Consider the following 54,359-nt stretch of genomic DNA (forward strand, 5'->3'; position numbering starts at 1 on the left):
AAACAATTCCTAGAGAAAAAGTTACTGTTTTAGATTCTGCTGATGTTTATTTGGATATAATTTCACCAATGATGAATAGAAGGTGTATTAGTTGCCATAATCAAGATAAAAAGACAGGCGACTTAGATGTGTCAAGTTTTATAAACCTTATGAAAGGAGGAGAAAGTGGTGATGTTATTGTTAAAGGTGATGCTGAAGCTAGCGATTTTTATAGGCGAATTACATTACCTGAATCTCATAAAGATTTTATGCCATCAGAAGGAAAGCAACCATTAACTAAAAATGAGGTAACACTTATTGGTTGGTGGATAAATAATAATGCGCCACCTAATGGTTATTTTACACAATTAAATCCGGATAAAAATATTATAAAAGTAACAAAAGAGTATCTAGGGTTAGATAAAAACAGTCTTTTTAGTAAAAAAGTTAATCCTCCAAAAAAAGAAGCTATAGATACTTTAAGCAATCAAGGTTTTATATTAAATATGCTTATGAAGGACAACTATTATTTAGAAGCAAATTCCAGTTTAAGCGAAAAAAATATAACCAAAAACGCAATTGAATCATTATTACAAATAAAGGATCAATTAATATGGTTAAACCTTAGTCATTCTAATATTACAGATGAGCATACGGAAAAAATTGGACAACTGGAAAATTTAATAAAGCTAAACCTAAGCAGAAATAATATTTCTGATAAAGGTTTAATACATCTTTCAAGTTTGCAAAATTTAGAAGCACTTAATTTGTATGAAACAGATGTATCAGATAGCTTGCTTACAGTAATTCCTAAACTTAAAAAGTTAAAACGAATCTATCTTTCTGATTCTAAAGCAACTGATAGTATTGTAAATCAACTTAAAAAAGGAAATGAAAAACTGAATATTATTTTTGACTAAAAAAGATTAAGGTTTTAGTTTTACTCGCATTAATTTAGGACCAGAAGTAATATAAAGTGTTTCTTCGGTATCATCTAAAACACAATTAGTATTAAACTCATTGTTTAAAATGGTGCCCAAATGTTTTCCATCAGGATTTAATATGTACACTCCGCCAGGACCAGTGGCGAATATAATCCCTTTTTTATTAACTTTTAAACCATCTGGATGTCCCTTTTCTTTTGGAGCATTCCCCGTGGCATCAAAAAAATGTCTGCCGTTTGTAATATTGCCATCTTTATCTACATCGGCAGCAATCCAAATAGCATGTTTCCAATCGGCATTGGCAATATAAACTATTTTTTCGTCTGGAGAAAAAGCAATTCCATTTGGACTGGACAGTGTATCGGTCACAATTTTAACATTACCTTTTGGAGAGATGCTATAAACGGCAGCTTTTAAACCGTCTTCATTAACAGGAGGAGGGTCAGACATTATCATATTCCCCTTTGAATGAAAAGCAGCATCATTAGTATTATTAAATCTAACACCATTATAATTATCAACAAAAAGCCTAAAATCATTTTTAGGTTTATCTAATGGGCTATTCATTTTTACAGCTTGTCCATGCCCATATTGCAATATTACTAATGTATTGTTTTTGTCAACTAAAAGCGCACTAGGTCCAGGTCTGTTAGGGTCTTTGTCTTTCATGTCTAAATATAAAGTAACACTATCTTTTTCTGTCCATTGATATAATTTTTGATGACCAACATCAGTATAAACTAATTTTTGACTTTCTTTAATCCATATTGGGCCTTCAGACCATTTATGACCTGTTGAGAGCACTTCAATAACTGCATTAGGTGAGATTATGTCATCCAATTGTTTATCTAAGCGTTCAATTTTACCAACGGTTTGATATGTTTTTTGGTTTGCTTTTTGCTGTTTTCCACAAGATGAAAAAAGTATTAATACTAAAAGGAGTTTTAAAACCTTGTTTATTGAGCTCATATAGTTTTAATTAGTTTTTAAGTTATCAATTTTATAGGATGATTTTGAGCTAAAGAGCTATTTGCAGCTTCGGCAATTAGCATAGCTTTAAGACCATCTTCACCAGTAACTGGCATTGGTTTATTGTTAATTAGGGCATTAATAAAACTGCTCATTTCTACTAAATACGAAGCTTCATATCTATCCATAAAAAAGTTTAAATTTCTATCAGAAACTGTTCCTTTTTCGGTAGAAATTTTCACTCCAGTTTTTAACGGATTATCAACCTTTATCATGCCATTAGAACCCAATACTTCTAACCGCTGATCGTATCCGTATTTAGCTTCGCGACTATTTTCTATAGTTGCCAAAGCACCATTTTCAAATTTTAATAAAACGGTTGCGCTATCAATATCTTGTGCTTTACCAATTTCAGGATCAATTAAACAATTTCCATAGGCAAAAACTTCTTCTACTTCACAACCCATTATAAATCGAGCCATATCAAAATCATGAATAGTCATGTCTTTAAATAAACCTCCAGACTTTTTAATATAAGAAATTGGTGGCGGTTGAGGATCTCTACTAATAATATGTAAATTTCTTATGAATCCAATTTTACCTTTATTTATTTCGTCTTTAACTTTAGAAAAGTTTTTATCAAATCTTTGATTGAAGCCAATCATTAAAGGTGTTTTTAATTCAGATATAATAGAGATAGTTTCAATAGATTTTTCAAGAGACATATCTATTGGTTTTTCACAAAAAATAGCCTTTCCAGCATTGGCACATTTTATAGTATATTCAGAATGTGTGTTGTTTGGAGAGCAAATTACAACAGCATCAATTTCTTGGTTTTCAATAATGGAATTGATATTGTTTGAAACATTTTTAGCACCGTATTGTAGAGCAAATTTTTGTCCTTCTTCACTAGGATTAACCACAGCAACGACTTCTACATTATCTATGTTTTCAGAAAGGTTTTTTAGATGAATTTTGCCCATTCTACCCATTCCAATAATGCCAATTTTAATCATAGAATGATAATTTTCTTAAAAGTAAGCATTATAAGAAAGAAATCCAATATGGATTTTATTTAAATGTATGTAAAAAATAAAGAATTAAACCCCAAATATTATTAAAAAAGATGTGAATGTATATCTAAAATAAATGTTAACTTGTGGCAAGAATTTAAAACTATTTTAATGATGAAATTCAAATATTTATTTTTTGTATCTTTTTTTATGTTGTCAAGTTCATTTTCTTTTGCTCAAGAGCCAATGATGGGGGAAATTAAAATGTTTGCTGGTAATTTTGCACCAAGAGGATGGGCGTTTTGTGATGGGCAATTATTGCCAATAAGTCAAAATCCAGCTTTGTTTTCTTTATTGGGAACTAATTATGGTGGTGATGGTAGAACAACATTTGCATTGCCAGATTTACGAGATAGAACACCTATTCATCTAGGGAATAAAAGTGATTTATATACAAGAGTTGGAGATAAAGGAGGGTCAGAATCAAAAGTATTAAGAATAATGACTGTTTCTGAAAAACCTACTGGTAAAACCTACGATACTTATACAGTTAAAAGCAGTAGTGATAAGTTAGATACCAGAGATCCTTACCTCAGAATTAATTATATAATTGCTTTACATGGAATTTTCCCATCAAGAAATTAATGGTTAACTCTTTTTCTTTTTTGGCTTAAAAACAAATGCGTTTGGGAAATTTCTTTTAATTCGCTTTAAAGCTCTATCGGCTTCTAATCGTGTTCTAAAACTACCTACCCATATTTTGTAATTTCTTGGCAATTCAAACTCTAAAGAAGAGCGCCACTGGTTGTATAAAGTATAGTATTCTTTTTGAGCAGATTCAGCACCTGTACGATTACCGTTATAGATTTGTATTTTGTATCTATCAGAAGCGTTTTCGTCTTTATTAAGCTCTTTTTTAAGAGCTAATAAATTTGGAATATTTTTGTCTTGATTTATAGTAACATGGCCTTGTTGTGCAAAGCAATTAGATGAGATTATTACTAGGCATGCAACTGAAAACAAGATGGCTTTAAATTTTAATGTGCTCATTCTTTTAATTATATTTATACAAATGTATACGTTATAAACTAAATTATAGCTCTTTTTATTATTTAGAATCCCTCTAAATTATCAATTAACACTTCTGTAACATTTCTAAAATGGACTTTTAATATTACTTTTGCGAGAGATTTTTTTAACTGTATTTTTTTCCATTATTAAATGAAAAAATCATACCAAAGTTTAGAAGTTAATTTAACCAACAATATGATACAGGTAATTTACCGTAAACTAACCACAAATAGTCTTCGTTTTGGGTTCGTTATTTTACTAGCATTTACAACATCTCTTTCGGCTCAAGATGGAGATTCAGCAAAAGGAAAATCGTTATTCAATGCAAATTGTGCAGCGTGTCATACTTTAGATAAGAAAATGACTGGGCCTGCGCTACGTAATGTTGAAAAACGTTTAGCCGATGATGAAGGTCTAGATAGAGAATGGCTTTATGCTTGGATAAAAAACAGTGCTGGCATGATTAAAGCAGGCGATGCTTATGCCAATAAGATTTATAACGAGTACGGTGGCGCTGCAATGACTGCTTTTCCACAACTATCTAACGAAGATATTGATAATATTTTAGCATATACCGCAGAAGAAAAGAAAGCTCCAGTTGTTGTAGAAACAGCAGTTGCTAGTGGAGACACTGATGCAGATTCTAGTGGTATTTCTAATGAAATCATTTTAGGCGCCTTAGCTATTTTATTTATTCTATTAGCTTCTGGTTTATATTTAGTAAATAAAACATTACGTCGTTTTGCTTCGGCTCAAAATATTGATATTGCTGAAGAAACAAAAAGAAAACCGTTATGGAAAGCTTTTGTACAAAATCAATTTTTAATGATTGTTGTTGCTATATTCTTTTTATTAGCAAGTGCATATTTTGCTTTTGGTTACTTTATGCAAATTGGTGTCGATCAAGGTTACGAGCCTGTGCAACCAATTCATTATTCGCATAAAATTCATGCTGGCGATAATGGTATTGATTGTAAGTACTGTCACTCATCCGCTAGAACAAGTAAAACTTCTGGAATACCCTCTTTAAATGTGTGTATGAATTGCCACAAATCAATATACGAAGTAGCACCTGAAACTTTAGCAGAAGGAAAGAAAATAGGAGTTGATTATAATGCAGAAATTAAAAAGTTATACGCAGCAGCAGGTTGGGATGATGAAAACCAGGAGTATACAGGAGATGCTCAACCAGTTAAATGGATTCGTATTCATAATTTACCGGACTTTGTTTACTTCAATCACTCACAACACGTTACTGTTGCAGGTGTTGAATGCCAAACATGTCATGGACCAGTTGAAGAAATGGAAGTTATGTACCAACATGCGCCATTAACTATGGGTTGGTGTATAGATTGCCACAGAACAACAAACGTTAATGTAAAAGATAATGCTTATTACACTAAAATACATGAAGAGTTATCTAAAAAGTATGGTGTAGATAAATTAACACCTGCTCAAATGGGCGGATTAGAATGTGGTAAGTGTCATTATTAATTAATAAAAAGTAAAAGTTTTAGTTTTAGTATAACGCTAATAACTAATAACTAACAACTAATAACTAGTAAACAATATGTCATCAAACAAGAAATACTGGAAAAGTGTTGAGGAGCTAAACGAAAATAGCTCTATTGTTGAGACGCTAAAACAAAACGAGTTTGTTAATGAGATTCCTACTGATGAATTTTTAGGTAATAAAGAAACCTTAGAGGAAACATCAACAACACGTCGCGATTTCTTAAAGTACGTTGGTTTTAGTACTGCTGCTGCATCTTTAGCAGCTTGCGAAGGTCCTGTAGTTAAATCTATTCCTTACGTAGTACAGCCTACAGAAATTATTCCTGGTGTTGCTAATTACTATGCAACAACAATTGCTGATGGTTTTGATTTTGCAAGTGTTTTGGTAAAAACCCGCGAAGGTCGACCAATTAAAATCGAAAACAATGCTTTAGCAGCTACAAATGGTAATGCTAACGCTAGAGTAAACGCATCGGTTTTAGGATTGTACGACAGCTTAAGAGTTCAAGGTCCAAGTAAAGCAGGTGATTCTATCACTTGGAGTACTTTTGATGAAGAAACAGGGGAAGCTTTAACAAATATTGCGGCTGCAAATAAAGATATTGTTTTATTAACACAAACATTTGCAAGTCCTTCTACAAGTAAGTTGATTGCTGAATTTGGAGAAAAGTTTGGTAATGTACGTCATGTCGTTTACGATGCGGTTTCAGAATCAGCTGCTTTAGATGCTTTTCAAGCTAAGTATGGTGAGCGTGGATTAGCAAATTACGATTTCTCGAAAGCGATGACTATTGTGTCAGTAGGCGCCGATTTCTTAGGCGACTGGCAAGGTGGAGGATTTGATTCTGGATATTCAAAAAACAGAGTTCCAGATCACGGTAAAATGTCGCGTCATATTCAGTTTGAATCAAATATGTCATTAACTGGAGCTAATGCCGATAAACGTGTGCCTTTAACACCAAGCCAGCAAAAACAAGCTTTAGCAAAACTACATAGTTTAGTTGTTGGTGGTTCTGTATCCACAGATTTACCAGAGCATATAAATGAAGCGCTTCAAAAAGCAGCTTCACAACTTAAAAAAGCAGGAAGCAACGGTGTTGTAGTTACAGGAATTCAAGATGTAAATGCACAAACCGTAGCTTTAGAAATAAATGAAGCTTTAAACAGTAAAGCTTTTGACAAAGCTGCTCCAATTAAAACAAGACAAGGTAATGATAAAGCAGTAGCTAAATTAGTTACTGACATGAAAGCAGGCACTGTTGGAGCAATAATTATGAGTGGTGTTAACCCGATGTACACGCTTCCTAATGCTTCAGATTTTGCTGAAGGATTAGAAAAAGTTGATTTATCTGTAACCTTTTCTTTGAAGGCAGATGAAACATCAACACTAACAGATTATATTGCAGCAGCGCCTCACTATTTAGAGTCTTGGGGCGATGTAGAAATTAAAAAAGGACATTATGCGTTAACACAACCAACAATTCGTCCTTTGTTTGATACTAGACAATTTCAAGAAGCTTTATTAAAGTGGACAGGAAACGATAGTTCTTATCACGATTATATAAAAGAAGCTTGGGGTACTACTATTTTAGGAGGTAGTTCTTTTAACAAAGCACTACACGATGGTGTTTATGTTGGAACCATTGCTACTGAAACTCAAGATACAACTGAGTCTGAATCTGTAGAATCTGAGGAAGAAGTTACACCTCCAGGAAATGCAGCCAGAACTTTAGCAGCATCTGTTAAGTCAAACTCAGGTTTAGAGTTAACATTATATACCAAAGTTGGTATGGGTGATGGGCAACAAGCCAACAACCCATGGTTACAAGAATTTCCAGATCCATTAACTAGAACATCTTGGGATAACTATTTAACGGTATCTAAAGCTGATGCAGATGTATTAGGTTTAGTTAATACGCATGTAGCAACAGGCGCATTGAACGGAAGTTATGCAAATGTTTCTGTAAACGGACAAGAACCAATTAAAGTGCCAGTAATGATTCAACCAGGACAAGCAAAAGGTTCTGTTGGATTAGCATTTGGTTACGGAAAAACGTTAGGTTTAAAAGAGGAAATGCAAACAGGCGTAAATGCCTACCCATTATATCAAAACTTTAATAATGTACAGTCAGTTACAGTTGAAGTTGCTGCTGGCGAGCATGAATTTGCTTCAGTACAGTTACATAATACCTTAATGGGTCGTGGCGATATTATTAAAGAAACCACTTTAGAAATTTTCAATACAAAAGATAAGAAACATTGGAATGCTGTTCCTGTAGTATCTTTAAACCATGTTGAAACACCGGTTACATCTTCAGAAGTTGATTTATGGGATGAGTTTGATCGTTCAATAGGGCATCATTTCAATTTGTCTATTGACTTGAATGCATGTACTGGATGTGGCGCTTGTGTTATCGCATGTCATGCAGAAAATAATGTGCCTGTTGTTGGTAAAGAAGAAGTTCGTCGTAGCCGTGATATGCATTGGTTACGTATAGATAGATATTATTCATCTGAAGAATCATTTGAAGGAGACAACGATAAAAAAGATAATATTTCTGGATTAAGTAGTTCCTTAAGTGAATTTGGTGAAATGGAAAGTGCCTCTGAGAATCCTCAAGTAGCATTCCAACCAGTAATGTGTCAGCATTGTAATCACGCACCTTGTGAAACGGTTTGTCCTGTAGCGGCAACATCACATGGCCGTCAAGGTCAAAACCATATGGCTTATAACCGTTGTGTAGGTACAAGATATTGTGCAAACAACTGCCCTTATAAAGTACGTCGTTTTAACTGGTTCTTATATACTGGTAACGATGAGTTCGACTATCATATGAATGATGATTTAGGGCGTATGGTGTTAAATCCAGATGTGGTTGTACGTTCTCGTGGTGTTATGGAAAAATGTTCTATGTGTATTCAAATGACACAGAAAACTATTCTTGATGCAAAACGCGATGGACGCGAAATTAAAGATGGTGAATTCCAAACAGCTTGTTCTGCAGCTTGTAGCAGTGGCGCTATGGTATTTGGAGACATTAATGATAAAGAAAGTAAAGTTGCAAAACTTAAAGAAGATAACCGTATGTATCACTTATTAGAAAGTGTTGGTACTAAGCCTAATGTGCAGTATCAAACTAAAGTGAGAAATACAACAGAAGCATAAATCTAATTAAAGAATCAATTATATAATTATGGCGTCTCATTACGAAGCACCTATTAGAAGACCTTTAGTTACAGGCGAAAAATCATACCACGATGTTACTGTGGATGTAGCAAAACCTGTAGAAGGAAAAGCAAATAAGCACTGGTGGATAGTTTTTAGTATTGCACTTGCTGCTTTTCTTTGGGGAATTGGATGTATCATTTATACCATATCAACAGGTATCGGAACTTGGGGTTTAAATAAAACCGTAGGTTGGGCTTGGGATATTACAAACTTCGTTTGGTGGGTTGGTATTGGTCATGCAGGAACACTTATTTCTGCGGTACTTTTATTATTCCGTCAAAAATGGAGAATGGCTATTAACCGTTCTGCAGAGGCAATGACCATTTTCTCGGTTGTTCAAGCAGGTTTATTCCCAATTATTCATATGGGAAGACCATGGTTAGGTTATTGGGTATTACCTATTCCAAATCAATTTGGGTCGCTTTGGGTAAACTTTAATTCGCCATTACTTTGGGATGTATTTGCAATTTCTACATATCTATCGGTATCATTAGTATTCTGGTGGACAGGTTTATTACCAGATTTTGCGATGATTCGTGATAGAGCAGTAAAACCTTTCCAAAAGAAAATATATGCTTTATTAAGTTTCGGATGGTCTGGTCGAGCAAAAGATTGGCAACGTTTTGAGGAAGTATCTTTAGTGCTTGCAGGTTTAGCAACACCACTTGTGCTTTCTGTACATACTATTGTATCGTTTGACTTCGCAACATCTGTTATTCCTGGTTGGCATACTACCATATTCCCGCCATACTTTGTTGCTGGAGCGGTATTCTCAGGATTTGCCATGGTAAACACACTTCTTATTATCATGAGAAAGGTGTGTAACCTTGAAGACTATATTACAGTACAGCACATCGAATTAATGAACATTGTAATCATGATTACAGGTTCTATAGTTGGTGTAGCCTATATTACAGAATTATTTATAGCTTGGTATTCTGGTGTAGAATACGAACAATACGCGTTCTTAAATAGAGCAACAGGTCCTTACTGGTGGGCATATTGGGCGATGATGACTTGTAACGTATTCTCTCCGCAATTTATGTGGTTCAAGAAATTAAGAACAAGTATTATGTTCTCATTCTTAATTTCAATAGTAGTAAATATTGGAATGTGGTTTGAGCGTTTTGTAATTATTGTAACGTCATTACACCGTGATTACTTACCATCATCATGGACGATGTTTTCGCCTACTTTTGTAGATATTGGAATTTTTATAGGAACTATTGGATTTTTCTTTGTACTATTCTTATTATACTCAAGAACATTCCCTGTAATAGCTCAGGCTGAAGTGAAAACGATTTTAAAATCATCTGGAGAACGTTATAAAAGATTAAGAGAGTCTGGAGAAAGTTTAGTTGGTGCTGGTATTGATGCTAGAACTTCAAGAGGAACAGTTTCTAAACCAGTTGAAACTTCTACAGAAGATAATTCAGAAAAAGTAAGTAGTTTACTAGGTAGCATCGGGACTTTTGATGCAGCAACTCAAACAGCTGATGATTTAAAGAAAATAAGTGGTGTTGGACCTAAAATGGAAGACGTATTAAATAGCATTGGTATTTATACATTCCTCCAAGTTAGTAAAATGACAAAAAAAGAATACGACTTGTTAGACTCAATTACTGAATCTTTCCCAGGAAGAGCAGAACGTGATGATTGGGCAGGACAAGCTAAAAAATTAATAAATTAAATATAGTCAATGGAAGCTTCAAAAGTTATTCACGCTATTTATACTGATGATGATGTATTAATGTCGGCTGTTAAAAAAGTTAAGGCAGAAAGACATCATATTGAAGAAATATATACACCGTTTCCGGTTCACGGATTAGATAAAGCTATGGGATTAGCACCAACACGTATTGCCATTACAGCATTTATGTACGGTTTAGTTGGTTTAACTGTGGCAATCGTTATGATGAATTTTATAATGATTGAAGATTGGCCTCAAAATATTGGAGGAAAACCAAGCTTTAGTTATTTAGAAAACATGCCAGCATTTGTTCCAATTATGTTTGAGCTAACAGTGTTTTTTGCAGCGCATTTAATGGTTATCACGTTTTATTTACGTAGTAGAATGTGGCCATTTAAAAATGCCGAAAACCCTGATCCAAGAACAACTGATGATCATTTTTTAATGGAAATTGCAGTTCATGGTAACGAAAATGAACTACAAAGTTTATTAGCTGATACGGGAGCAGTTGAGATTAATATTATTGATAAAGAAGATGCACATTAATATGAAATGAACAGAATTTTTAATTTAAAAATTAAAAGTTTTGTGAATTACATCTGACAAAAATGGAAAATATAAAAACACAGATGAAAGGCTTAATTAAAATATTAGTACTAGCAGTTGTACTTATAGCTGTATCATGTAAAAAGGATACCGCTCCAAACTATCAATTCATGCCAAACATGTACCAATCTGAAGGTTATGAAACTTATGGTGAAGCGGCATTTCCTAATGGAATTGAGGCACAATTACCTGCCCAAGGATCTGTTGCAAGAGGTTATATTCCTTTCGATATTGAAAACACAACCGAAGGCTACGAGTTAGCAAAAGCAACCCTAATGAGTCCTTTAGATTCAACACAAGTAAATTTAGAAAGAGGAAAAAAACTTTACGATATATACTGCGGAATTTGCCACGGAAACAAAGGAGACGGACAAGGTAAACTAGTTAAGCGCGAAAAAATACTTGGTATTCCAAGTTATGATGATGCAGGAAGAGCGATAACTGCAGGTAGCACTTATCATACTATTTATTATGGTAAAAACGCTATGGGTTCTTATGCAAACCAATTAAATGAAGAAGAGCGTTGGCAAGTCGTTTCATACGTATTGAAGTTAAAAGCAGATTTAGAAAAGTAAGAAGATAAGATTATATAGATATGTACACATTTTCAAATAGATTAAAAATATTTTCTATCATTCTAATGGTAATTGGAACTGTTGGTGTAGGAATTAGCTTTATGACATCTCATAAATCTTTTAAACAAGTTGAGCAGTTGCTTGCAGAAGAAGCACATCATGGTGGTGGTCATGGAGAAGAAGCTGAACATGCTGCTCCAAGTCATGGTGAACAAGCTACTAATAATTCTCATGGAGAAACTGCCCACGCTGAAGCAGGGGAACATCATGTTGATAAACATAAAGAGCATGTAGAGCATGTTATGCATCAAATAGCAAACAGACCATGGTCTGCGTTATATGTAGCCGCATTTTTCTTTATGATGATTGCGTTAGGTGTTTTAGCTTTTTATGCCATTCAAATTGCATCGCAAGCAGGTTGGTCTCCCGTACTTTTTAGAGTTATGGAAGGAATTACAGCTTATTTATTGCCTGGGGCACTAATTGTTTTAGGTATTGCTGTGGCTTCTGGTACTATTGGACATTATAATCTATTTATTTGGATGGATCCAGAAGTTGTAGAGCATGATAAACTCATTAAAGGGAAGTCAGGGTTTTTAAATTTGCCTTGGTTTGTAATTCGTGGCTTAATATTTATTGCAGGCTGGAGTATATACCGTCATTTTTCACGTAAATTCTCGATAGCTCAAGATACAGCAGATGATAACAGAAACTTTAAAAAATCTTTTCGTATTGCTGCAGGATTCTTAGTGTTTTTTATTTACACAGAGTCTATGATGTCTTGGGATTGGATTATGAGTGTAGACCCACACTGGTTTTCAACATTATTCGGTTGGTATGTATTTGCATCAATGTTTGTTAGTGGTATTACCGTAATTGCATTAATTACCATATACTTAAAATCTAAAGGACAATTAGAGTTTGTAAACGAAAACCACTTGCATGATGTCGCTAAGTACATGTTTGCCTTTAGTATTTTCTGGACGTATTTATGGTTCTCACAATTCATGTTAATTTGGTATTCAAATATTCCAGAAGAGGTAACCTATTTTGTGTCTCGTTTTAATGATTACAAATTGCCATTCTTAGGTATGGTTGTATTAAACTTTGTTTTCCCAATTTTAATGTTAATGAATGCCGATTATAAACGTATTCCTTGGTTTGTTGTAATGACAGGTTTAGTTATATTATTTGGACATTACATCGATATTTTTAATATGATTATGCCAGCAACAGTTGGTGACAGATGGTTTATAGGTATTCCAGAAATAAGCTCAATATTACTATTTGCAGGCTTGTTTATATTTGTAGTATTTACCGCTTTAACAAAAGCACCATTACTAGTAAAAAGATACCCTTTCAGAAAAGAAAGTGAAGAATTTCATTATTAATTAAAATATAAATAAAGACGAACGATACCAATGACTGCTTTATTAACAATTATAGTTTTAGTATTTATTTTAGTTGCCATTTGGCAAATGGTAAAGATTTTCGATTTAGCACAAGCTAAAAACGATAGTATATCTGGAGTTGCCACAGATAAAGACAATACCATTAATGGTTATTTAATGATGGGCTTTTTAGCTTTCATTTATGTTATTACCATTGTATGTTTTGTAAAATGGGGCGATTTACCATTAATGTCAAACTCAGCTTCAGAGCACGGACCAACTATAGATAATTTAATGATTATCTCCATGGTAATCATATTTATTGTTCAAACAATCACTCAGTTTTTATTACACTATTTCGCTTTTAAATATAAAGGGGAAAAAGGCAAAAAAGCCCTGTTCTTTGCAGATAATAATAAGTTAGAATTTATTTGGACTATTATTCCTGTAATTGTTCTAGCAGGGTTAATTATTTACGGGTTAACCACTTGGATTAACATAACGGGGGTTGAAGAAGATGAAGACACCTTAGTTGTAGAACTATATGCACAACAGTTTAACTGGAAAGCGCGATATGCTGGAAACGATAATACTTTAGGCAAAGCTAATGTGCGTTTAATTGATATTGACCGTGCTAACATTTTAGGTTTGGATGAAGCTGATCCTAATGCGCAAGACGATATTATTACAACAGAATTACATTTACCTGTTGGTAAGCCTGTATTATTTAAAATGCGCTCTCAAGATGTTTTACACTCGGCTTATATGCCACACTTTAGAGCACAAATGAACTGTGTTCCAGGTATGATTACTCAGTTTGGCTTTACACCAACAGTAACCACAGCTGATATGAGGCAAACACCACAAATGATTGAGAAAGTAAAAAATATAAATGACATTAGAGTTGAAAATAGTAAACCTCTTTTAGCAAAAGGAGAAGAACCTTTAGAACCTTATGAGTTTGATTACTTACTATTGTGTAATAAGATTTGTGGAAAATCGCACTATAACATGCAAATGAAAATTGTAGTAGAAACACAGGATGAATTTGATGCTTGGTTAAGCGAGCAAAAAGAATTTAAAAACTCTCTAGTTAACTAATTATAAAGATAAATACGATATAAGATTATGTCAGCACACGCAGATAACCACGCACACGACGACAACCACGGGCATCATCATAAAGAAACTTTTGTAACTAAGTATATATTTAGTCAAGATCATAAAATGATTGCAAAGCAGTATCTAATTACAGGTACTATTATGGGGGTTATAGGGGTCTTAATGTCTATGATGTTTCGTATGCAAATCGCATGGCCAGAAGAACCAAACGTATTGTTTGAAGCTTTACTTGGTAAATGGGCTCCAGATGGTGTTATGGACGCCGATATTTATTTGGCACTTGTAACTATACATGGTACTATAATGGTGTTCTTTGTATTAACTGCGGGGTTGAGTGGTACGTTTAGTAACCTGTTAATTCCTCTGCAAATTGGAGCACGAGATATGGCATCAGGATTTTTAAATATGGTGTCGTATTGGTTATTCTTTTTATCAAGTGTAATCATGGTAATATCCTTATTCGTTGAGGCTGGTCCAGCATCTGCTGGATGGACTATCTATCCACCATTAAGTGCTTTACCAATGGCTCAAGCTGGTTCAGGGATGGGTATGACACTTTGGTTAGTGTCTATGGCTATATTCATTGCTTCATCATTACTAGGATCACTTAATTATATAGTTACTGTTATTAATCTACGTACTAAAGGCATGTCGATGACAAGATTACCTTTAACAATTTGGGCGTTTTTTATAACTGCTATAATTGGTGTAGTATCATTCCCTGTATTATTATCTGCTGCTTTGTTATTAATAATGGATAGAAGCTTTGGTACCTCATTCTTCTTATCAGATATATTTATTCAAGGAGAAGTGTTACATTATCAAGGAGGTTCGCCAGTACTGTTTGAACACCTGTTTTGGTTCTTAGGGCATCCAGAAGTATATATTGTAATATTACCTGCCATGGGACTTGTGTCCGAAATTATGGCATCAAATTCACGTAAACCCATATTTGGTTACCGCGCAATGATTGCTTCTATTTTAGCTATTGCTTTCCTTTCAACTATAGTTTGGGGTCACCATATGTTTGTCTCAGGGATGAATCCATTTTTGGGATCGGTATTTACATTTACAACGCTTTTAATTGCCATACCTTCTGCGGTAAAAGCTTTTAACTGGATTACGACCCTTTGGAAGGGTAATTTACAAATGAATCCAGCCATGTTATTCTCCATTGGTTTTGTGTCTACATTCATCACTGGTGGTTTAACAGGAATTATTTTAGGAGATTCTGCTTTAGATATTAATGTGCATGATACTTACTTTGTAGTAGCGCACTTTCATTTAGTAATGGGTATATCAGCGCTGTACGGAATGTTTGCAGGAATATATCATTGGTATCCAAAAATGTTTGGACGCATGTTAAACAAAAACTTAGGTTATATCCATTTTTGGATAACAGCAATTTGTGCTTATGGTGTATTCTTCCCAATGCATTTTATTGGTATGGCAGGATTACCACGTCGTTATTATACAAATAGTAACTTCCCTTTATTTGATGATTTAGCAAATGTAAATGTAATTATTACCATTTTTGCTTTAATAGGAGGTATCGTTCAAATTGTATATTTATATAACTTCTTTGGAAGTATGTTTTTTGGAAAGAAAACTATTCAAAATCCATGGCGTTCTACAACTTTAGAATGGACGGCACCTATTAAACACATCCACGGAAACTGGGAAGGAGAAATTCCTCATGTACATCGTTGGGCTTACGACTATAGCAAACCTGGACATGATGACGACTTTGTGCCACAAAATGTTCCGTTAAAAGATGGAGAAGAAGAACTTCAGCATTAAATAAATTTCGTTTTAGTTTAAAATTGCTTTTTGAAATTAATTTTTTAAACATCAATTCAATATTTTGTTAGTTTTGATATGGGTTAAAGTCTTCTGTTATTTTAGTAAAAAAAACGCTTAACTTCTTGTTACTGTTTTGATTGCGCCCAGAGCTTAGTGTGTCTACCTCATCTTGGACTTGCAACAAAAATCGAAGAATTAGTAATCATAATTATAGATAATGCTGCATTCCACAGCTTATCAAAATACACATTACCAGGCAATATTAAGCTCATTAGAATACCACCATATTCTCCCTAATTGAATCCAAGTGAAAAAATATGGCTTTACATCAAACAACACTACAAAAACAATGTGTTCGAAACCCTTGATAACGTAAAACAATGGCTATATGATTTTGTCAATAAATAACTTAAACAATGAAATCATAAAATGGATTACTTATAATCAAAAATTATGTAAACCCTTTTAGATCATTTTAATGTGTAATTGGTATTATAAACAGCAATATTAATTTTTAAGGGTTGCGATGAGACTTCAAATTGTAACAAGTTGAATACTTCATCTTTTTGCCATAAACAAGGTGTGTTTAGATAGCCTTTGTATCTTTTTTAGAGTGTGTTAATTTAGGATGTACGGTAATCTTCCAATTTCCTAGGGCCTTCTAACAGTACCTTGACGATTTGAAGTGTGCCATTATCCTTTGTAGCAATTTGCCATTTTATTAATGATATTTTACCATTTTCAATCTCAATTCCAGTAATGCTTCGCGGATGCACACAACTTCCATCGTTAAAAAAGGCAATATCTCTAGGTTCGGGAAAACGAGGCCTATGGGTATGCCCAGCAATAGTTAATAAATTATTATTTTCTGCAATCCATTTTTTGGTTCTGCGCTCTACTTTTATAAGCTCTTTATAATTTTTTGCTGGACTTGTTGGGTCTGCAATTCCCATTACATTTAATGGTTTCCATAGGATTCGCACCATAAAACGGCTCCATTTCCAGAAGAGATAATTCCACCAATCGGCTTGATGTCCGTGGGTTAAAAACAACTCTTGCTCTGTTGAGCAGTGTTTTAAAACAATACCTTCATGATAGGTAATATCTCCAAAAAGCTCAACATCTTCTCCTACTTTGGGGTCGAAGTATGTAGATAAGTGCTTTTTTACATAATTAGGGTCGCGATATACCATATCATGATTCCCCCAAATCATATGCAAGCGATTATCTTTATGAAACAATTTCATGAGCATAAATACATTTTTATGTGCATTCAAAATAGAGTCAAAAGAAAGATTTTCCCATAGCTCATCACCATCTCCCAGTTCGCAATACTGAAAACCTTCAGCGTAATAATGTTTTAAAGCATGAAAATAGATGTTACGGTTATTAGCAAAATCGTCTGCAAAGCTATTATCTCCTCTATGGCAATCGCTAAAAAGAATAAACTTGCTTTCATCATCAAAATCAATGATTTTAGCATTTTTGTAAGCTTTATCTAATCTTTTTTTAGCTGAAAACATAAGAGTAAATGTAAACAAAAAAGTGCTTTAAATAGCAATGCTTTGTGTTTAGCTAATTTTTAAGTTTATCAACAGCATACCTACTCGACTATTCTTATCATTATGAATATCCAATTCAACTCTCTAATTTTTATCTTATCTGTATACTAGACTTACAATAAAAATAAGCATTTTTTTGTAATGTAAATATGGACTATTTAAAAGCATTCAACCCAGTCACATCCAATCCAGTAATTAATAAATGGATATCGTGTGTGCCTTCGTAAGTAATCACACTTTCTAAATTCATAGAATGTCGCATTATGGAGTATTCGCCAGTAATACCCATGCCTCCTAACATTTGTCTTGCTTCTCTAGCAATATTTATTGCCATATTCACATTGTTTCGTTTAGCCATAGATATTTGTGCAGAGGTAGCTGTACCTGCTTCTCGCATTACACCAAGTCTCCATGCTAAAAGTTGTGCTTTAGTAATTTCTGTAATCATTTCAGCCAACTTTTTTTGTTGCAATTGAAACTGGCCAATAGGTTTGCCAAATTGAATACGTTCTTTGCAATATCTTAATGCTGTGTCATAACAATCCATAGCAGCACCAATAGCGCCCCAAGCAATACCATAACGCGCAGAATCTAAACAACCAAGCGGAGCACCTAAACCAGATTTGTTAGGTAATAAATTTTCTTTTGGCACTTTAACATTATCAAAAATGAGTTCGCCTGTAGCACTTGCTCTAAGCGACCATTTATTATGTGTTTCTGGTGTGGTAAACCCTTCCATACCGCGCTCAACAATAAGCCCATAAATTCTGCCTTCTTCATTTTTAGCCCAAACTACTGCTACTTGAGCAAAAGGCGCATTACTAATCCACATTTTGGCACCGTTTAAAAGGTAATGGTCTCCCATGTCTTTAAAGTTGGTTGTCATACCTCCTGGGTTACTACCATGGTCTGGTTCTGTTAACCCGAAACATCCAATCCATTCTCCACTTGCAAGTTTTGGCAAGTATTTTTGGCGTTGCTCTTCATTGCCATATTTCCAGATAGGATACATAACTAAAGATGATTGCACTGAAGCTGTAGAACGCACACCAGAATCACCTCGTTCTATTTCTTGCATAATTAAACCATAAGAGATTTGATCTAACCCAGCACCACCATATTCAACAGGTATATATGGGCCAAAAGCACCAATCTCTGCAAGTCCGTTAACTATTTGATTAGGAAATTCTGCTTTTTGGGCATATTCTTCAATTATAGGAGAAACATCTCTCTTTACCCATTCGCGAGCAGCATCGCGTACTAATTTATGCTCCTCTGTTAAAAGTTCATCTAAATTATAATAATCTGGAGCTTCAAATAAATCTGGTTTCATTTATTTTTGTTTTAAGTAAATCTCTATTTAAATTCAAATTTAACCAATGGATGTTGAATATAAGGAATAAAATATTATTTAATTATTGTTAGATAAGGTTAAGTAAAGTTATATAGATAAGTTTATAAGGTCATGTGAGGTTTTTTTTGATGCTATTTCTTAAAATTGTAATTTATAAATATATATATTTACCCATATAAATTTAATAGCATTGGAATTAACTTCTTTTAAATTGACAAATGTTTTTATAGTGATATTAATTGTATTGCTAACCTCTTGTAAGGAGGATAAAATTAATTTTAATGCTCAGGTGCGTCCCATACTTAATAAGAATTGTATTAGTTGCCATGGTGGGGTTAAGCAGTCTGGAGGGTTTGGTTTGGTGTTTAGAGAGAATGCCTTAGCAGAGACCATTAATGGTAAGATAGGTGTTGTGCCAGGATATCCTGAAAAAAGTGAAATGATTTCTAGAATTGCCCATAAAGACCCAGAAATGATAATGCCACTAGAAAGAGAGCCACTTAGTAAAGAAGACATTAAAACACTTACTAAGTGGATTGAACAAGGAGCAGAGTGGCAAGAACACTGGGCTTATTTAAAGCCTAACGAGCCCGAAGTGCCAGAAATAGAATTAGATTGGGGCAATAACCAAATTGATGCTTTTGTTTATCAAAAGATGAAATCGAATAATCTTTCTCCAAATGAAGAAGCTAATCCATACGATTTGGTAAGGCGCGTGTATCTTGATTTAATTGGTTTGCCACCAACTACAGAACAGATTGAAGCCTTTATAAATAACACTTCTGATACGCGTTATGAAACATTAGTTGATGCTCTTTTAGATTCACCAAAATATGGAGAACATTGGGCTAGTATGTGGTTAGACTTGGCTAGATATGCAGATTCTAAAGGTTATGAAGCAGATAGAGGCAGACAAATATGGCGGTATAGAGATTGGGTCATTAAGGCTTTAAATGAAGACATGCCATTCGATCAATTTACTATTGAACAATTAGCTGGCGATTTATTACCGAATCCTACAAAAGATCAGTTAATCGCCACAGCATTTCATAGAAATACATTAAATAATGGTGAAGGCGGAACAGATAACGAAGAATATAGAATATCAGCGGTAATAGACCGTGTAAATACCACTTGGGAGATATGGCAATCTACAACTATGGGTTGCGTACAATGCCATAGTCACCCTTACGACCCCATTACACAAGATGAGTTTTATAAGTCATTTGCATTTTTTAATAATACTTCAGATTGGGATGTACCAACAGAGCATCCAGTATATAGGGAGTTTGATAGCATCACCCAAATAGAACTTGATGGTATTAATAAATGGATTTCTAATATATCGTCTGAAACAGAAGCTAATAAGTGGACAAATTTCATTCATATTCAAGAGCCAAAAATAAGACCAGAAGATTTTAATGAAACAAAAAACACCATTCATCATAATAGATCTGGTCAAGATTACATGTTGGTTTATAATGAATCATATGTTAAACTTAAAGATGTTGGGTTAGACAATATTGATAGAATATATATAAACTATAATCAAGGTGAAAAAATTAAAGGAAACTTATTGGTTAAGGCTGACAGCCTCAACGGTTCGGTTATTGGTGAGTTAAAATTAAATGCAACTAGGGGATTTGAAAATGTACCTATTAAAATAAGCACAACTTCTAAACGAGCCGATTTATTCTTTCATTTTAAAAGTACTGATAAAGATTATCAATGTTCAATTGATGGCTTTTTATTAGGCGAAAAATTGCCAACCAATAAAAATGAAGAATACGCAAATGTCTATACAAAAATAGACCAACTATTAAATGCATCTTATAGGTATACAACACCAGTAATGGTTGAAAAACAAAAGGGTTTTAGTCGTGTAACACAAATGTTTGATAGAGGAAATTGGCTTGTAAAAACCGATACAGTTTCAGCGACTATCCCTAAGTTATTTAATCCTAATAATGATGAATTTAAAAATAGATTAGACCTTGCAAAATGGTTGGTTAATGAAGAAAATAGCTTAACAGGAAGAGTTATTGCTAATAGATTTTGGTCTAAAATATTTGGAAAAGGGATTGTTGTTACCTCTGAAGATTTTGGAACATTAGGCGATAAACCAACACATCCTAAATTACTAGATTGGTTAGCAAATAGATTTTCAAAAGAATGGAACTGGAGTATAAAAAAGTTATTGAGAACTATTGTTTTATCCGATACCTATAAGCAAAGTTCTGTGATTTCTGAAGATGCTAAAGCAAAAGACCCTTACAACCAATGGTTAGCCAGAAGTCCACGAGTACGTTTATCTGCAGAACAAATACGCGATCAAGCTTTAACAGTTTCTGGTTTGCTAAGCAATAAAATGTATGGCCCAAGTGTAATGCCACCTCAACCAGATGGTGTTTGGACAGTAGTTTATAATGATGACCAATGGAAAACTAGTAAAGGAGAGGATGCTTACCGTAGAGGTCTTTACACTTATTTAAGGCGCTCTAGCCCTTATCCATCATTTATAAGTTTTGATGCTTCAGAAAGAGAAACGTGTCTGTCTAGAAGAATAAATACTAATACCCCGCTTCAAGCTTTAATAACTCTAAATGACCCTGTGTATTTTGATGCGGCAATTAATTTAGCGCAACAAGTAAAAAGTATTGAAGGGAATAAAAAGGCAAAGGTAGATTTAGCTTATAAAAAAGTAATGGGTAAAAAAATAACTAAAGAAAAGTCTAAAATTTTGTCTAATTTACTGGTAGAAACTGAAGCTTACTACACAAATAATAAAGAAGAAGCTTTTGAGCTTGTAAATTCTGAAAATTTAGAATTGGCATCACTTACTGTAGTGGTAAATGCTTTAATGAATATGGATGAATTTCTTGTAAAAAATTAAACATTTTAAAAATGGATTTGTACAACGAAGCACAGAAACGAAAATTAGAGTTTACAACAAGAAGACATTTTTTAAAACAATGTACAACAGGTCTAGGCGGTATAGCATTATCATCATTAATTGGTCCGCAACAACTATTTGCGAGTAATAATAATACGGTGTTTAATGCAAAAAACTTACCGCATTTTTTACCAAAAGCAAAACGTGTTATTTATTTGCACATGGCAGGAGCACCATCGCAATTAGAGCTTTTTGATTATAAGCCTGAATTACAAAAATTACACGATTTAGACTGTCCGAAATCCTTGTTAGAAGGGAAGCGTTTTGCTTTTATTCAAGGTATACCTAAAATGTTAGGACCTCAATTTAATTTTAAAAAATATGGAGAATCAGGAACATATATTTCAGATGCTTTACCTTACTTTAGTACTATTGTTGATGATGTTTCCATTGTTAAATCGATGCATACCGATGAGTTTAATCATGCACCAGCGCAGTTACTATTGCAAACAGGAAGTGCTCGATCTGGCAGGCCAAGTATGGGAGCTTGGGTTACCTATGGCTTAGGTTCAGAAAACGATAATCTACCAGGATATATGGTGTTGGTTTCTGGTGGAAAAAATCCTAGTGCTGGAAAAAATGCTTGGGGAAGCGGGTTTTTACCTTCAGAATATCAAGGCGTGCAATGTCGTAATTCTGGAGATCCAATTCTTTATGTTTCTAATCCTAATGGTATGAGTAGAGATATTCGAAAAAAATCATTAAAAGCCATTAACGATATTAATAAAAAGCAGCATAAAGAGTTTAATGACGATGAAACGTTATCGCGTATTTCACAGTACGAAATGGCATTTAAAATGCAAATTTCGGTGCCAGATGTTATGGATGTTTCTAAAGAGCCAGATTATATTCGAGAAATGTATGGTGCAAAGCAGGGTGAGACTTCTTTTGCTAACAATTGCTTACTAGCAAGAAGGTTGGTAGAACAAGGCGTTAGGTTTGTGCAATTATATGATTGGGGTTGGGATATGCACGGTGATAGTAAAGCAGGTTCTTTAAATGAAGGGTTACGAGCCAAAAGCAAAGAAATAGATAAACCTATGACTGCTTTAGTAAAAGATTTAAAACAGCGCGGACTTTTAGATGATACTTTAATAGTTTGGGGAGGAGAATTTGGGCGTACACCAATGCGAGAAAATCGAGAAGGAAGAATTATGCCTTATTATGGTCGCGATCATCATACAGAAGCTTATACCATTTGGATGGCTGGTGGCGGCATTAAAGGCGGTTTTTCATATGGAGAAACAGATGAAATAGGGTATTACGGTATTAAAGATAGAGTGCATATTCACGATTTACAAGCCACAATATTAAATCAGTTGGGGATTAATCATGAAAAATTTACCTATAATTTTCAAGGAAGAGATTTTAGACTCACCGATGTTCATGGTCGTGTCATTAAAGATTTGCTCGTTTAATTTTAAGCCTAAGATTTAGAAGATGAAACAAACGAGAAGACAATTTATTAATACAGCAACGGCAGCAAGTGCGGGATTACTTTTAACAAGTATGGATTCGCCAATACAGGTAGTCCCAAAAGCTGGTTTTAATCTTAAAATATATGCTACAAAATGGGGGTTTAATGGATCAATGGACGCGTTCTGTAAGCAAGCAAAAAAGGAAGGCTATGATGGCATAGAAGATTGGTTTCCAAATAATAAAGCCGATGAAGAAGTCTTATACGAGGCTCTCGATAAATATGATTTAAGATTCGGAGCGTTAACTGGAAGTGGAGGAAATACTTTTAAAGCGCATCAAGAAAGTTACGCTAAAAACTTGCTTAAAGTGATTGCGAAAAAGCCAGATTTTATAAATTGTCATGCTGGAAAAGATTTTTTTTCATTTAAAGAAAGTAAACAACTTATAGAATTTGCTATTAAAGAATCTAAAGCGTCTGGTATTCCAGTATATCAAGAAACCCATCGCGGCCGTATGTTATTTGCGCCACATATTTGTGAGCACTTTATAGATGAACTTTCAGAGTTAAAATTAACTTTAGATATTTCACATTGGTGTGTGGTAGCTGAAAGTTTGTTAGACAATCAAAAGGAGGCTGTTGCTAAAGCGTTAAACCGCACCGCCCATATACATTCTAGAATAGGTCACGAAGAAGGGCCGCAAGTGCCAGAGCCAAGAGCTCCAGAGTGGCAAAGCGCTGTTAATGCTCATTTTAGTTGGTGGGATAAAATTGTGAATTCAAAAAAAGAAGCAGGTAAACCATTAACAATGACTACAGAATTTGGACCAGAAAATTATATGTGGACCATGCCGTACACCAAACAACCATTAGCAGATCAATGGGCTATTAATGTGCATATGATGCAGGAATGGAGAAAAAGATATTTATAATAAATAGTTTGTGATAGTAGATAGTTTATGACACTTTTTTTAGAAACAGATATATTTCAATTTTTTGGTCGATTTCATGCAATGCTTGTGCATTTGCCTATTGGTTTTATTGTAATAGCTGTCTTTTTCGAGCTTATAGCATTAAAGAAAAAGGTTGACTTAAACTTAGCTATTCGCTATTCTTTTTTACTCGGTGCTATATTTGGCTCGCTTTCAATTATTTTGGGTTTAATGCTAGCTTCTGATGGCGGTTATAATGAAGATACTTTAAGCACCCATAAATGGACTGGTATTATAATGATTATCTTAACTTTTGTGCTTTTTTTAATTAAAAGAAAACAAAGTAAAGCAGTTTGGATGAAAAAAAGCTATCCTGTAATAGTAACAGTTGTAATGATTTTACTTTTTGTTGCAGGGCATAATGGTGGTAATTTAACACATGGGTCTAATTATTTATTAGAATATGCTCCAAGTTCTATACGAAGTATGGCAGGAATGAAACCTGCTAGAGAACGTGTTACTGATTTAGATTCTGCACTGGTTTATGAAGATGTTATACATCCTATTTTCGAATCGAAATGTAACGTGTGCCATAATAACGATAAAGCAAAAGGGGAGTTGTTATTGATTAGCCCCGAAAGTATATTAAAAGGCGGTGAAAATGGAGAGGTTATAGCCTCTGGTGATGCTCCAAAAAGTGAGCTTTATAGACGCATAACTCTAGATCCAAATCACAAAGAGTTTATGCCGACCGAGGGTAGAACACCTTTAACAAACGAAGAGACTGTGCTTATAGAATGGTGGATTAATGAAGGCGCTCATTTCGATAAAAAGATTATTGAATTAAATTTAACCGATAGAATTAAAAGCTATTTACAAGAAGTTGGAATTGGCTTAAAGAAAACATTTTTAGAAAGCTTGAATCTTACAAAAGTTAGCCCTCAAATTATTGATTCTATTAAACAACAAGGGTTTAAAATAAAACCAATTATTAACGAAAGTGCTTTGTTAGAGACTAGGTATTCTTCATATAACAAACACCCATTAAGTGAAAAGAAGCTTGATGTGCTTTTATCAGTAAAAGATAATGTTACATGGCTAACCCTTGCTAATATTGATGTTAAGGATGAATTGACATCTAAAATAAGCCAGTTTAAAAACCTAACAGAATTAAGAATCAATAATGCAAATTTATCTGATAATGGTTTAGAGCATTTGGCTGAATTAAAGAATTTAGAATACTTAAATATTTACGGAAACCCAATAACTGATGCAAGTATTAAAAATCTTCAAAAGTTAAAAAGTCTAAAAAAACTTTACATTTGGAAAACTAATATTTCTGAGGAAGGCGTTAAAAGAATAAAAGATACTTTGCCAGAATTAACTATAGTTTCAGGCGAGTAGTTTTTAAAAGTGTTTTCGCTAAAACCTCCATTGTTACATTTTTAAATAAAAATCTTTAGTAAGGTTAACGTAGTCATGGGTATATTGATGGCGTTCAGTTTCAATAGTAAGCTTAGATTTTTCAATATTGATTTTATGAAAGGAGAATTCTATTAAACTTCGTTTTATTTCTGAGTTGGGGTTGCCTTTCACATGAAGTATTCTGTTTGGAATTAAATTTACTTTTGAAGCCAAATCGATAAGATTAAACTCTTCTTTAAAAGGAATAATAACAGAAAAAGTACCATTTTCTGAAAGTAAATTAGAAACACATTCAATTAAATGTTCAAAAGACATCGCATCTGTAAAACGTGCTAAATCGCGTTGCTCATTTTTAGTTTTATAGTCTTCAGAGTAAAAAGGTGGATTTGAAATAATAAGATCGTATTTGTCTTCTATTTCTTCATTAAATTCTTTAAGAGAGGCGTGGTAGCAGAACAATCGATCACTCCAAGGCGATTGTTCAAAATTGCCAACACATTGTTCGTAAGCATTGGCATCAATTTCAATGGCATCAATTAACTCCGCATTACTGCGTTGTGCTAACATAAGTGCAATAATTCCAGTTCCAGATCCAATATCTAAAATAGAAAATGGATTGTTTTTTACTGAAGTCCAAGCACCAAGTAATACACTATCTGTACCGATTTTCATGGCACATAGATCTTGATTAACTGTAAATTTTTTAAATTTGAAGGGTTTCACCATGTCTGTCATTCCTGCGAAGGCAGGAATCCATTTTAAAATTACATATAATGTTTTAGATTCCTGCCTTCGCAGGAATGACAATTATTCTTCTAAATATAAATCAATTAAACCCTCAGGTGTTTCAACAATAATAGTCTTATTATCTCGATCGACTTTTACAATAAACTCATCATTCATTGGTATTAAAATTTCAACACCATTTCGGTCTATTTCAAAAAGTGATTGTGCTGTTGAATCGTTGATGTCCTTTATTATACCCACATTTCCAAAATTTACATCTGTTATATTAAACCCAATAATCTCATGAAAATAAAACTTATTGCCTTCAAGTTTAGGTAGTAAATCTAAAGGTAAGTACAAGTGGCTTTTCATAATAGCATCTGCATCCGCTTCGGTGTCTACATCTTCAAATTTAATACGTAACAATTCAGATTTATGTAGTTGGGAACTTTCAACAAAAAAAGGGACAAGATTGTTTCTCAATTCTAAAAAAATAGCATCTAAGTGTTCGTATATTTCTGGCTGATCGGTATCTAATTTTGCTAAAACCTCGCCTTTAAAGCTATACTTTTTTACAATTTTACCTAAGTAAAAACAGTCTTTTTTTTGCATAATATTAAAAATAAAAAACTCCGATAGGGTCTATCGGAGTTTAAAAGTATAAAAATAAATGTTTTTATTCTTCTTCGTTTGAAGCTTCTGCTTCTTCAGCTGGAGCTTCCTCTTCAACTACAGGAGCTGCAGCAGCAATTCGTGCTTCGTTAACAGCTTTTTCTGCAGCTAGAGCATCCGCTTTAGCTTTAGCTTCTTCCTTAGATAATCCGTCAGATTTAGCTTGAATCTTAGCAGCTTTTTCTTCTAACCAAGCAGTAAATTTAGCTTCTGCTTGCTCTTCAGTTAAAGCACCTTTTCTAACACCTCCTACAAGATGATTTTTTAATAAAGCACCTTTATAAGATAATAAGTTTTTAGCTGTATCAGTTGGTTGTGCACCATTCTGTAGCCATTTTACAGCGCCATCAACGTTTAATTCAACTGTTGCTGGATTTGTGTTTGGATTGTAAGCGCCTAGTTTTTCTAAGTATTTACCATCTCTTTTTGATCGTGCATCGGCTGCAACAATCCAATAGTAAGGTTTCCCTTTTTTACCGTGTCTTTGTAATCTAATTTTTACTGGCATAATAATTAATTATTTGAGGTTCTCGACCTCGGTTATTAATAAGGGCGCAAATATACTTTATTATTTCTTAATTACCAGTACTTTATTTAAAATAATAAACATACAGGAGTATCTGTTTTTATATCATGAAGAAAACTTAGCTTTCCGGTTTCTTTTTTAATTTTAAAAACAGATATATTACTACTTTTTTGGTTAGCTACTAATAAGAATTTACCCGATGGGTCGATAGTAAAATTACGCGGCCAATCGCCATGCACACTTATATTTTGAATCTTTTCAAGTTTTCCAGAATTAGTGTTTCGTTTAAAAACAGCAATAGAATTTTCGCCACGATTTGATCCATATAAAAAACGCTCGTCATCAGATAAATGAATATCTGCACAGTAACTTTTCGCTTTAAAATCATCTGCTAAAGTTGAGATGTTTTGTAAAAGTTCAAAACCTCCAGCGGCCTTTTTTCCCGATGTTATTGTGTTAGCGTATTCATTGATAATATATATAAACTGGCCGCCTTTTGTTAATGAAAAATGTCTAGGACCTGCTTTTTCTGTCATGTTAAGAATAGAAGAATCAACCAATTTATATGCGTCATTTTCAAGTTTATAGTTGTAAACTCCATTTCTTCCTAAATCAGAAACATATAATTGATCCTTGTAAAATTGGGCAGAATGCGCATGCGATGCTATACTATCTGAGTTGTGGTTAAAAACCTGAGAAGCTTCATTTAAAGAACCGTCACTATTAATCGAGTAAATTGAAACTGTACCACCACTATAATTTGAAACTACCGCACGATTTTTATTAATTGAAATATGACAAGGTGCACCTCCATTACTATCAGCAGTATTTATTAATTCTAAATTATTCTCATTTCCAACTTTAAACGCAGAAACAGCACCAGTTTTCCCTTCACCAACTGCATAAAGGTATTTTCGGTCTTCTGAAAAAGTAATAAAAGACGGGTTATCTGTAGAGGCTGCTAACTGTTTATTGCTTAACTCGCCAGTTTCTGTATTAAACTGAAAACTATAAATTCCTTCACTATCTCCATTTGTATATGTTCCAACATATAAAATAGAATTTTGAGTAGTACAACTAAATAAAGACATTGAAATTAATATTAAGTAAATTTTAAACTTCATGAAAATTTTTTTAATGCTCTAAAATAGGATAATTTTATTGAATAGGTATTAAAAATTTGTTCACAACTCTTAAAAACTTCGCGTTAAAAAAGTATAAATTCTACGTATTTTTATAAGCTCGTTATTTGCGATTGAACAAATAAATGCAGCAACAAATAAACATAAAGCATGTACTTAATTTTTGATACAGAAACCACGGGATTACCAAAGCGCTGGGACGCACCCATTACCGATACCGATAATTGGCCAAGGTGTATACAGATTGCATGGCAATTACACGATGCTATGGGTAATTGTATTGAAAGTCAAGATTATTTGGTGCAACCAGACGGTTTTAACATACCTTATGATGCTGAAAAAATTCACGGCATTTCAACCGAATTAGCACAAGAGCAAGGTGTTCCGCTAATAGAGGTTTTAGAAAAATTTAATGAGGCATTAAGTAAAACCAAATTTGTGGTTGGGCAGAACGTAAAGTTCGATTTAAATATAATGGGTGCCGAATTTGTACGTGGCGATGTTGTAAACCCACTACAAGAATTACCCGTTTTAGACACTTGTACAGAGCATACCGCAAGTTTATGCCAAATTCCTGGTGGGCGCTATGGTAAGTTTAAGTTGCCAACATTAACCGAGCTTCATGAGTTTTTATTTGATATCCCTTTTGCCGAAGCACATAATGCCACTGCCGATGTTGAAGCAACAACACGTTGTTTTTTCGAATTGATTAGATTGGGAAAATATACCAAAGAACAGCTTGATGTTGAGCCTGATTATTTTCAAAAATTTAAAGAGGTCAACCCCAAAACTATTCAGCTTATAGGATTAAAGCATATCAATTTAAAAAAAGAAAGTGCTAGAATTAACGAGCGTTTAAAGCAGACTCAAACTACTAATATTTCATCATCAGAAATTAAACAAAATGTTTCGATTTTAGAAGATTTCGATTTTGTTCATTTACATAACCATTCGCAGTTTTCAGTTTTACAATCTACTATGAGTGTGTCTGATATTGTATCGGCAGCAGCCGGATACAATATGCCAGCTGTAGCATTAACAGATCATGCTAATATGATGGGGGCATTTCATTTTGTAAATGCTGTAAATAAGCACAATAGTGGTGTTAAAGCTAAAATTAAGGCAGCACTAGAAACTGGAGAAAATGTTGCAGTTAAAGAAATAAAGCCTATTATTGGTTGCGAGTTTTTTGTGTGTGAAAACCATTTAGATAAAACTAGAAAAGACAATGGTTATCAAATCGTGCTTTTAGCAAAAAACAAAAATGGCTATCATAATCTGGCAAAATTATCGTCGCATGCATTTGTTGATGGGTTTTATTATTTACCACGAATTGATAAAAACCTCATTCAAAAATATAAACAAGATTTAATTTGTTTAACAGGAAATTTATATGGCGAAGTTCCAAGTAAAGTTTTAAACATTGGTAAAAATCAAGCTGAAGAAGCATTGCTTTGGTGGAAAAATGAATTTGAAGATGATTTGTATGTCGAGTTAATGCGCCATAATCAAGAAGATGAAAATCGAGTAAACCCTACTTTAATTCAACTTGCTAAAAAGCATAATGTTAAATTAATAGCTACTAATAATACCTATTACCAAAATCAAGATGATGCTAATGCACATGATATTTTACTTTGTGTGAAAGATGGCGAAAAGCAAGCTACACCAATAGGTCGTGGACGAGGCTACAGGTACGGGTTGCCCAACCAAGAATACTATTTTAAATCATCAGAAGAGATGAAACAATTGTTTCAGGATACGCCTGAAGCTATTTTAAATGTACAAGATATTGTAGATAAAGTTGAGGCGTTTCAATTAGCCCGCGATGTGTTATTGCCAGCCTTTGATATTCCAGACGAATTTAAATGCGAAGACGATTTAGTTGATGGTGGCAAGCGTGGAGAAAATGCCTATTTAAAGCATTTGGTATATGAAGGCGCAAAAAAACGTTATGGTGAAAACTTTTCAGAAGATATTAAAGAACGTATCGATTTTGAGTTAAGTGTTATTGAAAATACAGGCTATCCTGGATATTTTTTAATAGTTGAAGATTTTATTCGCGAAGCTCGAAATATGGATGTTTCTGTTGGTCCAGGTCGTGGTTCAGCAGCAGGTTCTGTGGCGGCTTATTGTCTTTGGATTACCAATATTGATCCGCTAAAGTACGATTTGCTTTTTGAGCGTTTCTTAAATCCAGACCGTATTAGTATGCCCGATATTGATATTGATTTTGATGATGAAGGACGAAGTCGAGTAATGGATTACGTGATAAAAAAATACGGGAGTAATCAAGTGGCGCAAATTATTACTTATGGTACTATGGCAGCAAAATCTTCAATTCGAGATACAGCTCGAGTTTTAGATTTGCCTTTATTTGATGCCGATAGGATTGCCAAATTAATCCCAACCATGTCTAAACTAGGAAAGATTTTTGGTTTAGATGAAAAGGAATTAGCCAAAAAATTTAGAGCCGAAGATTTAGAAAAAGTCAATCAGCTTTTAAATATATCTGAAGGCGAAGACTTAGAAGCAGAAACTGTAAATACTGCAAGAGCATTAGAAGGCTCTGTTCGTAATACGGGCATTCATGCCTGCGGTGTTATTATAACGCCAGATGACATTACTAAGTTTGTTCCTGTTGCCACAGCCAAAGATTCAGATTTATATGTTACGCAATTTGATAACTCTGTAGTTGAAGATGCGGGATTATTAAAGATGGATTTTTTAGGGTTAAAAACCTTAACCTTAATAAAGGATACCGTGAAAATTGTAAAAGCAAAACACGATATTCAGCTCGATCCAGAAAACTTTCCGCTAGACGATGAAGAAACCTATGCGTTATTTCAACGTGGCGAAACCGTTGGAGTATTTCAATACGAATCTCCTGGCATGCAAAAACATCTTCGAGATTTAAAACCAACGGTGTTTGAAGATTTAATTGCGATGAATGCTTTGTATCGTCCAGGTCCTATGGAATATATTCCGAGTTTCGTTCGCAGAAAACATGGCGATGAAGAAATAGAGTACGATTTGCCCGCCATGGAAGAGTATTTAAAGGAAACTTACGGTATTACAGTCTATCAGGAGCAGGTAATGTTGCTGTCGCAAAAATTAGCAGGATTTACCAAAGGTGAAGCTGATGTATTGCGTAAGGCAATGGGTAAAAAGCAGATTGCTGTACTCGATAAAATGAAACCTAAATTTATTGAACAGGCAAGTGCAAATGGACATGATGCGAAAGTTTTAGAAAAGGTTTGGAAAGACTGGGAAGCTTTTGCAAGTTACGCATTTAATAAATCCCACTCTACATGTTATGCGTGGATTGCTTATCAAACAGCTTATTTAAAAGCGCATTATCCAGCAGAATATATGGCAGCCGTTTTATCAAACAACATGAACGATATTAAACAAGTAACTTTCTTTATGGAAGAGTGCAAACGAATGAAATTAAACGTTCTTGGACCCGATGTAAATGAAAGTTACTATAAGTTTTCGGTAAATCAAGATAATGCGGTGCGTTTTGGAATGGGTGCTATAAAAGGTGTTGGTCATGGTGCAGTTATGACAATCGTTGAGAATAGAAAAAAAGATGGACATTATAAGTCTATTTTTGACTTAGCGAAACGAATCGATTTGCGCGCAGCTAATAAAAAAGCATTCCAAAATTTAGCACTAGCAGGAGGTTTTGATTGCTTTAGTGGTACGCATCGTGCACAATATTTTTATGATGAAGGCGATGGTATTGCCTTTTTAGAAAAAGCTATAAAGTTTGGAAACAAATTTCAAGAAAATGAAAACTCTGCACAAGTAAGTTTGTTTGGAGCTGCTAGCGATGTGCAGATTGCCGAACCTCAAGTGCCTCCATGCGAAGAGTGGGGAACCATGGAAAAACTAGCTCAAGAAAGGGAGGTAGTTGGTATTTATATATCTGGGCATCCGCTCGACGATTTTAAAACAGAAATGAAAACCTTTTGTAATGCTACTGTTGCGATGTTTAATAATTTAGAACCTTATGTAAATAGAGAACTTGTTTTTGGAGGCGTAGTAACCGATGTGCAACACAGAGTAAGTAAACAAGGTAAAGGCTGGGCATTATTTACGGTAGAAGATTACACTGATAGCTTTGAGTTTAGAATTTTTGGAGAAGAGTATTTAAAGTTTCGTCATTTTTTAATGAAAAACAATTTTGTGTTTGTAAAAACCTTTGTGCGTGAAGGTTGGGTAAATAAAGATACAAGTAAAAAGAGCGATCCAAGATTGCAGTTTAATAGTTTTCAGTTATTACATGATGTTATGGAAAATTACACAAAAAAACTGTCTATACAAGTTGATATTAACGATTTAAATGAACAAAAAATTATAGCCTTAAAAGAATTATTAAACATGCATCCAGGAAATCAAGTTCTTAACTTTTTAGTGTACGATACCAAAGAAAAAATTAAATTAATAATGCCAAGTAGAAAGCAAAAAGTAAAAGTGAGTCAAGAGCTTTTAAACGAATTAGAAGCGCAAGATGTTAAGTTTAAGTTGAATTAAGCAGATTGATATTCTAAACAATAAATATCAAGTAAACCGTTTACTTTTTCTTATTTTACCTCCATAATGTTAAAACCAACTACATTTTATATTGCATTAGGCAGTAATAAAGGCGATAAATTCAAGAATTTACAAACAGCCATTGATGCCATATATGTAAAAATAGGGCATATTAAACTTATTTCTAAAGTTTATAAATCGCCTGCTTTTGGTTTTGAGAGTGATGATTTTTTAAATTGTTGTTTGGTTTTAGAATCTCAATTAAAACCAAAACAAGTATTAAAAGAATTGCTGGCAATTGAGACTGCGTTAGGACGTAAACGAAAAAAAGGCAAAGGTTACGAAGCGAGGATTATTGATTTAGATATTGTTTTTGCTGAAGATAAAATTATCGATACAAAAACGCTGCAAGTACCACATCCTGAAATGGAAAAACGCCTATTTGTTTTACAACCTTTAAATGATATTGCCTCCAAAATTAAACACACAAAACTAGATAAAAAAGTTTCAGCTTTACTTGAAGAATGTGAAGATAAATCAGTTTTAGAACCGATTAAAATTTGGCTAAAAAACCCAAGTAAACAATATCATTTTTCAAAATTCAATTACATTGCTATTGAAGGAAATATAGGTGCAGGAAAAACAAGTTTGGCGACTAAAATGGCATACGATTTTAATGCAAAATTAATTTTGGAGCGTTTTGCTGATAATCCGTTTTTGCCAAAGTTTTATGAGGATGTAAACCGCTATGCTTTTACTTTAGAAATGTCGTTTTTAGCAGATCGATACCAGCAAATATCTGACGATTTATCACAACTTGATTTGTTTAAAGATTTTATTGTAAGCGATTACGATGTGTTTAAGTCATTGATTTTTTCAAAAATCACATTAAATGAAGATGAGTTTAATTTGTATAGAAAGTTATTTTATTTGATGTATAAAGATTTAAAAAAGCCTGAATTATATATCTATTTATATCAAAACACTGAACAATTACAGCAAAACATTAAAAAACGCGGACGTGATTACGAGCAAAATATTAAAGATGATTATCTAGAAAAAATCAATGCTGGATATTTAGAGTTTTTAAAAACTCAAAACGATTTTAATGTAAAGATTATAGATATTTCTAATAGAGACTTTATTAAAAATCGAGATGATTATTTATGGCTTTTGGGTGAGATTTTCAGGAAGTAATTTTGGAGTTAAGCTTATTTGATTTTAGATGTAAATCAGTTTCAATACTTCGACTGCGGCTCAATAAAGGTGTTTCATTTTCAACAATAAGGGAAGATCGGTTTTATTAGGTTTAGAATCATGTTAAACTGTAAAACTAAACTTTTTAAAACACTTCAAATAATATAGTTGCAATTCGTCCTTTATTATTCTCTAAAACACACTCATCTAGTTGCTTTTTATCTTTAACCTTAAAATTAAAAGGAGGCTTTAAAATATTAACACCACTATTTTGTTTTAACCGAATACCTTGTCCAGAAATAAGGTCTTTGTTTGGAGTAAAATTACCTAAAGGTATATGCTCGGTTAAAATTACATATTTATAGTTTTTCAATTTGTTAACTATATTCTTTATTTCTGCATTAGATAAATGTTGTAATACTTGGCGTAGAATGATGCAGTCTGCTTTAGGTAATTCATCTTTTGCAAGATCTAAACAACGAAAGTCTAATTTTATCGCGTTAAATTTTTTTTTGTTTCTTTCAATTAATGCTTCAACAATATCAACGCCAATATATTTTTTTGTGTATTCAACCAGATGTTTTCCAATATTAAAATCACCACAGCCTAAGTCGCAAATTATTGGAAGTTCTTCAAAAGATTTTAAAAACGTTTTTATAGCTTTTAAATATGGCTTTACAATTTTTGGATGATGTGAACCTTCGCCAGAATAAAAATCAAAGTCTTTCCCTCCCCAAAGGTTCATCTCATAAATCTGAGTCATCACATCTTTTGTTTGCCAGGGTTTTTTGACTTTTTTTGCCATATTCTATGAGATTTCTCGACTGCGCTCGAAATGACAGCAAAGTATTATTCTAACTTCTAACTTCTAACTTCGAAAACACATCCCAAACCACGATGCCACAACTCACAGAAATATTCAAAGAATGTTTGGTGCCAAATTGTGGTATTTCAATAACAACGTCGCTTGCAGAAACCACATCTTGAGATACACCTTTTACTTCGTTACCAAAAATTAGAGCGTATTTAGTGTTTGATTCAATGTTAAAATTGTTAAGCATGGTAGCATTTTTAGCTTGTTCAATAGAACACACTTTAACGTTATTAGTTTGCATGCGTTTAACCAAATCTAGTGTGTTTTCAACATATTCCCAATCTACAGTATCTGTGCTTCCCAATGCCGTTTTATGAATGTCTTTATGAGGTGGCGTTGCCGTTATACCACAGAGATAGATTTTTTCAATTAAAAAAGCATCACTTGTTCTAAACACCGAACCAATATTGTTTAAACTCCTAATATTATCCAATATAACAATTATTGGTGTTTTTTTAGCTGTTTTAAATCCATCAACGCTTAATCTGTCTAATTCACTATTTTTAAGTTTTCGCATCTTGTTATTGTTGAAATCTCGTTCTAATTGTAGATAACTTCTAAAAAATCAGGTTAAAAAAACATGAAATTAATAGTACATTGCATGCTACAATTTTGGTAAAAATAATACTAAAAAATGATATCGTCATTGAGATTTCTATCTTTATAGGAATGACAAAAACATGGAGAAAAAAGCAAAAAAAATAACACCTTTAATGAAACAATACAATGCTATTAAAGCTAAGTATCCTGATGCTTTGTTGTTGTTTCGGGTAGGTGATTTTTACGAAACCTTTGGAAGTGATGCTGTAAAAGCTGCAGGAATTTTAGGCATTATTTTAACCAAACGAGGAGCGGGAAGTGAAAGCGAAACAGCGTTGGCAGGATTTCCGCACCATTCTCTAAACACCTATTTGCCAAAATTAGTAAAAGCAGGTGAGCGCGTTGCAATTTGCGACCAATTAGAAGACCCTAAACAAACCAAAACCATTGTAAAACGTGGGGTAACCGAATTAGTAACACCTGGTGTGGCTTTAAATGATGAGGTTTTAGTTTCAAAATCGAATAACTTTTTGTGTTCTGTATATTTTGATAAAAATCACATAGGTATTTCGTTTTTAGATATTTCTACTGGAGAGTTTTTAACGTCGCAAGGAAATGCGGAATACATTGATAAGTTGCTTCAAAATTTTAGTCCAAGCGAAGTGCTAGTGTCTAAACAAAAGCGAACGCTTTTTAATGAAACTTTTGGGAGTGATTTTCATTCCTTTTATTTGGAAGATTGGGTGTATCAAAACGATTATGCTTACGAAATTTTAACCAAACATTTCGATACAAAAACATTAAAAGGCTTTGGTGTTGAAGATTTATATGAAGGTATCATTGCGTCAGGTTCCATTCTGCATTATTTAGGTGAAACGCAACATCATAAATTGCAACACATTGCATCTATTTCTAGAATTGCTGAAGATGATTATGTTTGGATGGATAAATTTACTATCAGAAATTTAGAACTTTACAATTCTACTAATAACAATGCGGTAACACTTTTAAATGTTATTGATAAAACCATCTCGCCAATGGGTGGGCGGTTGTTAAAACGTTGGTTGGCTTTACCCCTTAAAAATGTTAAAAAAATAAAGCAACGTCATGAGGTAGTCGATTTTCTTACAAAAAAAGATGTGGTACTTCAAAAGGTTCAAAACCACATTAAACATATTGGAGATTTAGAACGTTTAATTTCAAAAACTGCTACAGGAAAAGTGAAACCTCACGAGGTTATTCAACTTAAAAAATCTTTAGAAGCAATTGTGCCAATTAAAAGCATTGCTTCAAACTCTGAAAATGAATCATTAAGAATTATTGGAGATAATCTTCAAAGCTGCGATGTACTTCGAGAGAAAATCAAACAAACTCTTAATGAAGATGCTCCAGTTAATGTTTTAAAAGGGAACACTATTGCTACTGGTTATTCTTCGGAATTGGATGAGTTAAGAGGTTTGTCAAAATCTGGAAAAGATTACTTGGATAATATGTTAGAACGCGAAAGTGAGCGTACAGGTATCACTTCGCTAAAAATTGCTTCAAATAATGTTTTTGGGTATTATATTGAAGTTCGTAACACACATAAAGACAAAGTTCCTGAAGAATGGATACGTAAACAAACTTTAGTAAGCGCAGAGCGTTATATAACTGAAGAACTCAAAGAATATGAAGCAAAAATTTTAGGTGCTGAAGAACGTATCCTATCAATAGAACAGCAGTTGTTTTCTGAATTGGTGGTTTGGATGAATCAATACATTAAGGCGGTACAACAAAATGCCTATTTAATCGGTCAACTAGATTGTTTATGTGGGTTTTCTCAATTGGCAAAAGATAATAATTACATCTATCCTACAATAGATGATTCCTTTGATTTAGATATTAAAGATGGTCGGCATCCTGTTATTGAAAAACAATTACCAATTGGTGAAGCCTATATTGCTAATGATGTTTTTTTAGATAGAACAACGCAACAAATTATCATGATTACAGGGCCAAATATGTCTGGTAAATCGGCTATTTTACGTCAAACTGCTTTAATTGTTTTGTTGGCTCAAATAGGAAGTTTTGTGCCTGCTAAAGACGCTAGGATTGGTTTGGTAGATAAAATGTTTACAAGAGTTGGTGCTAGTGATAATATTTCAATGGGAGAATCTACCTTTATGGTTGAGATGAATGAAACAGCTTCTATTTTAAATAATATTTCAGATAGAAGTTTAGTGTTGTTAGATGAGATTGGAAGAGGTACAAGTACCTATGATGGAATTTCCATTGCTTGGGCAATTAGTGAATACCTTCATGAACATCCTGCAAAACCAAAAACCTTATTTGCTACACATTACCATGAGCTTAATGAAATGAGTGAAACTTTTACCCGCATTAAAAACTTCAATGTATCTGTAAAAGAATTAAAAGACAACGTGTTATTTTTAAGAAAACTTGTTGCAGGTGGTAGCGCTCATAGTTTTGGTATTCATGTTGCTAAAATGGCTGGTATGCCACAACAAGTTTTACGACGAGCAAATAAAATTTTAGAAAAATTAGAAAAATCGCATTCTAGTGAAGAACTTACAGACAAGGTAAAAACCTTAAATGATGATTTGCAATTAAGTTTTTTTAATCTTGATGACCCACTTTTAGAAAACATTAGAGATGAAATTCTTCATACAGATATTGACACCCTTACACCAGTAGAAGCACTTATGAAACTTAATGAAATTAAGCGCATGTTGGTTAAGAAAAAACAAGCCTAAATAATATTTTTATTTATTTTTGTAAAAGGCTTTGCAATTCCTAGAAATATTTTAAATTTGCATCCGCAATCAAGAGGTTGTACGTTCATTATAAAACTGCGAAAGTAGCTCAGGGGTAGAGCATCACCTTGCCAAGGTGAGGGTCGCGGGTTCAAATCCCGTCTTTCGCTCTGAAACTTTCTTAAAATATACCAATGCTGAAGTGGTGGAATTGGTAGACACGTTGGACTTAAAATCCAATGTCCATTAGGACGTACGGGTTCAAGTCCCGTCTTCAGTACAAAGCCTTTACAAGATTATTTCTTATAAAGGCTTTTTTTATTCTCCTAAAACATACCTAAAACAATCCTTAATAACCTTAGTGTTTCTTAAGTATAAAATTTTTTTATGTGTCCGGACACATGTTTTATTATATTTGCTCTTGCAAATGAAAAATTATAAATAAAATAGAAACATCCATGATTAATATTTAATCACACAACCAAATGATTATTTAGGATGTTACATGTGACCGTTGAATAACAATAAATATAAACAAAAGAAAACAAAATACGAAACACGTTATGCATCAAGTCCACAAGGCATAAAATCCTCAGGGCAAACGCATTAAACTTTCATTAGATTTAATACTTTAATGAGGTAATGATTGTCCCATCCAGCCTTTAGTCTTCTGCTTTTGACTCCCACTTTGCTTGATTTTTCATTTTTCAATAGATTCAATGCTATTTTGTTTAAAATAGAGAAGTTTTGCGATGCATTTCCGACTCTTTTTCTAGAGGCATCTTCAGAGAAAGCCACATCTAATGTCCAATGAAGTTTGTTTTCAATTCCCCAATGCGAACGAATGGCTTTTTGAAAATCTTCTGGATTAGCATACAAACTAGATATGTAATATCGTGTAGCTTTTTCTATGGATTTGTCGGAGTTTTTAAACTCACGAGTACTTTCAATTTTTATAAGGGTTGTTAAGTTTTTCCATTTATTATTGTCCTCAGTAAATTTAAAATCTGTAATAATACTACATATTCTGGTTTCAATCCTACCATGGTCTAATTCATTAGATAAATGAGTTAGTATGTGTTTTCCAAATCTAAATTCATCTTCGAGATCTTGATATAACTGGGCTTGGTTTTCTTTTACTGCTAGTATGTAATCTGCTTTTTTGTCAATTATTTTTGTTGCTATCTCTCTTTGACATCCCATAGCATCGATCGTTACAATGGTATCTTCTATTGATAAAACTTCTAATAACTTTGGGATAGCTGTAATTTCATTAGACTTTTCAGAGACTTTCACTTGTTCCAAAACAACATTGTTATCATTGGCCCAAGCACTAACCATGTGAACTGGAGATTTTTTACCGTTAGACTTCGCTCCTCTAATGGTTTTACCATCTATGGCTATAATTTCTTTAGGATTAAGTTGTGCTAGGATACTGACCCATTCAATAAAGCAAGTTTCAAACTCATTGCTGTTTATATTAGAAAATACACGATTAAAAGTATCATGTGATGGAATTCCATTAGGTAATTCCAGAAAGGTTCGCAAAAATTCTTCTTTTGCACAGGCATAGTCTTCCATTTCATTCCACAATTCTGCACCACAAATCACCGAAATAATGCCAATGAGAAGGATGCTTTCTAAATCGTAAAGTTGCTTGTGGGAGCGTCTAAAGTCGGGTATTTGACCAAATATAGTCCTTAGTTTGTTTGTTGTTTTCAAATTACATAAAATATTGATTATCAATATAATATACAAATATCTTATATAAAAAGCAACAATTAAATCATTGGTTTTTAGATAATTATCAAAGCCTGATGGCTATAAAATGTGAACATTTCTTAATGCGTTTGCCCTGTACCCTAATAAGAAAATTGGAATTAATGATGTTGAAGTTATAGAGCTAGGTGCTCCTGAAACAGCAAATGCGCGTACTTTAAGAAAGTATATTGTAAACAGTGTTGTTGATGTTTGCCAATTGCAAATGGGAATGACTACTTTAAAATTAGGAAGTTCTTGGAATACTATGCTTGCCCATGTGCATGACAGACGAATGGAAGTTTATTTTTATTTTGAAATTCCAGAAGACCAAGCGGTATGTCATTTTATGGGGCAGCCACAGGAAACAAGACATATTTGGATGCAAAACCACCAAGCGGTAATATCTCCACCATGGTCTATACACTCTGGATCTGGAACTTCAAATTATACTTTTATTTGGGGTATGGCTGGTGAAAATTTAGATTACAGTGATATGGATGTTGCGAAAATAACAGAATTACGATAAATTATGAGTCTATCATTATTTGATATTAAAGGGAAAAATGCCTTAGTAACAGGAAGTACACATGGTTTAGGTATGGCCATGGCCAGAGGTTTGGGTTTAGCAGGTGCTACAATTATTGTAAATGGTAATTCATCTCAAGATAAAATCGATAAGGCTGTTGCCCAATATAAGAGAGAAGGTATTAATGCTGTGGGCTACAAGTTTAATGTCGCCAATGAAGATGAGGTTATTGCTGCCATTTCAAAAATTCAGGAAGAGGTCGGACAAATAGATATTTTAATAAATAATGCCGGTATTATTAAGCGTACGCCACTTATTGAAATGGAGGTTGAAGACTTCAAGCAAGTTATTGATATCGATTTGGTAAGTCCGTTTATAGTATCAAAACACGTGGTGCCAGGTATGATTAAACGTAAGTCTGGTAAAGTAATTAATATTTGTTCTATGATGAGTGAGTTAGGTCGTAACAGTGTTGGTGCTTATGCCGCTGCTAAAGGTGGTTTAAAAATGTTGACTCAAAATATGGCTACCGAATGGGCAAAACATAATATCCAAGTAAATGGTATTGGTCCAGGATACTTTGCAACTTCACAAACAGCTCCAATTCGTGTGGATGGTCATCCATTTAATGATTTTATTATAAACAGAACACCCGCTGCCAAATGGGGAGATCCAGACGATTTAGCCGGTGCAGCAATATTTTTATCATCAAAAGCTAGTGACTTTGTAAATGGCCAAGTAGTTTATGTTGATGGTGGTATTTTGGCAACTATTGGGAAACCTTCAAACGAAGATTAATTATGAAAAAAGTAACCCTGTTTTCAGCCCTGAGCGTACTACTGTGTTTTTTTGGATGCGGTCAAGCAAAGGAGCATGTAATAACTATTGAGAATTCTTTAGATATAGCACGTTCTTTTGAAACAATAGAAATCAACGCTTCTGATTTACCATTAAATGAAGGTGAAGCTTTTGAAAACTTGTCGGTAAAAGATTTAAAAACCAATACTATTGTAGTGTCTCAATTTGTAGATACCGATGAAGATGGAAAGGTAGATATGTTATTGTTTCAACTAGAAATTGAAGCCAATAGCTCGAAGCAATATAAGCTTCTTGTCGTTGATGAATCGCAAAAACCAGAAACAGTAGACTATTGTTACTCAAGATTTGTTCCTGAAAGAACGGATGATTATGCTTGGGAAAATAATAAAGTAGGATTTAGAACTTTTGGGCCAACAGCCCAAAAAATGGTTGAAGATTCAATTAAAGGTGGAACGCTTTCTAGTGGCATTGATGCTTGGTTAAAGCGTGTAGAATATCCAATAATTAATAAATGGTATGCCGAAGATCAAAAAGAAAAGGGCGCATATCATAAAGATAAAGGAGAGGGTTTAGATAATTTTCATGTTGGCGTATCTCGTGGTGTTGGAGGAGTTGCTGTAAAATCAGATTCAGTTTATCATTTTTCAAAAAACTTCACAACTTGGAAAACCATTACTACGGGACCTATTCGAACTAGTTTTGTTTTAGAATATGCCAATTGGAATGCTAATGGCAAAACGATTTCAGAAACCAAACATATATCTTTAGATTATGGTAATAATTTGTCAAAGTTTGAAGTAGCACTTTCTGGAACTGAAAGCGTTCATGTAGGTTTAACACTTCACGAAAAAGATGGAGTAGATACGCAAAATCAAGACTCGGGTTGGGTATCGTATTGGCAACCACATGAAGATTCTCAATTGGGTACAGCCATTGTAGTTCCAAAGGGAAGCTTCATATCTTCAACTTTATATGATACCCCTTTAAAAGACCGAAGTAACCTTTTTGCTGAAGTAAAAGTTAATAATGGTATTGCAACCTATTATGCTGGATTTGGTTGGGAAAAAGCAGGAGAGTTTACCTCAAAAGAGTCATGGAATAGTTATCTAAAAAGTTTTTCAAAAAAAATAACAACCCATTAGAAATTAAGAAACTAAAATAAAACTCCCTGCTAAATTAGTATTAGACTGGCAGTTCACTTAAGTTATTTGTCATTTGTATACATACTTTATGCTATAAACTATCATAAAAATAGTTAGTTTGATTTATACTTTTGTGCAAAAATAAAGATGTTTTGATAAGATATTTGGTGAAATCAATTGGATAGGATAAGATTAGTTCTTAGAAAACAAAATGGGGAAATTTTGGGAACAAGTTAATGTAATTGAGAGTTTTTCCAGTTTATTCTACTAAGTATTGCCTGAAATTTTCTGAATTAACGATGTCAATAGATAGTAACGTTCTTTTAGGAGGCTCTTTATCAAACAATAAAATTAGCCGCATACAACTCTCATCTTTTTGTCTAGTTTTTTGTTGCAAGTTCAATCTATTTTTGCCTTTTTTTCAATACATGGAAGATATAACTAAATCAAAAAATCAACCAATTTATTGGGTTTTTGGTTTCCGTTTCAGAAAACCGTATTTTTGTCAGTAGTGCATATATTATGAAAAATAATATTAATTATTTAATTTTAGTAAGTCTAATTTTTGCTAACAGTTTTGCTCAAGCAACCTTTGATTTTGAAAACATTGCAAGTTCTCAATTTGCTCAAACTTCTTTTTTACAAACTGTAAATTCTGTTACTTTAACAGTAAGTGGTGCTGACTTAAACAGTAATAATAACCCTACACATTTTGGTTCCTCCGGGGTTTTTATATACGGTTGGGATACTACTGCAGTAGTTACATTTACTTTTGGCACAGAAATAGACTTTGTATCTCTTATACTTGGTGGGTCTCTTTCTCATAATCAAACATATGGAATTTCTCATACAGGTGGTTCTGGTTCTTATTCAGATGTTTTTGTTAATTTAATAGGAGGGGTTCCTTCTAGTGTTCCGGTTGTGTTAAACTGGAGTGGGGTAACAAGTTTTACAGTTACAGAAACTACTAATACGGGGTCTAATCCTAGAATAGCTTTTGATAATATAGTAACAGTACCTCTTAATACTTTATCACTAGAAAATAATACATCATTACAATCCATAAAAATTCACCCAAATCCATCAAGTGATTATATACAGGTAAGCGGGTTAACTTCTGAAAAAAAATACACTATTTATAATAATCTAGGAAAAGAAGTTAAAAAGGGTATCATTTCTAATAATCAAAAAAGTGATATAAATTATTTGCCTATTGGATTGTATTTTTTACAATTAGACAACCAAAAAGTATTTAAGTTTATTAAAGAATAAAGATGCTTATGAAATTTATAATAGATTAATTAACACCCAATCAGATATTTAAGTAAAGGTTGTAATACCAATTTAATGCTCTGAGTTACCAATTACATTCTCTATATTAGCATAATTAATATACTTATTAATAATGAAAGCAAATTTTAGAAAAATAAAAACCTCCCCTGAGCAAGCTTTTCTTATTAGAAAAGACGAACGAATACATTTTTATGACGATTGGCATTTTCATGAAATGCTTGAACTGGTAGTAATATTAAAAGGAAAAGGGCAACGTTCTATTGGTGATTCCATTGAATCATTCTCAAAAGGAGATGTTATTTTATTAGGCTCAAAGCTCCCTCATGTTTGGAGAAGTAATCCTCCAAAGAATTTAAATGATGTTAAATCGAAATGTGTCTCAATCATAATACAGTTCCCTCCAAACTTTATTGGATCCTCATTTTTAAATTTGTCTGAGTCAAAAAAACTCAACGAACTTTTTAAAAATGCGGAAATGGGTATTTCTTTTATTAATAATACTTCCAAAATATTAATTAAGAAAGTGAAAAAGTTAATTCTTTTAAAGGGTATGGCGCGAATTGTATTATTTCTAGAAATTTTACATATAGCTTCAATTTCTAAAGAATACAGATTATTGGCATCCCCATTATTTAAAGAAACCATATTTAAAAGTGATTTAAAAATTAATAAGGTTTTTGAATTTGTGATGGATAATTTTTCTAACCCTATAACTTTAGATGAAGTAGCCAAAGTAGGCCTGATGAATAAAACTGCTTTTTGCAGGTATTTTAAAAATAGGACCAATAAAACTTTTACAGGTTTTTTGAATGAAATTAGAATAGGCTATGCCTGCAAATTAATCCAAGAGGAAAAATACAGCCTAAAAGAAGCAGCATATTTAAGTGGCTATAATAGTCCATCTCATTTCAATAAACAGTTTCATCGTATTAAAAATATGTCTCCATCAGATTTCTTAAACAACATTAAAGAAATTCAAAGCTAATTAGTTCACAAGGTTGATGGTAATTATCAGGTTTAAACCCCTTTACTTCTATTTGTATTGTAAATATATTTCCGCTATTTGGATATTTTTTCAATTCTAAAGCAGATAAACCTTCCCTAGCTGTAGTGATAAAAAGGGTATCTATATTTTCTCCTCCAAAAGCACATGAAGTTACATTAGGGGCATCTACCTCAATTTTATCTAGCAATTGTCCAGATTTAGGATCTCAACAAATAAAAGAATATCCTCCCCACATAGCGATCCATTAGTAAGCTCTATTATCAATAGTCATTCCATCTGGCGTTCCAAATTCTTTTGGAACTTCTATGGCTATCCTTTAGTTTGAAATCTCACTTTTTTTATTGAAATCAAAAGCATAAACTACATTTTCAAATGTATTTATATAAGACATGATTTTAGCATCTAAAGACTACATATAATTGAATTGCTATTTCATGATTTGTATTTGGTATATCACTCTCTAACATTCAACCTGTAAACTCATTATTTAAATAGCGTCCAATAACGGTATTTTTAAAAGGGTACACCTGGCAACATTGTATTGATCTATGTAATCAATATTGGTCTCTTTTGCTTGGTTTTTACAGGATAGACCTATGCAAAACACAACAAATAATAGTTTTTTTTAATCTTAAATTCATATTACTATATTTTTAAATTTCTACTTCAATCCTGCATCAAGGCTGATCGTCCACCATCGATAAGATAAGTGGTTCCTGAGATAAAGGCTGCTGCATCGGATGCTAAAAAAGCACATAAGGCACCTACTTCTTCTGCAGTCCCTATCCTTTTAACCGGATGTGTGTCTATAGTACGTTGACGTTCTTCTTCAGCATCTGGAAAACTATCAAACCATTTTTGATTGCCTTTAGTGTCTATAAACCCAGGAGCTATGCCAACTGTTCTAATCTTAGGCCCCCATTCTATAGCCAATGATTGAACCATACCTTTTATAGCGGTTTTGGCTATATTGTATGGGAAACATCCGGGTATTGTATAATCAGAATGGTTTGAGGTCATTATTAAGATAACACCCTTTCCACTTTTTTCAAGATGAGGTCTGCAAAGTTTGCTTATTTTCCAATGTGATTTTAAATTCAAATCCATATTGAATTCCCATTGTTCATCCGTACAATTTTCTGCCCCTTCAAATACATTGACTCCAGCATTGGATACCAAAATATCAATATTCCCAAAGGTTTCAATCGTTTTTTTAATTAATGCTTCTTGATCTTCAAATGATGTGATGTTAAGAGAAGTATATATTGCCTGAGTCCCTTCTTTTTCTGCGATATTAATAAAAGCTATTGCCCCTTCTGAATTTTTAGCAGAAAGCCCACAACCCGATACATTACAACCTGCTTTTGCCAACACTTTTGCAACCCCTTGCCCTAGGCCATTACTAACTCCTGTTACTAGAGCTGTTTTTCCTTTTAAATCAATGGTCAACATGGTATTTGTTTTTAATTGTTAGATATAAAACCCATCTCTGTGTTCTCTAATCCCTGGATGTTTTTCCATTTCTTCTTCAATCAAATCTACTCCTAAACCAGGTCTTTCACTTAGTATCAATTGTCCGTTTTGGATGTCTAAAGGATAATCGATTACGGTATCTCTCCAAAGTACATCTTTAAAAATAAATTCTTGTCTAAAGAAGTTCGGAATCGAAGCACAGACGTGTGCTGATGCTAAAGTGGATAGAGGGCCATTTGGATTGTGCGGGGCTATCATAACATTGTATGCTTCTGCCATGGTTGCCATACGCTTCATTTCCGAAGGGCCACCGCAACGCGTAATATCAGGCATAATTACATCACAAATATGTTTTTCTAAAATAGGACGAATAGCATGTCTTGTATAGTGCCTTTCTCCTACACATATAGAAACACTTGGATCTATGCGCTCTCTAAAAGCTCTCAATGTATCTGCACTTTCAGGACCTGCCGGCTCTTCGTACCAGGTAATGTCTAATTCTTTTAGACGCTTTGCCATTGTTACCGCTACTTTAAAATTAAGCATGGCATGGGTTTCAATCATGATATCCATGTCTTCTCCAACAGCTTCTCTTACAGCCTTACTTACATTAAAGGCTCTATTTTGTTGCAATTTTGAAAGTGATAAATTAGTATCCAAATCCTCTCCATAAAAATAGTTGGTATGGGCGAAAGGGTCGAATTTTAACCCTGTAAAACCTGCTGCTTTTACTTCTTTGGCTTGCTTAACGTAATCAGCTTCGTTATGCCCTCCTCCTGTGAACCAATAATTAGCATATAATTGAATTTTAGTTCTAAAAGACCCTCCTAATAAATCATATACAGGTATTCCTAGTGCCTTCCCTTTAAGGTCCAACAATGCCATGTCAATCCCAGAAATAGCACACATACTTGCTCCATAAGGCCCTATCCAGTTTAAGTCTCTGTACAATTTTGTCCAGATAAAATCTGTCCTCATAGGGTCTAACCCAATAATTCTTTGTCCTAATTCTTTGACTGCACTTTCAATTATTTGACTGCCTGGCCAGTTAGTCGCCTCCCCAACTCCTGTTACACCCTCATCTGTATATATTTTTAATAGTGTCCAGTTGTACTTGACTCCTTCTACAAGCCATACTTTCACGTCTGTTATCTTCATCTTTTTTATTTAAAAAATTTTATCTATTGTTAGCTTCAAAGTTTCCTTTAGACCGGTATATTTAGTAATGATTTTCCACACTTCTATGGATTTACCAACAAAGAGTTCTAAATCATAGCTTCTTAATAGCGTCGAGCAATTTATATTTTTCTTTTACATTCATGATTTTTTTTATAATGGTTAAGACTTACTCTTTATGGATTCATTACATGATTTGATACTTATCCCAAGCATCTAAGGCGCTCATACCATTTTGAATGGCTTTTAAAACTGTTTTTTCACCCCTAGCTTTTTCAAATGCTCTTAAGAACACGTCTTTCTCATGTTCTTTTGGAACTACGCATACTCCATCAATATCTCCCACAATAATATCTCCTGGATTTATTCTAATTCCATTCATTTCAATTGGCACTCTAAAATCTATCACTTTTCCTCTAGGTCCTTGGTCTTGTGCATAATTTCCATAAGAGAAAATGGGCAAATCCAATTCTAGCATCCCAAAGGTATCTCTAGAATAACCATTGGCTATTGCCCCGGCAGCTCCTAATGTTTTTGCTCTAGTCATCATAAGTTCTCCAAGTAGTGCATAATTTGGAGAAGCCCCAGAACAGATATATACTTCATTTTTTTTTAAATCGTCTAAAGCTTCTAGCATAAGACCAAATGGTTTTGACATTAATGGATTTTGACTTCCTATGCTTAATTCTTCAAATGTGTCTGCTTCTAGAACTGGCATAGCACGTCCTATTAAAAACATATCGTCTTTTAAAGGCTGTATTTGAGGGGGCAAAAATTGATGTAATAACATCATTTTATCCATGGCATCACCTACAACTGCCGTAAATAATTCTTTTTTTGCTGCTGCAAATAATTCATCGTCATTTTTCCAAAATTTATTCATTAATTTTTCTTTTAGTTCTTGTGTTTATAATAATAAAAATCCCTCTTTGTTGTTTACCAAAATGTATAGTAAAGCAATGCTAGAAATGCGCATATCAGAATAGAGACCACATTAAATAGTGTTTTAGTTTTGTATATTCCTTTATTTATTTTAATGAGGTTGTTACTTTTCCCTCCTTTAAATAGTGAAATTGATATCAAAACAACTGATAGTATTAAAAATGAAATACCCATTCTATCTAAAAAAGGCAAATTTTCTATTGTTATATCTAATAATACGGAAACAGGAATGGTTAAAATTACTGTCCATAAAGCTCCGCTTGAATTTGCCTTTTTCCAAAATAATCCAAATAGGAAAACGACAACTATTCCTGGAGTTACCATACCTGTAAAGTCTTGGATGAATTGAAAAGCTTGTTCTAAAGATGATAGTAATGGTGCGACAAGTACGGCTATAAGCAAAGACAACGCACTCATTATTCTACCTACTACAACCAACTTGGTATCTGTTGCTGTTTTGTTAAATATGGGTTTATATATATCGAAAGTAAAAATGGTAGATGCACTGGTAACCATGGAGCTTAATGAGGATACGATAGCTGCTATTAATGCAGCAAATGCCAATCCTTTAAATCCTGATGGAATGAATGAATTAAGTAACCATGGATAAGCTTCGTCTGGCTTATCGATACCTGCATCTAAAACAAAGGCAGCAATACCAGGCAACACCACAATTAAAGGAATAAATAATTTTAAAAACGCAGCAAACACCATTCCTTTTTGAGCTTCACCTATGCTTTTGGCTGCTAACGAGCGCTGAATGATGTATTGGTTACAACCAAAATAAGCAATATTTGCTACCCAAATCCCTCCCAATATCACTCCAATTCCTGGTAAATATTTATAATTCGGATCAGATTTACTAAGAATTAAATCAAATTTCTCTGGTGCATTTTCATACAAGATTTGAAGTCCTGAAAAAATGTCGAAAGAATTGCTAATGGCTTTGATAGCAAAAAAGGTTGTCATTAAACCACCAAAAACCAAAAAGATAACTTGAATAACATCTGTGTATGCTACGGCTTTTAAACCTCCAATTACCGCATATAATCCTGACAAAACGGCTAAGACCAAAATCCATTGCATAAGAGATAAGCCTAAAAACCCTTGTAAAACCAAAGCTCCTAGATAAAATACAGAAGATAAATTAACAAACCAATAAACGAGTAGCCAAAAAACAGCTAAACTAATTCTTAATCTCGAATCGTATCTCCTTTCTAAAAATCCGGGCATTGTATAAATGCCATTTTTCAAATAAATAGGTAAAAAATATTTTGCAACTATTAATAAACCAAGAGCTCCCAACCATTCATATGTTGCTATTCCTAATCCAATGGCATAACCAGAACCTGTCATTCCAATAAACTGCTCTGCAGAAATATTTGCAGCAATTACAGAAGATCCTATTACCCACCATGGCAAAGTGTTTCCAGCAAAAAAGTAGTCTTTCGAAGATTGTTTTTTCTTAATAAAAAACGTAACTCCTAAGCCTATTGCTAAAACCAATAAAAAATAACTTACAAAAATAATTATATCTAAAGTAGAAAGATTCATTCATGTTTTTTTTAATGATACATCAAATATATGCGGCCACTTATATATTAACTTGCTATAAATTCCCCATAACATCCTCTATATTTGCTAAAAATATCACATAGCAAGTTATTCAGCAATTATACTACGAATCAAACTATTCCCTATAGTATTAAAAACTGAGCCTTAATTCAACTTTATTTTTATATGCGCCTTTTAATAGGATATTTTTTTGATAATTACCCCATGACAGACCGGGATAATCAAGCTCATTATTGATGTGTAAATTAATATTCCCATTTATCTTTTCTATTCTACACGATTTATCAGCATTTCCGCCTACAACAAGGCTTCCTAGATGACCTAAGTATAATTTAAAGGTTCGGATATTTTCTTTTGATGATCGTGCTATGTGTGTTAATGCACCAACTTGTTCTTTATCAACTCCATGGTAATAAAAGCTTTTGGTATCGTATTGCCAATCTTTTTGGGGTGCTTCCCTGTACTTATTTTGTATATTCGAATAAAGAGTTGTTTTTCCTTCTATAGCAGACATATGATTAGCTGGATAAACCCCCCAATAAGCGTCTCTTTTCCATGAAAGTGAATCGACCACGTTGTCAATAGCATAACTTATGCCCAACTCGCGAATAAACTCTTCTGGCATTTTTTGTATTTGATATTCAGTAAGAATACTTGCATCTGGAAATACCCTAGTTACTAGCTTCACATTCTGTAAACTATCATAGCTTCCAGAATTTATAATTTCTATATGAGTATCCTTTTTTGTCACTGACATAGATTTTAAATTCCAATTTTTGCTATAGTTATTAACTTCATAAATGGAAAACTTCACTTCTTTCCCCCTAGTTAACAGATTAAGGTATGGCCCTGAAAAATTCATTTTATTGTCCTTAACATATGCTTTTGTAAATAATCCTGTATTCTTATCGAGTTTAAATTCTACATTATTTTCACACACAATAGTATAATAGTCTTTACTTTCTTTAATATCTATACGTGTTCCTTTTGAAATGGGAGTTTCTATTTTTTTCTCATTTTCTATGTTCAAGCAGTAGGTATCTACTAAGTGATTTTTACTATCTTTAAAATTTATGATAATAGAAAATTTATGACCTTGGAAATCTATTGGGATTTGTATTTTCCCTTTGGTATGTGCAGGAATGTTTGGACTTTTTAATGTTTTTAGTTTGCCATTAATTGTGTATTGTATACTTAATTCATTTAAGTTAGTATGATCATACCGATTATAAATAGGTACGTCTAAAGACGAACCTTGTTTTATGTTTTTATACTCTTTTTTTAGTATTCTTACTGGTGAATATGCTTTTTTGGTATTCCAAAATTCAGGTTTTTTTCTACGCCAAGTATCAACTATACCCCATTCGCCAAAACCAACAGTGGGTCCTGAATATGGTTCTATATCAGGATCACCTTTTACAGTGCCCCACCAGTCTCCATAACCAGGAAGATTTTTTGGTAACATAAAAGTTTCGTCTATCATCCCCCATATAGCCCCTCCAAGGCCACCATCAGCATCATAGGTTTTTTGCCACATGGTATCTAAAGAAATACCCCAAAACTCACGGATATTAGGGTCAGATTTCACATCTTTTGTATAGCATGGTACGTGTGCCCATTCATCAAAGATCACGGGCTTATCTGCTTGACCAAATCCTCTGATTACAAATTGTTCGTAATTCTCATTTCCATTTGTATCGGGGTAGTGTTCACTAATAAGGTCATAAGAGCTTATACCTTTTGGAACGTGTTCTGGATAGCTAAAAATGATTGGACGTGTATTGTCTGTTTTTTTCACCCAATCATAGGATGCCTGAAAGTTATTACCAAATTTGTTTTCATTTCCAATGGACCAGAATATAATTGAGGGGTAATTACGGTGGTTCGTCACCATTTCTTTTAATTGGGAAAAGTACCTTTCTGTATATGCTGGATCATCTTGCGTTACGTGGGGTTTATAGTTTTCACGACGCCACGAGTCAACAAAACAAACAGGTGTTTCATCTTCTACATAAATACCATATTCGTCACATAATTGTAGAAAATATTCTGTAGGCGGGTAGTGAGATGCTCTTATGAAGTTCATATTGGCTTCTTTGGCAAGCAATACATCCTTCTTATCATATTCTGGTGTAGATACTCTACCTAGCATGGGATGAACATCATGACGGTTTGCTCCTCTTAGTTTTATTTGTTTCCCATTTACTAAAAACCTATTACCAAGAACTTCAATCTCTCTAAAGCCTACGTTATAAGATTTACTCCATATTACGCTTTCGTTCTCTACTACACTAAGCTTAAGTTTGTATAAATTTGGATGTTCTGCATCCCATTTCAATGGACTGACAATGTGATTTTCAATATCAAATTGACCATTAGATATAATTTGAGACGGTATTTTAAGCTCAATTTCCTTATTTTGATTATTAAATAGGGCAAGCTTAATTATTATATTTTCATCTGTTGTAGCATGGGTTATGCCTCTAATTCGAAGAGTAGCGTCTCTGTATTGTGGATCTAAATCTGTGGTAATAACTACTTGATCGGGGTAGTTATGCGGCAAGGCCATTAATTTAACATCTCTTAATATACCACCTATTTCGTGCTTTGCATAGCCTGATGCATAGGATATCTCATCCCGTTTATCCACTACTTCCATGTGTAAAGTAGCTGTATCTCCTACTTGTACATAGGGTGTAATGTCACACTCCCAACTTGTAAATCCTCCAGAATGGTCTCGAATGTAATGACCGTTTACCCAAACTTTTGCGTAACTATATACTCCATCAAATTTTATTATAATTGTTTTCCCTTTGTAATCCGAAGGAATATAAATTCGCTTTTTATATGCAAAAGATTCATCATGCTTAATGGGAATACCTTGCATCATGCATTCACCTGGCACTAATATTTCTTTCCACTCCTTATTTGTCACTGTGTCTTTCCAAAAACTGTTTGAGGGAGTCGTGTTTATTTTCCATTTTCCGTTTAGGGAAATTATTGGCTCTGCAACCCCATGCACATAATACGCTGGCAAATCTTGTTGCTTGCAACCAGTAATTAATAGTATTCCAAATAAAAAAGGAATAAATACCGTTTTTAGTGGTCTGTTATAATTTAGTTTGATCATTTTGGTTTACTTATTTAAGAATAAAATAACTTTTAAAAACAACTGTATATTAGCTCTCTATGTAATAGCAAATCTACATTATCGTTTATATGTTAACTTGCTGTAAATTCCTCATTAGCTCCTCTATATTTGCTAAAAAACACCCTGTAGTAAGTTATTTAGCAAAAACAATAAAAATATTATTTTGTTGTTTTATGGCATTAAACACCTAGGAACGACTTTCCGTTCCTTTTTATATTTTTTGCCCTATTTCTTAAATAACCAACCTCCCAGACTTCTATCAACAAACTAATAGGTTTAAATTAGCTGCAACTCACGTGAACAGATTTCCAATCCGTTAAAGGTAAAATACAGATAGGTTTTTAGATTAAAAAAATGAAATCCAACACTTTAATTTACTAAAAATCTATCTTTTTTAATAATGAAATACCTCTAAAGATTAATCGAACTCAGATAAATAGTAATTTTTACAAAGCAAGCTTCGAGGTATGTATCCTATAGTGAATCAATTAAACCCAAATTACGCATTAAGAATTTCGAGGGGGTAAATGTTTTTGAATGTTTTGATATTGTTGAATTTCACATTATCCTTAAAATTTATACTGAATATCAATAATAGAAGCAAAAGTCCACACGCCCACAATTCTTATAAATAACCTCCTATCCACAGATTGGTGAATTCTTATTCATCTATCCAGTGTATTTGTTTCCAATCATCGGCTCTATCGTTTTGTTGTGGAACACCTGGAGTACTTCTTCCATCTAAAATATATTTGGCAAGAAGTGTTTTGAGTTCTTGTGCCTTTTCTGTGTTTTCCGCCTGTAAGTTGTTTTCTTCAGAAGGATCGTTTTTTAAGTTATAAAGCTGAATGGGCGGTAAAGTTGCGATGACAGCTGAATCTCTCCTTGGCCGTGGAAAACTCCAACCTCCAGAGCTTGGACACATGATTAATTTCCAATCGCCTTTTCGAATTGCAAACTCACCATCAATTGAATG

38 protein-coding genes, 2 tRNA genes and 3 pseudogenes (1 of these 43 running past the window's edge) are annotated in these 54,359 nt (G+C 33.4%); 24 read left to right on the plus strand and 19 right to left on the minus strand.

The window, feature by feature from the left end; genetic code table 11:
• Positions 1-899, plus strand: the 3' portion of a protein-coding gene (locus L3X37_RS03665) for a DUF2231 domain-containing protein (protein WP_237238823.1). It extends 502 nt beyond the left edge of the window; only the last 899 of its 1,401 coding nucleotides appear in the window; its start codon lies beyond the left edge, outside the window; it ends in the stop codon at positions 897-899.
• A 6-nt stretch (positions 900-905) separates the two neighbouring features.
• Here L3X37_RS03665 and L3X37_RS03670 read toward each other — a convergent pair whose 3' ends face one another.
• Together L3X37_RS03670 and iolG are read right to left on the minus strand one after the other, a co-directional pair.
• Entirely contained in the window at positions 906-1,892 is a 987-nt protein-coding gene (locus L3X37_RS03670; protein ID WP_237238824.1) for an SMP-30/gluconolactonase/LRE family protein, read from the minus strand.
• A gap of 17 nt (positions 1,893-1,909) precedes the next feature.
• Positions 1,910-2,908, minus strand: coding sequence for an inositol 2-dehydrogenase (iolG, locus tag L3X37_RS03675; protein WP_237238825.1), 999 nt, complete (start codon positions 2,906-2,908; stop codon positions 1,910-1,912).
• A 207-nt stretch (positions 2,909-3,115) separates the two neighbouring features.
• Between iolG and L3X37_RS03680 the strand changes: the two genes are divergently transcribed.
• Entirely contained in the window at positions 3,116-3,550 is a 435-nt protein-coding gene (locus L3X37_RS03680) for a phage tail protein (RefSeq protein ID WP_439654827.1), read from the plus strand.
• 3 nt (positions 3,551-3,553) lie between these two features.
• Here the strand turns inward: L3X37_RS03680 and L3X37_RS03685 are convergent, their stop codons facing one another.
• Entirely contained in the window at positions 3,554-3,955 is a 402-nt protein-coding gene (locus L3X37_RS03685; RefSeq protein WP_237238826.1) for an SPOR domain-containing protein, read from the minus strand.
• Between the two features lie 216 nt (positions 3,956-4,171).
• Between L3X37_RS03685 and L3X37_RS03690 the strand changes: the two genes are divergently transcribed.
• The 8 genes from L3X37_RS03690 to L3X37_RS03725 all read left to right on the plus strand — a co-directional run bounded on the left by L3X37_RS03690 (position 4,172) and on the right by L3X37_RS03725 (position 15,904).
• Positions 4,172-5,470 (plus strand): c-type cytochrome, encoded by a 1,299-nt coding sequence (locus L3X37_RS03690; protein WP_237238862.1) that lies wholly within the window; start codon positions 4,172-4,174, stop codon positions 5,468-5,470.
• 76 nt (positions 5,471-5,546) lie between these two features.
• On the plus strand, positions 5,547-8,657 hold the full coding sequence (locus tag L3X37_RS03695) for a TAT-variant-translocated molybdopterin oxidoreductase (RefSeq protein ID WP_237238827.1): 3,111 nt from the start codon (positions 5,547-5,549) through the stop codon (positions 8,655-8,657).
• A 28-nt stretch (positions 8,658-8,685) separates the two neighbouring features.
• Positions 8,686-10,410, plus strand: a complete 1,725-nt coding sequence (locus L3X37_RS03700) for a helix-hairpin-helix domain-containing protein (protein WP_237238828.1) — start codon at positions 8,686-8,688, stop codon at positions 10,408-10,410.
• Positions 10,411-10,419: 9 nt separating this feature from the next.
• Positions 10,420-10,956, plus strand: coding sequence for a DUF3341 domain-containing protein (locus L3X37_RS03705; RefSeq protein ID WP_237238829.1), 537 nt, complete (start codon positions 10,420-10,422; stop codon positions 10,954-10,956).
• A gap of 83 nt (positions 10,957-11,039) precedes the next feature.
• On the plus strand, positions 11,040-11,591 hold the full coding sequence (locus L3X37_RS03710) for a c-type cytochrome (protein ID WP_237238863.1): 552 nt from the start codon (positions 11,040-11,042) through the stop codon (positions 11,589-11,591).
• 20 nt (positions 11,592-11,611) lie between these two features.
• Positions 11,612-12,982, plus strand: a complete 1,371-nt coding sequence (locus tag L3X37_RS03715) for a quinol:cytochrome C oxidoreductase (RefSeq protein ID WP_237238830.1) — start codon at positions 11,612-11,614, stop codon at positions 12,980-12,982.
• A gap of 30 nt (positions 12,983-13,012) precedes the next feature.
• Positions 13,013-14,083, plus strand: a complete 1,071-nt coding sequence (locus tag L3X37_RS03720) for a cytochrome c oxidase subunit II (protein ID WP_237238831.1) — start codon at positions 13,013-13,015, stop codon at positions 14,081-14,083.
• Between the two features lie 27 nt (positions 14,084-14,110).
• On the plus strand, positions 14,111-15,904 hold the full coding sequence (locus L3X37_RS03725; RefSeq protein WP_237238832.1) for a cytochrome c oxidase subunit I: 1,794 nt from the start codon (positions 14,111-14,113) through the stop codon (positions 15,902-15,904).
• Positions 15,905-16,530: 626 nt separating this feature from the next.
• Here the strand turns inward: L3X37_RS03725 and L3X37_RS03730 are convergent.
• Together L3X37_RS03730 and L3X37_RS03735 are read right to left on the minus strand one after the other, a co-directional pair.
• Positions 16,531-17,430 (minus strand): metallophosphoesterase family protein, encoded by a 900-nt coding sequence (locus L3X37_RS03730; protein ID WP_237238833.1) that lies wholly within the window; start codon positions 17,428-17,430, stop codon positions 16,531-16,533.
• 193 nt (positions 17,431-17,623) lie between these two features.
• Positions 17,624-18,802, minus strand: a complete 1,179-nt coding sequence (locus L3X37_RS03735; RefSeq protein WP_237238834.1) for an acyl-CoA dehydrogenase family protein — start codon at positions 18,800-18,802, stop codon at positions 17,624-17,626.
• Positions 18,803-19,052: 250 nt separating this feature from the next.
• Here L3X37_RS03735 and L3X37_RS03740 point away from each other — a divergent pair, with 250 nt between their 5' ends.
• The 4 genes from L3X37_RS03740 to L3X37_RS03755 are packed head-to-tail and all read left to right on the plus strand — an operon-like array spanning position 19,053 to position 25,529.
• Positions 19,053-21,716 carry a DUF1553 domain-containing protein gene (locus tag L3X37_RS03740; protein WP_237238835.1) on the plus strand — a complete coding sequence of 888 codons (2,664 nt, stop codon included), beginning with the start codon at positions 19,053-19,055 and terminating at the stop codon, positions 21,714-21,716.
• Between the two features lie 11 nt (positions 21,717-21,727).
• Positions 21,728-23,194 (plus strand): DUF1501 domain-containing protein, encoded by a 1,467-nt coding sequence (locus L3X37_RS03745; RefSeq protein WP_237238836.1) that lies wholly within the window; start codon positions 21,728-21,730, stop codon positions 23,192-23,194.
• A gap of 22 nt (positions 23,195-23,216) precedes the next feature.
• Positions 23,217-24,125, plus strand: coding sequence for a sugar phosphate isomerase/epimerase family protein (locus L3X37_RS03750; RefSeq protein ID WP_237238837.1), 909 nt, complete (start codon positions 23,217-23,219; stop codon positions 24,123-24,125).
• Positions 24,126-24,152: 27 nt separating this feature from the next.
• Complete coding sequence (locus L3X37_RS03755) at positions 24,153-25,529, plus strand: DUF2231 domain-containing protein (RefSeq protein WP_237238838.1); 1,377 nt, start codon at positions 24,153-24,155, stop codon at positions 25,527-25,529.
• A gap of 33 nt (positions 25,530-25,562) precedes the next feature.
• On the opposite strand, the gene L3X37_RS03760 is transcribed toward L3X37_RS03755, so the two are convergent.
• The 4 genes from L3X37_RS03760 to L3X37_RS03775 all read right to left on the minus strand — a co-directional run bounded on the left by L3X37_RS03760 (position 25,563) and on the right by L3X37_RS03775 (position 28,598).
• Complete coding sequence (locus tag L3X37_RS03760) at positions 25,563-26,276, minus strand: tRNA1(Val) (adenine(37)-N6)-methyltransferase (RefSeq protein WP_237238864.1); 714 nt, start codon at positions 26,274-26,276, stop codon at positions 25,563-25,565.
• 81 nt (positions 26,277-26,357) lie between these two features.
• Entirely contained in the window at positions 26,358-26,888 is a 531-nt protein-coding gene (gene rimM / locus L3X37_RS03765; protein ID WP_237238839.1) for a ribosome maturation factor RimM, read from the minus strand.
• Between the two features lie 64 nt (positions 26,889-26,952).
• Positions 26,953-27,456, minus strand: a complete 504-nt coding sequence (locus L3X37_RS03770; RefSeq protein ID WP_237238840.1) for a 30S ribosomal protein S16 — start codon at positions 27,454-27,456, stop codon at positions 26,953-26,955.
• A gap of 86 nt (positions 27,457-27,542) precedes the next feature.
• Positions 27,543-28,598 carry a lactonase family protein gene (locus L3X37_RS03775; RefSeq protein ID WP_237238841.1) on the minus strand — a complete coding sequence of 352 codons (1,056 nt, stop codon included), beginning with the start codon at positions 28,596-28,598 and terminating at the stop codon, positions 27,543-27,545.
• Positions 28,599-28,766: 168 nt separating this feature from the next.
• On the opposite strand from L3X37_RS03775, the gene dnaE reads away from it, so the two are divergent.
• Together dnaE and folK are read left to right on the plus strand one after the other, a co-directional pair.
• Positions 28,767-33,155, plus strand: coding sequence for a DNA polymerase III subunit alpha (gene dnaE / locus L3X37_RS03780; protein WP_237238842.1), 4,389 nt, complete (start codon positions 28,767-28,769; stop codon positions 33,153-33,155).
• A 66-nt stretch (positions 33,156-33,221) separates the two neighbouring features.
• Positions 33,222-34,352 carry a 2-amino-4-hydroxy-6-hydroxymethyldihydropteridine diphosphokinase gene (folK, locus tag L3X37_RS03785; RefSeq protein ID WP_237238843.1) on the plus strand — a complete coding sequence of 377 codons (1,131 nt, stop codon included), beginning with the start codon at positions 33,222-33,224 and terminating at the stop codon, positions 34,350-34,352.
• A 145-nt stretch (positions 34,353-34,497) separates the two neighbouring features.
• On the opposite strand, the gene L3X37_RS03790 is transcribed toward folK, so the two are convergent.
• Both L3X37_RS03790 and L3X37_RS03795 read right to left on the minus strand, forming a co-directional pair.
• A complete protein-coding gene (locus L3X37_RS03790; protein WP_237238844.1) occupies positions 34,498-35,157 on the minus strand; it encodes a class I SAM-dependent methyltransferase in 660 nt (219 codons plus the stop codon).
• Between the two features lie 49 nt (positions 35,158-35,206).
• The gene (locus tag L3X37_RS03795; protein WP_237238845.1) at positions 35,207-35,743 is read right to left on the minus strand and encodes an RNA methyltransferase; all 537 of its coding nucleotides are present in this window, start codon (positions 35,741-35,743) and stop codon (positions 35,207-35,209) included.
• 163 nt (positions 35,744-35,906) lie between these two features.
• Between L3X37_RS03795 and mutS the strand changes: the two genes are divergently transcribed.
• From mutS to L3X37_RS03810, 3 genes are all read left to right on the plus strand, one after another.
• Complete coding sequence (gene mutS, locus L3X37_RS03800; protein WP_237238846.1) at positions 35,907-38,519, plus strand: DNA mismatch repair protein MutS; 2,613 nt, start codon at positions 35,907-35,909, stop codon at positions 38,517-38,519.
• A gap of 98 nt (positions 38,520-38,617) precedes the next feature.
• A tRNA-Gly gene (locus tag L3X37_RS03805) sits at positions 38,618-38,689 on the plus strand.
• A 26-nt stretch (positions 38,690-38,715) separates the two neighbouring features.
• Positions 38,716-38,799: transfer RNA gene (locus L3X37_RS03810), tRNA-Leu, on the plus strand.
• 326 nt (positions 38,800-39,125) lie between these two features.
• Here the strand turns inward: L3X37_RS03810 and L3X37_RS03815 are convergent.
• Positions 39,126-40,241, minus strand: coding sequence for an ISAs1 family transposase (locus tag L3X37_RS03815; protein ID WP_237238847.1), 1,116 nt, complete (start codon positions 40,239-40,241; stop codon positions 39,126-39,128).
• A gap of 136 nt (positions 40,242-40,377) precedes the next feature.
• Between L3X37_RS03815 and L3X37_RS03820 the strand changes: the two are divergent.
• From L3X37_RS03820 to L3X37_RS03840, 5 genes and pseudogenes are all read left to right on the plus strand, one after another.
• A pseudogene (locus L3X37_RS03820) lies at positions 40,378-40,806 on the plus strand (5-deoxy-glucuronate isomerase); the annotation flags it as partial.
• Positions 40,807-40,809: 3 nt separating this feature from the next.
• Positions 40,810-41,604: a gluconate 5-dehydrogenase gene (locus L3X37_RS03825; protein ID WP_237238848.1), complete on the plus strand. Its 795-nt coding sequence runs from the start codon at positions 40,810-40,812 to the stop codon at positions 41,602-41,604.
• A 2-nt stretch (positions 41,605-41,606) separates the two neighbouring features.
• Positions 41,607-42,767: a BT3233 family polysaccharide utilization protein gene (locus tag L3X37_RS03830; RefSeq protein WP_237238849.1), complete on the plus strand. Its 1,161-nt coding sequence runs from the start codon at positions 41,607-41,609 to the stop codon at positions 42,765-42,767.
• A 522-nt stretch (positions 42,768-43,289) separates the two neighbouring features.
• On the plus strand, positions 43,290-44,039 hold the full coding sequence (locus L3X37_RS03835; protein WP_237238850.1) for a T9SS type A sorting domain-containing protein: 750 nt from the start codon (positions 43,290-43,292) through the stop codon (positions 44,037-44,039).
• Between the two features lie 133 nt (positions 44,040-44,172).
• Positions 44,173-45,045, plus strand: coding sequence for an AraC family transcriptional regulator (locus tag L3X37_RS03840; RefSeq protein ID WP_237238851.1), 873 nt, complete (start codon positions 44,173-44,175; stop codon positions 45,043-45,045).
• On the opposite strand, the pseudogene L3X37_RS03845 reads toward L3X37_RS03840, so the two are convergent.
• The 7 genes and pseudogenes from L3X37_RS03845 to L3X37_RS03875 form a co-directional block, all read right to left on the minus strand.
• Positions 45,026-45,256: pseudogene (locus tag L3X37_RS03845) on the minus strand (SMP-30/gluconolactonase/LRE family protein); the annotation flags it as partial. The gene L3X37_RS03840 and the pseudogene L3X37_RS03845 overlap by 20 nt on opposite strands.
• Positions 45,257-45,732: 476 nt before the next feature.
• Entirely contained in the window at positions 45,733-46,518 is a 786-nt protein-coding gene (locus L3X37_RS03850; protein WP_237238853.1) for an SDR family NAD(P)-dependent oxidoreductase, read from the minus strand.
• 18 nt (positions 46,519-46,536) lie between these two features.
• Complete coding sequence (locus L3X37_RS03855) at positions 46,537-47,697, minus strand: mandelate racemase/muconate lactonizing enzyme family protein (RefSeq protein WP_237238854.1); 1,161 nt, start codon at positions 47,695-47,697, stop codon at positions 46,537-46,539.
• Positions 47,698-47,902: 205 nt separating this feature from the next.
• Positions 47,903-48,598, minus strand: a complete 696-nt coding sequence (locus L3X37_RS03860) for an RraA family protein (RefSeq protein WP_237238855.1) — start codon at positions 48,596-48,598, stop codon at positions 47,903-47,905.
• Positions 48,599-48,651: 53 nt separating this feature from the next.
• Positions 48,652-50,211: a sodium:solute symporter family transporter gene (locus L3X37_RS03865; protein ID WP_237238856.1), complete on the minus strand. Its 1,560-nt coding sequence runs from the start codon at positions 50,209-50,211 to the stop codon at positions 48,652-48,654.
• 151 nt (positions 50,212-50,362) lie between these two features.
• The gene (locus tag L3X37_RS03870; RefSeq protein WP_237238857.1) at positions 50,363-53,362 is read right to left on the minus strand and encodes a glycoside hydrolase family 2 protein; all 3,000 of its coding nucleotides are present in this window, start codon (positions 53,360-53,362) and stop codon (positions 50,363-50,365) included.
• A gap of 682 nt (positions 53,363-54,044) precedes the next feature.
• A pseudogene (locus L3X37_RS03875) lies at positions 54,045-54,359 on the minus strand (arylsulfatase); the annotation flags it as partial.

Origin of the sequence: Wocania arenilitoris, from assembly GCF_021728535.1 — a bacterium.
GTDB lineage: Bacteria > Bacteroidota > Bacteroidia > Flavobacteriales > Flavobacteriaceae > Wocania_A > Wocania_A arenilitoris.

What these genes read in the sequence shown, in the direction of transcription:
- L3X37_RS03670 (WP_237238824.1), bottom strand. Translation starts at nt 1,892, where the DNA reads ATGAGCTCAATAAACAAGGTTTTAAAACTCCTTTTAGTATTAATACTT.
- iolG (WP_237238825.1), bottom strand. Translation starts at nt 2,908, where the DNA reads ATGATTAAAATTGGCATTATTGGAATGGGTAGAATGGGCAAAATTCAT.
- L3X37_RS03680 (WP_439654827.1), top strand. Translation starts at nt 3,116, where the DNA reads ATGTTGTCAAGTTCATTTTCTTTTGCTCAAGAGCCAATGATGGGGGAA.
- L3X37_RS03685 (WP_237238826.1), bottom strand. Translation starts at nt 3,955, where the DNA reads ATGAGCACATTAAAATTTAAAGCCATCTTGTTTTCAGTTGCATGCCTA.
- L3X37_RS03690 (WP_237238862.1), top strand. Translation starts at nt 4,172, where the DNA reads ATGATACAGGTAATTTACCGTAAACTAACCACAAATAGTCTTCGTTTT.
- L3X37_RS03695 (WP_237238827.1), top strand. Translation starts at nt 5,547, where the DNA reads ATGTCATCAAACAAGAAATACTGGAAAAGTGTTGAGGAGCTAAACGAA.
- L3X37_RS03700 (WP_237238828.1), top strand. Translation starts at nt 8,686, where the DNA reads ATGGCGTCTCATTACGAAGCACCTATTAGAAGACCTTTAGTTACAGGC.
- L3X37_RS03705 (WP_237238829.1), top strand. Translation starts at nt 10,420, where the DNA reads ATGGAAGCTTCAAAAGTTATTCACGCTATTTATACTGATGATGATGTA.
- L3X37_RS03710 (WP_237238863.1), top strand. Translation starts at nt 11,040, where the DNA reads ATGAAAGGCTTAATTAAAATATTAGTACTAGCAGTTGTACTTATAGCT.
- L3X37_RS03715 (WP_237238830.1), top strand. Translation starts at nt 11,612, where the DNA reads ATGTACACATTTTCAAATAGATTAAAAATATTTTCTATCATTCTAATG.
- L3X37_RS03720 (WP_237238831.1), top strand. Translation starts at nt 13,013, where the DNA reads ATGACTGCTTTATTAACAATTATAGTTTTAGTATTTATTTTAGTTGCC.
- L3X37_RS03725 (WP_237238832.1), top strand. Translation starts at nt 14,111, where the DNA reads ATGTCAGCACACGCAGATAACCACGCACACGACGACAACCACGGGCAT.
- L3X37_RS03730 (WP_237238833.1), bottom strand. Translation starts at nt 17,430, where the DNA reads ATGTTTTCAGCTAAAAAAAGATTAGATAAAGCTTACAAAAATGCTAAA.
- L3X37_RS03735 (WP_237238834.1), bottom strand. Translation starts at nt 18,802, where the DNA reads ATGAAACCAGATTTATTTGAAGCTCCAGATTATTATAATTTAGATGAA.
- L3X37_RS03745 (WP_237238836.1), top strand. Translation starts at nt 21,728, where the DNA reads ATGGATTTGTACAACGAAGCACAGAAACGAAAATTAGAGTTTACAACA.
- L3X37_RS03750 (WP_237238837.1), top strand. Translation starts at nt 23,217, where the DNA reads ATGAAACAAACGAGAAGACAATTTATTAATACAGCAACGGCAGCAAGT.
- L3X37_RS03755 (WP_237238838.1), top strand. Translation starts at nt 24,153, where the DNA reads ATGACACTTTTTTTAGAAACAGATATATTTCAATTTTTTGGTCGATTT.
- L3X37_RS03760 (WP_237238864.1), bottom strand. Translation starts at nt 26,276, where the DNA reads ATGGTGAAACCCTTCAAATTTAAAAAATTTACAGTTAATCAAGATCTA.
- rimM (WP_237238839.1), bottom strand. Translation starts at nt 26,888, where the DNA reads ATGCAAAAAAAAGACTGTTTTTACTTAGGTAAAATTGTAAAAAAGTAT.
- L3X37_RS03770 (WP_237238840.1), bottom strand. Translation starts at nt 27,456, where the DNA reads ATGCCAGTAAAAATTAGATTACAAAGACACGGTAAAAAAGGGAAACCT.
- L3X37_RS03775 (WP_237238841.1), bottom strand. Translation starts at nt 28,598, where the DNA reads ATGAAGTTTAAAATTTACTTAATATTAATTTCAATGTCTTTATTTAGT.
- dnaE (WP_237238842.1), top strand. Translation starts at nt 28,767, where the DNA reads ATGTACTTAATTTTTGATACAGAAACCACGGGATTACCAAAGCGCTGG.
- folK (WP_237238843.1), top strand. Translation starts at nt 33,222, where the DNA reads ATGTTAAAACCAACTACATTTTATATTGCATTAGGCAGTAATAAAGGC.
- L3X37_RS03790 (WP_237238844.1), bottom strand. Translation starts at nt 35,157, where the DNA reads ATGGCAAAAAAAGTCAAAAAACCCTGGCAAACAAAAGATGTGATGACT.
- L3X37_RS03795 (WP_237238845.1), bottom strand. Translation starts at nt 35,743, where the DNA reads ATGCGAAAACTTAAAAATAGTGAATTAGACAGATTAAGCGTTGATGGA.
- mutS (WP_237238846.1), top strand. Translation starts at nt 35,907, where the DNA reads ATGGAGAAAAAAGCAAAAAAAATAACACCTTTAATGAAACAATACAAT.
- L3X37_RS03825 (WP_237238848.1), top strand. Translation starts at nt 40,810, where the DNA reads ATGAGTCTATCATTATTTGATATTAAAGGGAAAAATGCCTTAGTAACA.
- L3X37_RS03830 (WP_237238849.1), top strand. Translation starts at nt 41,607, where the DNA reads ATGAAAAAAGTAACCCTGTTTTCAGCCCTGAGCGTACTACTGTGTTTT.
- L3X37_RS03835 (WP_237238850.1), top strand. Translation starts at nt 43,290, where the DNA reads ATGAAAAATAATATTAATTATTTAATTTTAGTAAGTCTAATTTTTGCT.
- L3X37_RS03840 (WP_237238851.1), top strand. Translation starts at nt 44,173, where the DNA reads ATGAAAGCAAATTTTAGAAAAATAAAAACCTCCCCTGAGCAAGCTTTT.
- L3X37_RS03850 (WP_237238853.1), bottom strand. Translation starts at nt 46,518, where the DNA reads ATGTTGACCATTGATTTAAAAGGAAAAACAGCTCTAGTAACAGGAGTT.
- L3X37_RS03855 (WP_237238854.1), bottom strand. Translation starts at nt 47,697, where the DNA reads ATGAAGATAACAGACGTGAAAGTATGGCTTGTAGAAGGAGTCAAGTAC.
- L3X37_RS03860 (WP_237238855.1), bottom strand. Translation starts at nt 48,598, where the DNA reads ATGAATAAATTTTGGAAAAATGACGATGAATTATTTGCAGCAGCAAAA.
- L3X37_RS03865 (WP_237238856.1), bottom strand. Translation starts at nt 50,211, where the DNA reads ATGAATCTTTCTACTTTAGATATAATTATTTTTGTAAGTTATTTTTTA.
- L3X37_RS03870 (WP_237238857.1), bottom strand. Translation starts at nt 53,362, where the DNA reads ATGATCAAACTAAATTATAACAGACCACTAAAAACGGTATTTATTCCT.